Source organism: Blautia aquisgranensis, from assembly GCF_040096615.1.
Lineage (GTDB): Bacteria > Bacillota > Clostridia > Lachnospirales > Lachnospiraceae > Blautia_A > Blautia_A aquisgranensis.
The window spans coordinates 57,672-115,342 of sequence record NZ_JBBMEJ010000013.1; the positions used below are offsets into that span (position 1 = coordinate 57,672).

Genomic DNA, 57,671 nt, shown 5'->3' on the forward strand with positions numbered 1-57,671 from the left:
CTTCCTTTCGTAATTTACTGACTTTTTTTGATTATAACACAAAAAGAGAGCCGCGTCTATGACGCAGGCCCTCTCATTTTGTGAATTATTTCACCTGCTCAGCTGATAATTACATCATTCCCATTCCCGGGTTTGGTGCCGGAGCAGGAGTATCCTCTTTGATTGTGGAAACTACAGCCTCTGTTGTAAGGAGTGTAGATGCAACGCTTGTAGCGTTCTGCAGAGCACTTCTTGTAACCTTGGCCGGGTCAAGAATTCCGTTCTCAACCATGTTTACGTATTTCTCATTCAGTGCATCGAAGCCTGTACCTACCTCAGACTCTCTTACTTTGTTGATGATAACAGAGCCTTCCAGTCCTGCATTTGCAGCGATGTGGAACAGAGGAGCCTCAAGAGCTTTCATGATAACAGCTGCGCCTGTCTTCTCGTCTCCCTCAAGTGTTGCAACAAGTTTTGCAACCTCTTTGGATGCGTGGATGTAAGCAGATCCGCCACCTGCGATGATACCTTCCTCAACAGCTGCTCTTGTTGCTGCAAGAGCATCCTCAAGACGAAGTTTTGCTTCTTTCATCTCTGTCTCAGTAGCAGCACCTACACGGATAACAGCTACACCACCAGCCAGTTTTGCAAGTCTTTCCTGAAGTTTTTCTTTATCGAACTCGGATTTTGTCTCCTCGATCTGCGCACGGATCTGAGCAACACGTTTTGCGATGGCATCTTTATCGCCAAGGCCGTCAACGATAACTGTATTCTCTTTTGCAACCTTAACGGATTTTGCACGTCCGAGCTGCTCCATTTTAGCTTCCTTCAGATCAAGACCGAGCTCGTCAGAGATCACCTGTCCGCCTGTCAGGATCGCGATATCCTGAAGCATCTCTTTTCTTCTGTCACCATAGCCAGGTGCTTTAACAGCTACTACCTGGAAGGTTCCTCTCAGTTTGTTAACGATCAGGGTTGTGAGAGCCTCACCCTCAACATCTTCTGCAATGATGAGAAGCTTTGCACCAGCCTGAACAACCTGCTCAAGAAGCGGAAGGATCTCCTGGATGTTGCTGATCTTCTTATCTGTGATCAGAATATACGGATCATCAAGAGTTGCCTCCATCTTCTCCATATCTGTAGACATGTATGCGGAAATATATCCACGGTCAAACTGCATACCTTCAACAAGGTCAAGCTCTGTATGCATGGTCTTGGACTCCTCAACAGTGATAACACCATCCTTGGAAACCTTCTCCATAGCGTCTGCAACCAGCTGTCCAACCTGCTCATCACTTGCAGAGATTGCGGCTACATTAGCGATCTGAGCTTTTCCGTTGATTGCCTGGCTCATGTTCTTGATTGCTTCTACTGCAACATCTGTTGCTTTTTTCATTCCTTTTCTGAGGATGATCGGGTTCGCTCCTGCTGCCAGGTTCTTCATTCCCTCATGTACCATTGCCTGTGCAAGTACGGTTGCTGTTGTAGTACCATCACCAGCTACATCGTTTGTCTTGGATGCAACCTCTTTGATGATCTGAGCACCCATATTCTCGAATCCGTCCTCAAGCTCGATCTCTTTTGCAATGGAAACACCATCGTTTGTGATAAGCGGAGCACCGAAAGATTTGTCAAGTACTACATTTCTTCCTTTCGGTCCAAGTGTTACTCTTACTGTATCGGCAAGTTTGTTTACACCAGCCTCAAGTGCTGCTCTTGCTTCTGCGCCGTATTTAATTTCTTTTGCCATGATCAAATGACCTCCTGTTTATATTTATATACGATAAGCTGTTTATATTATTTAATAATTGCAAGGATATCTTCCTGTTTAACGATGATGTAATCTGTTCCATCCATCTTAACTTCTGTTCCTGCATATTTGGAGTAGATAACAGTGTTTCCAACTTCTACTTCCATCTTAACTTCTTTACCGTTTACAACTCCGCCAGGGCCAACTGCGATAACCTCTGCCTGCTGTGGTTTCTCCTGTGCCTGTCCCGGAAGTACGATTCCGGATGCTGTTGTCTCTTCTGCTTCAACCTGTTTTAATACTACTCTGTCGCCTAAAGGTACTAACTTCATGATCTATGTTCCTCCTTTATAAGTTCCATTTTTCGCTTGCTAGCACTCACTTTCTACGAGTGCTAATCACTATGGCTATATTAGTTAATTTCACGTTTTTTCGCAACTCTTTTAATATATAGTTTTTCTGATGTATACTCTTGTTTTCTCTTTTATTCTCTTGTTTTCTCTTATTTTCTTAATTTCATTATTTATTTTGTTTTTTTCTTAAGCACTGCTTATTGCTTTTCGCAGCCCGCCGGTACTTACCTTATTCCGTTAAAAAAAGAGACCTCCCGGTGATAACGGGCAGTCTCTTTCGTCACGTGCTTCATTCTATCTGGTCAAAACATTTAACCTTATGCCTTCTTATTTCTCTGTGCTTTGATCTCCTCAAGTTCGTCAAAGATCACTTCGTTGAGAACCTTGATGTAGGTTCCCTTCATTCCGGAAGAACGGGATTCGATCACGCCTGCACTCTCGAACTTACGCAGTGCATTTACGATCACAGATCTTGTGATGCCGACTCTGTCAGCGATCTTGCTGGCAACAAGGATTCCCTCATCTCCATCCAACTCATCAAAAATGTGAATGATTGCTTCAAGCTCTGAGAAGGACAGTGTACTGAATGCAGATTTCACGATCTGCTGTTTCCTGTCTTCTTCGGCATTCTCATCATGAACCGCACGCATCATCTCCAGGCCTACGACTGTTGTGCCGTATTCACTGACAATGATATCCTCAATATCATAAGGATGATCATTGCGGTACATGAACAATGTTCCCAGTCTCTCACCTGCAATATCGATTGGATTCACGATTCCCTGATAGTTTCCGGGTACATGTTCGAAACCAAGTGTCTGGAGATTAACATTCTCCTTTGTGGAAAGAACGCCAAGAAATCTTTCGTTCAATAACGGATCGATGTGTCCGCCAATCTTATCGTCGATCAATTCTGTGATCTCATCCACACCCGGACAAATACTAACTCCCAGAACCTTACCTTTCTTACTGAGTACCAGGATATTGGAACTTAAGGTTTCCATGAGCACCTGGCAAATGTCGTTAAACACTACCTTGCTTGAACTACTGTTATGCAGAAGCTTGTTGATCTTTCTAGTTTTATCTAGCAACTGAACGCTCATTTTTTCCTCCTTTCACTTTCGTACCTTGAAAGAAATCGTTTTTCTAGTCTAATATTACACGTTATTCTGGAAATTTACAAGACATTTTTATATTTTTTTCATTTTTAACGGGCTTTTCTGAAAATTGGTAGAAAAGCATTTATTCGATCAATCTTCATCTTTTGGCTTTTGTTCCACATATCCGCAGGTTTCCTGGCTGCAAACCAGCTTATTTCCCTTTTCGAGCATATAATTGCCACATTTCGGACATTTCTTAGCGGATGGTTTCTGCCATGACATGAAATCACATTCCGGATTATTCTCACATCCGTAGTATTTTCTGCCTTTTTTCGTTTTTTTCATGACAATTTCACCGCCACACTTCGGACATGAAACACCAATCTTTTCATAGTATGGTTTCGTATTGCGGCAGTCCGGAAAACCAGGGCATGCAAGGAATCTTCCGTGCGGTCCGTATTTGATGACCATGTTGCGTCCGCAGTTATCGCAGACCACATCTGTGACCTCATCCTGGATATCGACTTTCTCCAGTTCTTTCTCCGCCTCATCCACATCATGCTTCAGATCCGGGTAAAAGTTTCTGACAACAGTCTTCCACTGTACCGTACCTGCCTCAACACAGTCCAGAAGTCCTTCCATGGTTGCTGTAAAGTTTACATCCACGATACTTGGAAACGCCTGCTTCATGATGTTATTGACAACCTCTCCAAGCTCGGTGACATACAGATTCTTCTGTTCCTTGGATACGTAACGTCTGCTGATGATGGTTGTGATCGTCGGTGCGTAAGTACTTGGTCGTCCGATTCCCAGCTCCTCCATGGTTTTTACAAGAGAGGCCTCTGTATAATGTGCAGGCGGCTGTGTAAAATGCTGTTCCGGCTTGAGTTCCTTCAGTTTAAGCTCCATGCCTTTTTCCAGGCTCTGGCTCAATACATTGCCCTTCTTGTCATCACCGTCTTCTGTATATACAGACATAAAACCATCAAATGCAACCTTGGATGCTGCAACCGTAAAAGTATATTCTCCGGCGCTGATTTTGACGGATGTTGTCTCGTAACGTGCCGGTGCCATTCTGCTGGCTGCAAAACGTCTCCAGATCAGCTGATAAAGTCTGAACTGATCTCTTGTAAGAGATTCTTTTACAAGGACCGGTGTTCTTGAAATGTCAGTAGGACGGATTGCCTCATGTGCATCCTGTATCTTCTGATTATTCTTCGTGGTCTTCTCTGTTCTGGAAACATAATTCTCACCATACTGTTCTGTGATGTAGGTTCTTGCTGCTGCATCTGCCTCCTCGGAGATACGGGTGGAATCCGTACGCAGATAAGAGATCAGACCAACCGTGCCGCTTCCCTTGACATCAACACCCTCATACAGCTGCTGTGCCAGACGCATGGTTTTCTGTGTGGAAAAGTTCAGTGTCTTAGATGCTTCCTGCTGTAAGGTACTGGTGGTAAACGGCAGTGGTGCATTTTTGATTCGTTCGCCTTTTTTTACCTCGGTAATCTCATATTTACAGTTTTCCAGCTTCTTCAGGATCTCATCCATCTCCTGACGATTTTTGATTGGAAGCTTCTTATCTGTTCCGTAAAATTTGGCTGTCAGCGGCTTCTTTTCCCCTTTTACCTGGAATTCACCTTCCAGGCTCCAGTATTCCTCCGGAATAAAGGAATTGATTTCCTCTTCTCTGTCGCAGATGATACGAAGTGCCACAGACTGCACACGGCCTGCACTTAAGCCTCGCTTTACCTTTGCCCAGAGAAGCGGGCTGATGCTGTAACCAACCATACGGTCCAGCATACGTCTTGCCTGCTGTGCATCCACAAGATTCATGTTCAGCTCGCGGGCCTGCTTGATGGAAGCCTTGACTGCTGTCTTGGTTACCTCGTTAAACGTGATCCTGTGCATTTTTGCAGGATCTGTCTTCAATGCCTGCATCAGATGCCAGGAGATCGCCTCTCCTTCACGGTCGGGGTCAGTTGCAAGATAGATCTTGTCGGCTTTTTTGGCTTCCTTACGCAGTTTGGCAAGAAGCTCACCTTTTCCTCTTATTGTAATATATTTGGGTTCAAAATCATTCTCTACGTCAATACCAAACTGGCTCTTCGGGAAATCCCGCACGTGGCCGTTTGATGCTTCTACAGTATAATTTGCCCCCAGAAATTTTTTTACCGTTTTCATTTTAGCAGGTGACTCTACTATCACCAGATTTTTGGCCATTTTACCTCTCCTAATCTCACTCTGCCTCCCATCCCGTATACTGCAGCTACGCAAAAAGCTCAGAACAGCAGGCAGTTATTCAAGTCTGATATAATGCTGTCTCCCAGTTTCCCTCACAAGTCCCATCACTGTGAGCTGTGCCAGGATACTGGCTGTTTTTCCCGGCGGAAAGCCGGTTTTTCTGATAATATGATCCAGATTTTTTGGTCGTAAATCGAGACAACTATACACCAAATCCAAATCTGTTGCAAGTCCTAACTTGGTTTTTTGCGACAATTTCGTTTTTTTTTTCACAGACAGACCCCATTCATCCAGAAGCACTTCCGGCGAGTATGCGATCCCCGCTCCGTCGTAGATCAGCTTGTGGCAACCACGGCTTAAAGCGTCATTTACAGCACCCGGGATCGCATAAACCGTTTTTCCCTGTTCCAGTGCACATGCTGCAGTGATCAGGGAACCGCTTTTTTCTTTCGCCTCTACCACAAGCACCAGATCCGAAAGTCCGCTGATGATCCGGTTTCTTGCCGGAAAATGGTATGCTCTGCCACCGGTTCCCGGAGAATATTCACTGATGATTCCTCCATTATTCTCCGGAATCCTTCTGTAAATACTCCTGCTGGATGCCGGATAACAGATGTCAACCCCATTTCCAAGCACCGCAAAAGTAGGCGTTCCCCCTTCCAGTGCTCCCTTATGTCCTTCTGCATCAATTCCCGCTGCCATACCGCTGATCACCTGCACTCCGTTTTCACTTAAGTATTTTGCGTAATTAAACGCCTGGATTCTTCCGTATGCGCTGCACATCCTGGCTCCCACGATCGCCGCTGTGGGCTTATCATCTTCCGGAAATCTTCCAATATAATAGAGTTCTTCCGGCATACCAGCAAGGGAGCGTAGTCTTTCGGGATATTCATTACTGTTTTTTGTGACATGTTTTATAGCGGTTTTCTGTTTTTCTTCCATTATAAAGTACCTCCGTTTCCTGTAATTTATGACCAGTATTTTTTATCATAGGCCCTGTATGTCAGCGCTTCACAGATATGTTCTGCTTCGATCTTTTCCGCTTCTTCCATATCAGCGATCGTCCGCGCTACTTTCAGGATCTTATGATATGCCCTTGTACTGAATTCAAACTGCACATATGCCTGTTCCAGAAGCTCTTCTGCCTCTTTTGTCATGATGCAGTATTTTTCAATACTTCTTCCGTCCAGCTCCCCGTTAAAAGAAATTTCTTCTTTCTCATAGCGTCTGCGCTGAATCTTTTGTGTTCTTTCAACTCTCCTGCGGATCTTTTCCGAGCTTTCTCCCCTTTTTTTCTTTTTCATCTCCTGAAAACCGATCGCCGGAACTTCTGTGCAGATATCAATTCTCTCCAAAAGAGGCTGGCTTATTTTTCCCAGGTAATGGGTGATCTCTCCCTGACTGCATCTGCAACGGTTCATATCCGGATAAAACCCACATGGACAGGGATTCATCGCTGCCGCCAGCATAAAGCTCGCCGGAAATGTATATGTCCCTGCTGCCCTGGAAAGATGGATTTCCTTATCTTCCAGCGGCTGACGCAGAATCTCCAGACTTTTTCTGGAGAATTCCGGCATCTCATCCAGAAAAAGGACGCCTCTGTGTGCAAGCGTGATCTCTCCCGGTCCCGGAATCCGCCCACCTCCTGCCAGTGCCTGCGGGGAGCTTGTATGATGTGGACTGCGAAAAGGTCTTTTTCGGATAAGCGGATCTTTTTTTGTGAGAAGTCCTGCCACACTGTAAACTTTCGTGATTTCCAGGCTTTCCTCAAATGTAAGTCGCGGCATGATGGTGGGAAGCCTTCTGGCAAGCATGGTCTTTCCGGACCCCGGCGGACCGATCAGAAGAATATTGTGAAAACCGCTGACTGCAATCTCTGCCGCCCGTCTGGCTCCATCCTGACCGCACACATCCGCAAAATCCACGCCTTTTTCATTTTGGGTATCCTGTATTTCCTCTTCTTCTGTGTTTTCATATCTTTCCGGATCATTAAGACACCGGATCATATCTCCCAGTGTCCGCACGCCGAATACCTGCATATCCCGCACCAGTTTTCCTTCTTTTAGATTCTCCTGCGGAATAATGCAAAAACGAAGTCCCAGCTCTCTTGCACGTATCACTCTTGGAAGGATACCGGAAACGCCATGTATCTCGCCGTTAAGACTGATCTCTCCTACGACCATGATCTGGGCAAGAAGCTCTGGCTTTAAAATTCCGGCTGCCGCAAGAACTGCCGCCGCTACAGGAAGATCAAAGCCAGCCCCTTCCTTTTTCATATCTGCCGGTGCAAAATTTACAGTTACTCTCTTCGGAGGCAGACTGAGCCTGTTATTTTTAAATGCAGTACGCACTCTCTCCTGTGCTTCCCGCACCTGGGCAGACGGAAATCCTACCATGGTAAAGGATGGCAGTCCGTCGCTGACATCTGCCTCAACCTGGATCTCACGTACCTCCATGCCAAAAATTGCTGCTGATAAAACACTCGCAAACAAACGATTCCTTTCTGCGAAAAATTTCGTTCCCGATTGACAAATTTCTCGTCTTTTTTAAAATAAAAGTAAAATTTAGGGAAATTTTCAGATAGACATTTTCTGAATTAAAGAAGATAATAAATTTAGTATAGTCCATTTTGCTCCCTTTTGCAAGGGTGCATTTCGTTCTGATTTATACTTTCTATAGAAAGAAGAGGTGAGCACAATGAAATTTCAGCGTATTCAGGATTTACGTACAGACGCGGATCTGTCACAGAGACAGTTAAGTGAGATTCTTCATATCAGTCAGCGTTCTTATTCCCATTATGAAACGGGATCCCGTAATATTCCTATCGAAATGCTTATCCGGCTGGCAAATTATTACGACACCAGCATTGATTATCTCGTCGGCCGTACAGACCGCAAAAAAATGATCAAATAAAGAAATCCCCGGAACTTATGAATGCTTCGGGAATTCCTGTAACAGGATTCCCGAAAACACTTTAAGTCCGGGGATTCTTTATTTTATATTCTATTCTGTATAATATGTCTCTTCCTCACCATAAGGAATATCATATTCACCGGTCTGCTCATCCGAGCTCTCTGGCTCAGGTACCGGTGTATCTGCTGCCAGTTCTTCCCTTGTCATAATTGATTCTGTTTTCGGATAAGTCAGGGAACCATCCGCTCTTTCATAAGTTTTGACCTTTACATAAAGCTCACCGCTTTTATCAAAAACAAACTCTCCCTTTGCCTTGTTTCCTTCGGAATCCTTAAACCGGAACTGCGTGGCATTTCCTGCAACCTCCGCTGTCACATCCGCCTCTGCTGTCAGGGAATGGTCTCTTCCGTTGACTCTCTTGTAAGTAAAGGAAACCGATTTCAGACTGATCTCATAGATATTGATCGTAGTAAGGCCATCTGTACTGTACCAGGTTCCCTGGTAGTTTTCCGGCGTAAAAGCGGGAAGAATGGTCGGCACCGGAGTCAGGGACGGCGTAGGAGTTGCTGTTGGTACCGGGGTAGCCGTAGCCACCGGCGTTGCTGTCACCTCCGGAATGCTCTCAAGTGCGGCGATCGCCTCCTGCTTCCGCTGTTCCTTTTCAGCTTTGTTCCTGTGTGAAACCAGCAGCATTCCCCCGATTCCTGCCAGAATAAACAGAATGATCAACAGGATCAGTGCTGTTTTCAGCCGCTGCTTTCTTCTTTTTTTTCTTCTCATCTGTATCACCTCTGTTTATCGTAGATTTGCTTTTTTGCTTATTTTTTCTCTTTAATGATACCTTTTCTGTATGCCTCCAGAAGCTGGATCAGCTCACTGATCCTCTCCTTCAGCGCTGTACCTGTATCTGTATCTCCCACCAGTGTACGCTTGTTATTGTAATGAACGGCAACTCTGTTGGACACGATATCCTGCTCTTTTGCCACAGCTTCCTCTGCGGAAGTAAACGGTTCGTGTGCGGAAAGGATCAGTCCATAGGAGTTGTATACAAGTGTGTAGCCTGCAATTCCCGTAACCTTCTGATACGGTCTTGAAAAACCACCGTCAATGACGAGCACCTTTCCATTGCATTTTACAGGACTCTCTCCTTCACTCTGATGAACCGGAACATGTCCGTTGATAATGTGTCCTTTTTCCGGATCCAGACCAAATTCCCGAAGCAGATTATCCACCACTTCCTCATTTTCCAGAAGATGATAGTAAGCGTTTTTTGTCTCCTTATGTGTCTCCTTATCTTCAATAAAATAGCGCTCAAATGTGGTCATCTTATCCTTGCCGAACAGCGGGGAATTCGGCGCAGCCCAGATGTACCACATAATGTCTCTTCCCTTACGCTGCTCATCCTCATCCACGGCAAAAAAAGCGCGGCGCACATAGGTTTCCAGCACATCATACAGCTCTTTTCCCCTATAGGTCTTGCCGTAGATCTGTACCTCTTTCAGGCTTCCGTCTTCATTAAGCGGAATACTTCCATGGAACAGAAGATTTCCGTTATAGGTCTTGTAAAGACCACCCTTGTCCAGAAGAAGACGCACATGATTCTGAAGTTTCTCACAGTTTCGAAACGCAGAATCCAGCCGTTCCATCACCTCTTTTTCTTCTGCACTGAGCTCGTAAGGTTTTTTCCAGTCGATAGTAGGGAAATATGTATCTGTCAGCGGATATTCTTTTCCGTCAGGAAGCGTGATCGTGCCTTTCTTCGGATCGATACGATGAAGCAGGCACCGGTTCTCCATATGGAATTCTTTATGCTTGCGGATCAGCTGTCCCTCCAGCTTGAACTGAATGACTGCGATTGCTTTATGCATCTTCCGTCCCAGTTCTTCCTCCAGGGTACTGTAGGTGTTAGCATCCCCTTTCATCTCAAAGATCTTGCAGGGATCATCCTTATAAGCTTCCATGGCAAAGGTTGCAAGAGGCATGAGATTGATTCCATATCCATCCTCCAAGATATCCATGTTACGGTAACGGATACTGTTCCGGATTACTGTCGCAATACAGGCCTTCTGCCCTGTGGCAGCTCCCATCCATACCACATCATGATTTCCCCACTGGATATCCAGAGAGTGATATTTCATCAGACGGTCCATAATAAAATGTGGCCCCGGACCTCTGTCATAAATATCTCCCAGCACATGAAGATGATCCACAACAAGGCGCTGGATCAGCTCTGCCAGGGCAATGATAAAATTCTCCGCTCTTCCGATCTCAATAATGGTATTTACAATGGAATCATAATATGCCTCTTTATCAAGAACCTCTGCCTTCTCTGTGATCAGCTCCTCGATCACATAAGCATAATCTGCAGGGAGCGCTTTTCGCACCTTGGAGCGTGTATACTTGGAAGCTGTTGTCTTGCACACCTCGATCAGACGGTAAAGTGTGATCTTGTACCAGTTTTCCATGTCCTCTTCATGCTTTTTTACTACCTCCATTTTTTCCTTGGGGTAATAGATCAGGGTTGCAAGAGATCTCTTATCGCTGTTGCTTAAGGTATGTCCGAATACATCATCAATCTTTTTGCGGACTGCGCCGGAACCATTTCGAAGTACATGGGAAAACGCATCGTACTCTCCATGGATATCTGACATAAAATGCTCCGTGCCTTTTGGCAGGTTCAGTATGGACTGCAGGTTGATGATCTCTGTTGATGCCTTTGCAATAGTGGGATACAGTTCTGCAAGCCGCTGCAGATATCTTAATTCTTCTTTCTTCATATTGCCTCCTGGAAGTTAACTGCTGTCCATCTGATATGGAAATTAGCAGAATTTTTTATTTTTTCATGTAAAATCAAACAGTGACATCTGATTGGACTGTGGAATATCTCCGAACAGCTTCAGGTCATCCATCAGATCGATGACTGTCTTGCTGACCTTAGTTCTGTCGCGGAAATCATCCTTGGAAAGGAATCTGCCCTTTGCTGCAGCATCCACCACAGCATCGGCTGCCTTATCGCCCAATCCGTCTATGGTATCCAGTGCAGGCATCAGCTTATCGCCGATGATCTGGAACCGGTGTGCCTTGGCTTTGTAAAGATCAATGGGCACAAAATCAAATCCTCTGGCATACATCTCCTGCACGATTCGCATATCTTTCAGTGTATCCTGCTCTTTTTTGGATGCCTCGTCGCCTTTTTTGCGGATCTCCGCCATATAATATTCCAGACGTTCTTTTCCCATGCACATCAGCTCATAGGAAAACGAGGTTGCACGGATACTGAAAAATGCCGCATAGTATGCAAGGGGATGAAATACCTTGTACCAGGCGATACGGTAGGCCATCATAACGTAAGCTGCCGCATGGGCCTTCGGGAACATGTACTTGATCAGCTTACAGGACCAGATATACCAGTCCGGAACATCATGCTCTTTCATCGTCTGAATCCACTCATCACGAAGACCTTTTCCCTTACGGACACTCTCCATGATGGTAAAAGCCAGACCACTCTCCACGCCCTTGCCAATAAGATAGATCATGATATCATCTCGTGTACAGATCGCAGTGGAAATGGTTGCTTTTCCCTCCTGAATCAGCACCTGGGCATTGCCAAGCCATACATCCGTACCATGGGAAAGTCCTGCGATACGCACCAGGTCCGAAAAATATCTCGGCTTGGTATCAATAAGCATCTGCATGGCGAAATCCGTACCAAACTCCGGAATTCCAAGACAGCCCAGCTTACAGCCGCCGATATCCTCCGGACTGATTCCTAAAGCCTGGGTTCCGGCAAACAGCGACATGACATCCCTCTGATCCAGAGGAACTGTTCTTGCGCTGATTCCGGTAAGATCCTCCAGCATACGGATCATGGTCGGATCATCGTGTCCCAGTATATCAAGCTTCAGAAGGTTTCCGTCAATGGAATGGTAATCAAAATGTGTGGTAATGATATCACTGTTCACATCATTGGCCGGATGCTGCACAGGAGTAAATTTTTCGATTTCCTCGCCCATGGGAAGTACGATGATACCTCCCGGATGCTGGCCTGTGGTACGGCGGACACCGGTACAGCCCTGAACGATACGGTTGATCTCGCAGTAACGCTTATGCTGTCCCCGCTCCTCGTAGTAATTCTTCACATAACCGAAAGCCGTCTTTTCCGCAAGGGTACCGATTGTTCCGGCCTTGAAGGTCTGACCCTTTCCGAAAATAACCTCTGTATATCTGTGGGCATTCGCCTGATATTCACCGGAGAAGTTCAGGTCGATATCCGGCTCTTTATCTCCCTTAAAACCAAGGAAAGTCTCAAAAGGAATATCAAAACCTTCTTTGTTCATCTTTGTTCCGCATTTCGGACAGATCTTATCCGGCATATCACATCCAGCCATGCCTGCGTATTTTTTTACCTCAGGAGAATCGAAATCGCTGTATTTGCAATCCGGATTCGGGCAGAGATAATGTGGAGGCAGAGGGTTTACCTCTGTGATACCAGACATGGTAGCCGCCAGAGATGAACCAACAGAGCCTCGGGATCCTACCAGATATCCATCTTCATTGGACTTCCACACAAGCTTCTGAGCAATGATATACATCACCGCATAACCATTGGAAATAATGGAATTCAGCTCACGGTCCAGGCGGTCCTCCACGATCTTCGGCAGAGGATCTCCGTACATCTCATGTGCCTTCGTAAAGCAGATATTCTTCAGATCCTGCTCAGAATTCTCAATAACCGGCGGGAATTTATCCGGGTGAATCGGCGAGATCTTCTCGATCATATCCGCGATCTTGTTGGTGTTGGTGATCACCACTTCCTCCGCTTTCTCGCTTCCCAGATAGGAAAATTCCTCCAGCATCTCTTCCGTTGTGCGAAGATAAAGAGGCGCCTGGTTATCTGCATCGGAGAATCCGTTTCCCGCCATGATGATACGGCGGTACACCTCATCCTGGGGATCCATGAAATGCACATCACAGGTTGCTACCACCGGCTTCTGAAACTGCTCGCCAAGCTTGACGATCTTCCTGTTTATCTCTTTTAAATCTTCTTCGGAATTGATCATATCGTGCTTCTCATCCGCAAGCATGAACGCATTGTTCCCAAGCGGCTGGATTTCCAGATAATCATAAAAATTCACAAGCCTTGCGATCTCCTGATCCGGCGCATTCCGCAGGAGTGCTTGATACAATTCACCCGCTTCGCAGGCACTTCCCACCAGAAGGCCCTCGCGATATTTTTCCAGCACGCTTTTGGGGACTCTGGGGCGCCTGTGGTAATATTTCAGATGAGACTGACTTACAAGCTTGTACAGATTGATTCTTCCTGTCTCATTTCTTGCAAAAACAATGGCATGATAGGTAGGCAGCTTACGGATGGTATCCGGTGAAACCGCGCCCTGACTGTTCATCTCATCCACATCAAAAATATCACGCTCCGCAAGCATCTTCACAAAACGCACAAAAATCTCAGCCGTACATGCCGCGTCGTCCACAGCTCTGTGATGATGATCCAGGGAAACGCCGACAGCCTTGGCAACGGTATCCAGCTTAAACCTGTTCAGAGCAGGCAGAAGAAATCTGGCCATACCCACAGTATCTACATAGGTAAAATCGTCCGGAATCCCCTGTCTCTTACAGTTCTCAATAATAAAGCTCATATCAAAGTCTGCATTATGGGCCACCATAACACAGCCCTCACAGAATTTCAGAAATTCCGGAAGCACTTCTTCGATCGTTGGCGCATCAATAACCATGGAATCGTTGATGCTGGTCAGCTGCTCAATACGGAACGGAATCGGCACCTGCGGATTCACAAAGGTGGAAAAACGGTCTGTGATCTGGCCTTTTTCTACTTTTACGGCACCGATCTCTATGATCTTACAGGTCAGAGCCGAGAATCCTGTTGTCTCAATATCAAAAACAACGAAATCCCCGTCCAGTCGCTGCCCCTTGGAATTCGTAACCATACCCTTCAGGTCATCCACAAGATACGCTTCCATGCCATAAAGCACTTTGAAATCAGACTCTTTTGATACACATCCACCCCAGGCATCGAAGCAGTGGTTCGCCTCCGGGAATGACTGGACAACACCATGATCCGTGATTGCGATCGCTTTATGCCCCCATTCGTAAGCACGTTTTACCAGGGCTTTTGCGTCGGTGACCCCATCCATATCACTCATCTTGGTATGACAGTGGAGCTCCACTCTTTTCTGAGGGCTGGTGTCCATTCTTGCCGTGGTAAAATCAGCAATCTTTTTGATTCCTGTAATGTTTCCGATGGTCAGCTCACTGTCGAAACGGTCGATCGTGGTAACGCCCTTAAGCTTCAGAAAAGCACCTTTCTTTACGCTCTGTGTGATCTCCGGAACCTGTTCATTACGCAGGAACATCTTCACAACGATACTGTCTGTAAAATCCGTGACAGGGAATATGAGGATTGTTTTTTCATTCCGGATCTCACGGGCCTCTACATCCATAATCTGACAGCGGATGATGACCTCGCCCATCTCACCGGTAATGCTCTCCAGCGGAATCGGCTCTCCCTCAAAATCTCTTCCGTAAACAACATCCGGATTACTGTCCCTGCGGAATCCAAAGCCTCCACGGAAATCGCCTTTCTGACCCTTCTGTGCTTTTTTGTCGAAAGATTTCTTCTCGTTTGTTTTTTCGCTCTTCTTACCACCGGAAGCTTTTTTTGTTTCTTCTTTTGCCGCTTCTTCCTTCAGTGCACTCTCTTCTTCATTGGAAAGTTTGGCATGCTTCAGCACGTTCTCCACTTCCTGTTTGATCTGAAGTGCGGCATTTTTGCGGTATTTGCTCTCCTTTGCCTCCACAAAATCCAGCTCTACCTTGAGATTCATCCCGCAGCGCTCGCAGAAAACCTTATGGAAATATTCCACAAGGATCTCACTTTTCTGCCTGGAGATCACAGTGTCAGGCAGCACCATACGCATAGTATCTTTGTCTGAAAAAACGATCTCCGCTCTTCGGAACAAGTTGTACTCCAGCATATTGTAATTACGCAGCTCCAGCTCCATACTGGAACGGTAGCTCCCCAGAAAATTCTCCGGCGTGTACTGCTCGGAAAGATGAAATTTCTCCACAACCGTAACCGTCATGGGAATTCCCGGAAAGCACTGTCTTTCGATCTCATCCTCCAGCGCAAAGATATTCTTCTTATGGATCCAGCGGCTGCTTTCGATATAAACACGAAGATGCGTCCTGCCCGGATTCATGGAAACCTTTGTCACAAACACCATATCCAGAAGCTCTTCCAGCTCTTTTTTTACCTTAAGCTTCGGAAATACATCAAAAAAATCTTTCTCCATTACGACTCCCGTTCATTCCAGGAAAGAAGCTCTGCACGAAGCGTATCCAGAAGCTCCGTCTCCGGCACCTTCTTTACGACTTCTCCGTGTTTGATCAGAAGGCCCACTCCGTCGCCTCCGGCAATTCCGATATCTGCTTCTTTCGCTTCTCCCGGTCCGTTTACCACGCAGCCCATAACTGCAACCTTGATATCAAGCGGAATATCCTGCACCATAGTTTCCACCTGGTTTGCAAGACCGATCAGATCGATCTTTGTTCTTCCGCAGGTCGGACAGGAAACGACCTCCACACCGCCTTTACGAAGTCCCAGTGTCTTTAAGATTCTCTTCGCTGATTTCACTTCTTCAAGTGGTGCACCTGTGAGAGAAACACGGATGGTATCTCCGATTCCCTGATACAGGATGATTCCAAGGCCGATCGCAGACTTGATGTTTCCGGAATACAGAGTTCCTGCTTCCGTGATTCCCACATGAAGCGGATACTGTGTCTTTTCTGCGATCAGCTCATGGGCTCTGGCACACATGAGAACATCCGAAGATTTAATACTGATCACCAGATTATCATAGCCCATCTCTTCAATGATGTGAACCTTATCGAGAGCGCTCTCCACAAGTCCCTCTGCGGTAACTCCATGATATTTCTCTACCAGTTCTTTTTCAAGGGAACCACTGTTCACACCTACACGGATCGGAATGTTGCGTTCCTTTGCAGTATCTACAACTGCCTTGATGCGCTCTTTTGAACCGATATTTCCCGGATTGATGCGGATCTTATCCGCGCCATTCTCCATCGCTGCGATCGCCAGCCGGTAATCAAAATGAATATCTGCGACCAGCGGAATGTGGATCTGTTTTTTGATCTGGGACAAAGCCTGTGCTGCTTCCATGGTAGGAACTGCACAGCGTATGATATCACAGCCTGCTTTTTCCAGGGAAAGGATCTGCGCTACAGTTGCCTCCACATCCTCTGTTTTCGTATTGGTCATGGACTGGATCAGTATGGGATTTCCTCCTCCAATGACACGGTTTCCGATCTTTATTGTCTTTGTATGGTCTCTGTACATAAAAAATCTCCTTAATCTTGAAAGGCAGGTGTCCTTAAACTCCCTGCCTTTCCATTCTCAATTACCTTAACGCCGGATCTCCAGCAGTTTTGTTTTCAGTTCGGTCTCCATCCGCTTCATATCTGCCTCTGCTGCCTGACGCTTCTCCCGGCCCTCCTGCTGGATCTTCATCACATCATCCAGGGTCTGGATCAGCTCCTGATTGGTCTTCTTCAAAGTCTCGATATCCACGATTCCACGCTCAGATTCTTTCGCAGTTTCCACAGATGCAAGATGCAGGGTTTCCGCGTTTTTCTTCAGAAGCTCATTGGTAAGATCCGTAACCTGACGCTGTGCCTGGGCCGCCTCGGTGGAATGGGCGATTCCCAGCGCTAGGACCATCTGGCTCTTCCACAGAGGAATAGTATTTACAATGGTGGTCTGGATCTTCTCAATCATCGTTGTATCATTATTCTGGATCATACGGATCTGCGGCGCTGTCTGCATGGAGATCGTTCTGGTAAGCTCCAGATCATGCAGCTTCTTCTCAAAACGCCCGCATTTATTCTCCAGGTCATTGGCTGCCTGAGCATCCTCCGGAAGTCCGCTTGCCGCTGCCTTCTGCTGGAGTTCAAGAAGCTCTCCTTCCCGGACAGTCTGGAGCTTCTTTTTGCCTGCAAGAATGTACATGGAAAGCTCTTTAAAATATGCCAGGTTCTGGTCATACATCTTGTCCAGCACAGCGGAATCCTTCATAAGACGCATCTGCTGCTGTTCCAGTGCCTCTGTGATCTTTGCCACATTTCCCTCGGCCTTGGAGTAGCGGTTTTTGAGCGTCTCCACCTTCGCAGTCTGCTTCTTGAAAAATCCAAACAACCCTTTCTCCTCTGTGGCATCAAAATCCTTCAGCTCTCCTACAACATCAGCCAGGAGTTCCCCAACTTCTCCCAGATCCTGTGTCCGTACATTTTCAAGTGCCGCATCGGAAAAATCAGCCATTTTCTTCTGCGTTCCGGCGCCGTACTGCAGGATCTGATTCGTATTTTCGATATCGATCTTTGCAGCAAAATCATCCACCAGCTTCTGTTCCTCGGGTGAGAGCACCGGTTCTTCGATCTTCGGCTCCTCGGGCTTTTCCGGTTCTTTTACTGCAACCTCTTCCTTCTCTTCTGTGAGATCCGGTTCCAGTGTCAGTACCGGCGCATCCATCGTAAAATCCTTAAATTCTTCTCCCATAGTCTTCTCCTTATATAACAGGCATCTGCCACTTACAGCATGCCGGAAAAATTATTTCTTCCCTGCTTCCTGCTTCATCTTCTCGAAATCATCTTCCGTGAGCCCTTCCTGTGCAAGAACTGTATGCAGTACGGAAATATCACTGGACACATCCCAGGCCGTATCGCGGAAAATGGAATCCAGAAGCTTCTCAAATGCAAGATTCAATGTATCAATGGTATCCTCGATCTCTTTCTTGGAGGATGTGATATTCTCACCCTGAACCGGCTGTCCATCCATATCCTCGTAGGCATCCAGAAGCTTCACTGTCATTGGAAGATAATAATCCATTAGTTTCCTAAGATCCGGTATCACCTCCGGATGCTCACCGGCACGTTCAAAGATCTTCTGTACGATCAGCTCCATTCTGGATATCTTCGCAGAGATCTCCTCACCAGGAATGGCATCGTTGCTCTGACGGATTTTTACCAGAAATTCATTTCCCTTTTTAAGAACGTCCTGAGCTTCAGGGCTCATATTCTCCTCAAGCTGAACCTTCGGATCTGCCTCCTGCTTTCTGAGCTCCAGCTGTTTCTGGGTCTCCTGGTACTGTGCATATGTCTCATTGCTTGTGATCAGACAGGTCTCCTGGGCATCCACGTGACCTTCCAGAAACCAGCCTTTATCAATCATCCGTATAACATCTTTTTTTACAAATTTCTCTGTTTTTTCTACTGTCTGGGCAAGCTTCTGGAAATTACAGTATGTGTGGTCTCCCAGTACTTTAATGTATTTCTGAAAACGTCCCAGCCTTCCAAGACATTTCGTTCCTGCTCCAAGAAGTGCTCCGCCACCAACTGCGCCCGCACACATCACACCAAGCACGCCTGCTGCCAGTGCTCCACTGTGCCCAAGTCCCATCCAGATCAGAAGTACCATGGCACCAAGTCCCATACCGCTTAAAAGAATTCCTCCGGAAACCGCCATCATCATTCCCTTCAGATTTTCACCGGTCGTCTTGCCGTAAAGAAGCTCGGTCTGCTTCTTTGCAGCCTGCTCCCTGGCTTTTCTGCTTCTGCCATAATATGGATTCTGATAGGTATAACTTTTTTTGCGGAATTCCGGATCGCTGCCAGGCTCAAACACAGAATTCATTGCACTTTTAAGAGCCTCACTTCCGGAATCAATCGCTTTATTTACCGTCCGGTTGATGGTATGGCTCAGTTCCTGATAGCTGTTGGAATTGATTGCATTGTCTATAATATCCTGGATTTTTTTCCCAAGATCATCAAATTCGTTATTATCCATTTCTTCCTCCAACCTGTGTCAAAAATATGTTTCGACTTAATATTATAGATAGTTTTTATTATAGCGAAATCCCATATAAATTACAAGCAAATGCAAAAAAGCAGTGAAAATTCGAAAATTGACTATTGAAGTCAGCACATAAAAGTTTTACAATGGTAAAAAGTAAAAATTCGCAAACGGAGGAATCGTCATGGAAAAAAAGAACATTGACTGGTCCAGTATCGGATTCGGCTACATGCCAACCGACTACAGATATGTCTCTAATTTTAAAGATGGTAAATGGGATGAGGGTACATTAAGCACTGATCCTAATATCGTATTGAATGAGTGTGCCGGTGTACTTCAGTATTCTCAGAGTGTATTCGAGGGACTGAAAGCCTACACAACAGAAGACGGACATATCGTTACATTCCGTCCTGACCTGAACGCAGAGCGTATCGCTGCTTCTGCTGCAAGACTTGAGATGCCGGTATTCCCGAAAGACAGATTTATCGATGCTGTTAATCAGGTTGTGAAAGCCAACGCTGCATGGGTTCCGCCATATGGTTCAGGCGCAACACTTTATCTTCGACCATACATGTTTGGTTCCAACGCCGTAATCGGTGTTAAACCAGCTGATGAATATCAGTTCCGTATCCTTACAACACCGGTTGGACCGTACTTCAAGGGCGGTGCTAAACCGATCACCATCCGTGTCAGCGACTTCGACCGTGCCGCACCTTGTGGAACAGGTAACATCAAGGCCGGCCTGAACTACGCAATGAGCCTTCATGCTATCGTAGACGCTCACAAACAGGGCTTCGACGAGAACATGTATCTTGATCCTAAGACACGTACCAAAGTCGAGGAGACAGGCGGAGCAAACTTCATCTTCGTAACAAAAGACGGCAAGGTTGTAACACCGAAGTCTGACAGTATCCTTCCTTCTATCACACGTCGTTCTCTGATCTACGTTGCAAAAGAGTACCTCGGACTGGAAGCTGAAGAACGCGAGATTTACTTCGATGAGGTTAAAGATTTCGCAGAGTGCGGTCTTTGCGGTACTGCTGCTGTTATCTCTCCGGTTGGAAAGATCAACGACCACGGCAAAGAAATCTGCTTCCCAAGCGGAATGGAGAAGATGGGACCGGTTATCCAGAAACTGTACGACACACTGACAGGTATCCAGATGGGACGTATCGAAGCTCCAGAGGGATGGATCCACGTAATCGAGTAATCCTTAAAACAAACGATATAACTTTCAAGACAGGCTGTTTATCCCAAAATAAGCAGCCTGTTTTTTATGCAGCAAAAAAAGATGCAGCACAGTTTCTCACCATGCTGCATCTTTTTTCATGATCAAATCTGACCGATCTTTTATTTTTTTCTCTCATATTTCACAAACGCATATTCCAGGTCAAAATATGTCTGCTCATCGCTCTCTGCTGTGATCTCCCACTCCGGATCCTCGTCAAGATTCGGGAAATAAGCATCTGCCTCATATGCAAAATCAATCTTCGTCACATGAGCCACATCACAGTATGGGAGCATCTGCTTATAGATGCTGTCACCACCAATACAGTATACATCTTCTGAAGGATATTTCTCCACTTCCTTCAATGCTTCCTCAATGCTGTGTACGATCACTGCCCCCTTCACCTGATAATCTTTATTTCCGGTAATAACAATATTGGTTCTGTTCTTAAGCGGAAGTCCGTTTGGAAAAGATTCCAGGGTCTTTCTTCCCATAACGACCACCTTGCCGGTAGTCTCCTGGCGAAACATCTTCATATCTGCCGGAATGCTCACCAGAAGCTCATTGTTCCTTCCGATGCCCCAGTTCTTGTCTGCTGCTACGATAATATTCATCTCCAAGTCCTTTCTGTTCTTACAAAATCATACCACTATTCTTATACCGCAATCGGAATATTTTTAATCTGCGGCCAGGTTTCATAATTCTCAACGATCAGGTCGTCCGTTGTAAATTTATAGAAATCTTTTACTTCCGGATTCAGTTTTACTGTCGGTGCCGGATACGGTTTTCTGGAGATCAATTCCTTGATCACCGGAATATGTCTGTCATAAATATGGCAGTCCGCGATCACGTGAACCAGTTCTCCTGCTTCCATATCGCAGGCCTGTGCGATCATCATCAGAAGAAGGGAATACTGGCATACATTCCAGTTATTTGCCGCCAGGATATCCTGAGATCTCTGATTCAGCACTGCATTGAGAACCAGCTTGTCTTTGCCCGGCTCCTTGGTCACATTGAAAGTCATGGAATATGCACACGGATAAAGATTCATCTCATGAAGATCCTGATGCACATAAATATTGGTCATGATTCTTCTGCTGTACGGATTGTTCTTAAGGTCAAAAAGAACTCGATCCACCTGATCCATCATACCTTCTTTATACTGATGTTTCACACCAAGCTGATAACCATAGGCTTTTCCGATGGAGCCATTCTCATCTGCCCAACTGTCCCAGATATGGCTGTGAAGATCGTGAATATTATTGGATTTCTGCTGCCAGATCCACAAAATCTCATCCATGGCACTCTTAAGTGCTGTTCTGCGCAAGGTCAGCGCCGGAAATTCTTTGCGGAGATCATAACGGTTCACAACGCCGAATCTCTTGATCGTGTAAGCCGGTGTTCCGTCCTCCCACACAGGACGTACCTTCTCTCCTTCTGTACTGGTGCCATTCTCTATGACATCCTTGCACATGTCAATAAATATATTATCTGCAAGACTCATTTCGTATTTCCTCCCCTGTATTTTGTCCGTTTCATTACTGTTTATTTCTCAAGCAACATTTCATTTTGTCTGTTTCCTATTCTAACATACTTCTTCGCTCTCTGACAACCCGCGCGACATGCTCCATTATAACATTCGTCCCGTTATTTTACCCTTTTCTCTGGACTTTTTCCCGTATGAGTGCTATATTAAGACCCATGAAAATACTAATTACATTATTAAAACCTTTTTCTTTTGCACCTGCGATCCTGATGATGTGCGTGATCTTTTCTTTCTCCTCGCAGACCGGAGAAGTGTCCGGAGCCTTAAGCTATAAAATCAGCTATCAGATCGTGGAAACCAAAAACGAAATATTAGCCTCAGGAAAAAGCCCTGAGCAGCTTTCCCAGGAAGCTTCCAGCATTGAATTCTATGTCCGCAAGGCTGCCCATATGACAGAATACTGTCTGCTGGCCATCTCTATCTCCTTTCCGCTGTATGTTTACGGTGTCAGAGGTGTCTGGCTTATGCTTCTTGCAGGAATCATATGCGTCGCTTTCGCCGGTACGGATGAATACCATCAGTCCTTCGTGGATGCCCGTGGTCCTTCTGTGAGGGATGTCTGCATTGACAGCACCGGTTCCCTTATCGGAACCCTGCTGGTACAGACATTTTGCTGGTCCACTCTGCACACACCCGGCAGAAAACAATCGCGAAAAAAGAAGCGTAATTCACGAAAACGCAAATAAATGAAATTACATAGTAATTCAGCAAATTGATCAAAAACCAAAACCGGAATATCCGCACAGAAGCTTTTTTATAAGCCTTGTGCCGGATATTCCGGTTTTATGTATCTGCGGCTCCTATCCGCATCTCTATCATTCCGCGGAATTGTTCTCAACAGTTTCCTCTTCACTGTCTTCCTGCACATCATCCAGATTCTCCGCCAGATGTGCCCTCTCGGAGATTGACATCTTTTTCTTTGAATTCTCCTCGATCACTTTTTTAGCCATCTCTTCCTGCACGGCAGCTTTCTCTGCACCCTCTTTCGCAAGATTGCGAACTGCTTTTATAAGAAGCACCGCTCCGATCACAATAAAAATACCGCCGGCCACAAGAAATCCCTTGCTGGCATCATCTGTGCCCTTCAGGATTCCCTCGCACAAACGATATCCCGTATACACAAGATAACCACCTGCAAAGATCCACAGGATACTGCTTCTTGTGGAAGAATTCCCCTGTCTTTCTTCTGCTTCCGGATGTTTTTCCTGCTGCAGAGCTTCGTTGTTTTCGTTTTTCTGTTCTTCCATGTGTTTTCCTTTCTTTCTGACTGTTATTTATCAGTCTCTTTCGTATCCTCGGAGCCATTCTCTTCCTGCTTTACAATCCTTCCGTAAAGCTTTGTCATTTTATAGATTTTTTTGATCGTTTCCTCCGTAAGCTGGCCTTTCTTCATCCGCCATTTCCAGTTGTCGCCAAGTGTAGACGGCTCATTGATCCTGGCCTCGTTTCCAAGGCAGAGATAATCCTGCACCGGGATCACACAGCGATCCGCAACACTGGACATGGCCGCACGAATCAGACTCCACACAGCCGCTGTTTCATGCTTGCCCTCACAGCCGATATAAGCTTTTGCAAAATTCCGGTCGTGCTGGTTCAGATTCCGGAACCATCCTCTTGTCGTCTCATTGTCATGAGTTCCTGTATATACGATGCAGTTTCTCTCATATCTGTGTGTCAGATACGGGCTGTCCTCGTTCGCATCAAAAGCAAACTGCAACACCTTCATTCCCGGGAAGCCAGATTCCTCAACCAGCTGAATCACGCTGTCTGTGAGAAGGCCAAGATCCTCTGCAATCACATTTAATTTCCCCAGATTCTTCTCCAGTGTACGGAACAGCTCGATTCCCGGGCCTTTTTCCCAGTGACCGAATTCCGCTGTCTTATCTCCGTACGGAATAAAGTAATACTCATCAAATCCACGGAAATGATCGATACGGACCACATCATACAGTTTCATGCAGTTTGCCATACGACGCGTCCACCAGGCATACTCTGTTTTTTTGTGATAATCCCAGTCATAAAGAGGATTTCCCCAGAGCTGTCCTGTTGCGGAAAAAGCATCCGGCGGACATCCTGCCACACCGATCGGCAGATTCTCCTTATCAAACTGGAAAAGCTCCGGCTGTGACCACGCATCCGCGCTGTCAAAAGCAACATAGATCGGCACATCTCCGATGATCTCCACGCCATGCTCATTGGCATAAGTCTTCAGTTCTGTCCACTGTTTAAAAAACCAGTACTGCTGGAAACGGTAAAACTCCACTTCCCTGGAAAGCTTCTCACCGGCTTCTCCCAGAGCTGTTTTTTCTCTGTTTTTAAGCTCCGCCGGCCACTCTATCCAGCTGATTCCACCAAGGCTGTCCTTGATTGCCATATACAGGCAGTAATCCTCAAGCCATGCAGCATTTTCCTTCACAAATTTCTGGTATTCCGAATCCGCCTGACAATCATATTTCTCAAAAGCTTTTCTCAGAATACGGAATCTGGAATTGTAGATTTTCTCATAGTCCACATAGCTCTCATTTCCGCCCCAGTCACAATCCTCGCAGTCACCTTCCTCAAGATATCCTTCTTTTATAAAAGCTTCCAGATCAATAAAATACGGATTTCCCGCAAATGTGGAAAAAGACTGATACGGTGAATCTCCGTATCCGGTAGGTCCCAGAGGCAGGATCTGCCAGTATCTCTGTCCTGCTCTCACCAGCTGGTCTACAAATTCATAAGCTTCCGCCGAAAAGCAGCCGATTCCGAATCTGGACGGAAGGCTGGATACCGGAAGCAGAATTCCACTTGCTCTCATATTTATGAATCCCCCTGTTTTCTCAGTAGTCGTGCCCTCTTACAAATGTCCGCAGGAGCACTCCGGTTCTTATTATAACATTGTGCCTTACAGGCTTCAAAGTCCTTTTTTGCGGATATATATAAATATATCATGATATACGCGCTCATGGTCCTTCTCATTCAGTATCTCATGGCGCATTCCGGGATATAATTTTCCCCGCACATCCAGATATCCGGCCTGGCGCATGACACGAACCGTTTTCGCAAAATGACGGACATTTCCCATACAGGGATCTTCAGCCCCGCTGATAAAAAGAACCGGCATCTTCGGCTTTGTACAATTCCAATGTTTTACATCGTAAGCCCTCTTCATCAGGTCAAAAAGTGCCAGGTACGCATCGTCACTGAATGTAAATCCGCAGTATTCCGAATCGGAATAGTCCTGTACCACCTGCGGATCCGAGCAGATCCATGAAAAACGGTTCTTCTCCTTTTTAAACCGGAACGCATATCCTCCAAATGACATCGTCTCGATCAGACCTGCACTGTGCTTCGGTCCAAAAACAGCTTTCTCAGCCTTCGCAAGTGCCACTCCCACCGGACGCAGCGCATTATAGCTTGGTGAGCCACAGATGATCAGCATATCCATGCAGCTGTCATGATGCGCCGCATAGGCACGGACTGCCAGCGATCCCATACTGTGCCCGAACAGAATCAGCGGCAGCTCCGGAAAATGATCCCGGATCAGGCAATTCACCGTATGAATATCCTGAAGCATGGCATCTGCTCCCCCGCCATACATATATCCCAGGTCTTCCTTGCTCCGGACACTTTTTCCATGGCCACGGTGATCGTGGATCACACTTACATATTTCCGTTCTGCCATGTACTCCATGAACGGAATGTATCGCTCTTTATACTCGCTCATTCCATGTACAATCTGAATGATCCCACGGTATTTCTCGTCTCGTCCCAGCTCCGGCACCACTGCCAGGCAGGAAATCTCCAGTCCGTCTGCCTTCGACGGAAATGAATACTGAATCGTCCTTGACATATACTCCACCTCATCTTTCCCGTGTTATAAACACGACAAACATAACCTCTTTTTCGTATCTCAAAGTATATCATATCACAGGGGGTTTCTCAAACAGTAAACCTATGTTATAATCTATAAGAACCCTGTCAGATATTCATGATCTGTCTTTGTTCAGAAACAGCTATTTTGCATTATAAGGAGGACTAATGAATACAGATAATAATGATTTCTACGACGATGATCTTTCCAGGTCATTGATCTCCAATGATTTTGATGATGATACTCCTCGCAGAAGAAAAAAGAGCAAAAAACCTCTTGTGATCTGCCTGATCATTCTCATCATCGCAGCGGCAGCCGGCGCAACCGCCTGGTACTTAAATGCCCGTCACAAGCCTGTAGAAGCTACCGAGAAATTTCTCACAGGCATGCAGAACATGGATTTCACCACCATGGAGAATCTTCTCCAGAGCCACGACTTAAGTGCTCTTGATAATGCAGACATCCGCGATTCTGCCTACACAGATTTCTTCACCACCATCAACAAGAAGATGACCTACAAAATCACCAAAAACAAATTTGATATCCAGAACGGAACAGCGAAGGTTACGGTCCATCTGAAATACATCGACGGAACCAACATCTACGCAGCCACCATTCAGGAATACACCCGAAAGGTTGCAGTTGCCGCTTACGCCGGAAGAGAAATGACACAGGATGATATCCAGGAAATGCTCGCTTCTCTCCTTGCGGAAAATGCTTCCACAGCAGATGAGAAATACAGCGACATCGACATCACCTATCCGCTGATCAAGATCGGCAACAACTGGAAGATCGTTTCCCTGGACGATACAACTGTCAAAGTCATGTGTGCAAACTTCAAGAACGTAAAGGACGAGATTTCTTCCCAGCTGAATGACGAAAGCACAGACAGCAGCTCTGATGCATCAGCGGATTCCCAGACTGCTTCCGATGCAGATTCCACACAGACCGGCGGATCTTCCATTGATATCACCACAGATAAATTCTCCGTCCGTTTCAAACAGTTTGCAGTATCCAATGACTACGGCGGAAACCCATGTCTGATGATCTATTACGATTACACAAACTCCGGCGATTCACAGTCCAGCGCTTTTGTTGATTTCACCTTGCAGGCTTCCCAGAACGGAGAATCTCTTGAGGGAACTTATCCGGAAGCCAACGATACGGCTGTCGATAATTACATGACGACGATTGATCCCGGAAAGACAGTTACCGTATGTCAGGTATTCCTTCTTAAAGATACCACAAGCGACGTAACACTCCAGGGAAAAGAAACTCTGAATGTCAGCGGCGGACAGACAACCTCACAAGTACTGAAGCTTCAGTAATACCGATATATCAGAGTTACTTCTGACATGCAAATAAATATTTGATTCACTCATACAAAAAACGGAAATTTCTCTGTCATGAACACAAGCATGGCTGGAAGAAATTTCCGTTTTTCTTTTTGGAGCCGGAATACATATTTTTCTCCTTTTCGCGAAAAACTATCTCCTGTATAACGAAAGGATGGTGACTTATGGCTAATAAATGTCTGCAGTATGCTGCACTGACGATTGCTGTGATCGGAGCCGTAAACTGGGGTCTGATCGGATTTTTCAACCTGAACCTGGTGGCTTTTCTGTTTGGAAGCATGAGCTGGCTTTCCCGGATCGTTTACGGCCTGGTAGGATTATGCGGGCTTTATCTTCTGAGCTTCTACCCATTGATCGATCAGGACAGCGCTGAAGTCTGATCACTTAAGAACATTCCCTCAGATGCTGATCTTAATTCAGTATCTGGGGGATTTTTCTTTCCATCTGATTCATATACGGCAAAAGAGCTCTGAGATTACTCAGAGCTCCTAAGAGCGATAGACGGGGCTCGAACCCGCGGTCTCGACCTTGGCAAGGTCGCGCGTTACCAACTACGCCACTATCGCACAAGCGGGTGATGGGAATCGAACCCACGTATCCAGCTTGGAAGGCTGGTGTTCTACCATTGAACTACACCCGCAGTTATGAAATTGTTCATCTGAAAGATGAGAGCGATAGACGGGGCTCGAACCCGCGGTCTCGACCTTGGCAAGGTCGCGCGTTACCAACTACGCCACTATCGCATAAGCGGGTGATGGGAATCGAACCCACGTATCCAGCTTGGAAGGCTGGTGTTCTACCATTGAACTACACCCGCGCATCGTCGCTTCGGTGATTACCGATGCTTGACCGCTGCAACGATGATTAGTATATAGTATCCTGTTTTATTTGTCAACAGGTTTTTTCGATTTTTTTGATTTATTCGATTTATTATCAATAGTCCCATACATTTGTGGCAGAAACCTGACTCTTCGGTTTCTTGATCACAAGCTCAGGACTCTTGGCACTGACTTTGGTATTGGCAGGGATGGATTCTGTGATAAAGGTATTACCACCGATAATCGTATTCTCTCCTACAACGGTCTCTCCACCAAGAACCGTTGAGTTAGAATAGATCGTTACATTGTCACGGATCGTCGGATGACGTTTCACATTGGCAAGCTGCTGTCCCATTCTTGTGGAAAGAGCTCCAAGTGTCACTCCCTGGTAAAGCTTCACATTATTTCCGATCTCTGTTGTCTCACCGATAACAACTCCTGTTCCATGATCAATAAAGAAATATTCACCGATCGTTGCTCCCGGGTTGATATCGATTCCTGTCCGTCCATGTGCATACTCGGACATCACACGTGGAATAAACGGGATCTTTTCTTTATAAAGAATATGTGCCAGACGATATACATAGATTGCAAACAGTCCAGGATAGGAAAAAATGATCTCTTCCTTACTCTTGGCCGCCGGGTCTCCGTCAAAACCTGCCTGCACATCTGTAAGAAGCAGTCTCTGAACCTCCGGAAGCTGCTCGATAAATCCGCAAGCAGTTCTGTCTGCATGTGCTGCTGCCTCTGCCGGATCCTCTCCATGATAAAGAAGTGCGATCTCAATCTGGGATTTCAGTCTGTCATAAATATCGTTAAGTCTGTGTCCTGCATAATATTCCGGAAACATGGATGCGCTGGTATCCGTACTGAAATATCCTGGAAATACAATAGATTTCAGGTCTCTTACTATATCAATGATCACCGAACGGTTCGGCAGTCTTCTGCCGCTTTTCGGCATAAAAAGTTCTTCGGAAGCATAATTCTCATTCAGACTCTTCGCAGCCTTAAGAATCGCTGTTTTTTTGTCGCTCATAAATTCCCTCCATTTCTGCACAACACAATTCATGTCTATGCACTTTAATCACTATCTTATTATAGTCTGAGGTTTTCGTCAATAATACGGAAAGAAAAGTTTCAAAAAAGATTGACCTTTTCCCTGATACCTTATATAATAATAAAGGTTTGCACGAAAGATTCTGAAAAGATTTTTCGAGCCATCCGGAGATGTACCCAAGTGGCTGAAGGGTCCGCACTCGAAATGCGGTAGGTCGGGCAACCGGCGCGAGGGTTCAAATCCCTCCATCTCCGTTTTTTATCTTATTACATAAATATACATAAAAAGCCTTATCTTCACTTGACAATTGTATATTTTATATGTATAATTGCAACAGTGATGAAAACACATAGGGGATTGGTCAAATGGTATGATAGGGGTCTCCAAAACCTTTGGTGGGAGTTCGATTCTCTCATCCCCTGCTACTAGAACCGCCGGAAAGTCTTATAAATCAAGGGTTTCCGGCGGTTTCGTTTTTCTGCTGATTTCAAAAGGTATCAAACAGAGTATCTTTTTCTATTTCTTCACCTCACGAATCACCTTTGCGGGCACTCCGGCTGCAACCATATTTTCCGGTACATCCTTGGTTACAACAGCACCGGCCGCAATGATCGCACCATCTCCGATGTTCACTCCCGGAAGAACCGTTACATTAGATCCGAGCCATACATTTTTTCCAATATGAATCGGATGAAATGTCATTCCTCCTCTTTTCTGTGGATCTTCCATATGGTTGATCGTTGCAAGTACAGCATTATGTCCGATCAATGCCCCATCATCGATGTAAATGCCACCCTGATCCTGAAATTTACATCCTGCATTGATAAAAACATTTTTTCCAAGATGAATATTTCTTCCGCAATCAGTATAAAACGGTGGAAACATTCCAAAACTGTCGTCGATCTCCTCTCCTGTAAGCTCCGACATCAGCTTAACGATCTCCTCATGCGTATGATACGTTCCATATAATTCTTCTGCCGCCTCAAGCTGAATATCAAAGTCAGAGCTGAATGGTTTTGATTCGATTTTTTTTAAACATTCCTCATAAGATAAACTCAGTGGATAATCCATATTTGTATCTGCAAACAGACAAAGTCCCTGATCAAACAAAGGGCTAATGGAATATGCGTTATGTTTTCAACTTTTTCTACCAGATACTGTATTTTTTTCGAAGTTTCCTCAAAATCAGTTAACCTGGATGCCAGACTTTCCCCCGTATACTGGCGATGCAATTTTTCAATCGGAATCAATATTTCATCCTCTTTCAAAAAATCCCCGCTGACACAACCAGATAAAAACAGCCCTTTATACTCTATCTGTACTGGTTTATATCCTACAAAAGGAATTCCCAGAGTACTTTTTATAAGCATCTTCCTCTTTCTTTTTCACAGTCAGGATCCATTGATGATCTCCTGCCATATATCCATCCGTTTTTTCAATAATCAGCAACGGATCATAAAAAGGTACTCCCAGTTCCCTCAGACACTCTTTGTTATGGTCACGGGTTCTCGGAAAACATCTATCTTCCAAAAACTGCTCAAAATCAGCCCAACTGGGATTCTCCACAACACCAAATGCTCTTAATGGTATCTGCTGCGTATAATTTTTAATAAATATTTTTTCCTGTAAAAAATTTATATCAATAATTGTACATAGATCATTTCTATTCATAAAATACATACGCATTTTTACATCCGGATCATCGCTGAAATTATATGCTCTTTTTATCTGACTGTAGATTGTCTGTCTGGAAACGTGATATTTTTTTGCAATTTCTGTAATCTGAATTCCCTGTTTCTTTAACGCAAGAATTTCTGCAAGCTGAGGATCTGTAAAAGAATTTTTTCTACCGGATACATTTTTTTTGCAGAATCTTTTATTTTCCTGTAACATTCTGCAGCTTCTGCAATCCTTCTAAGTTCTTCGGGATCTGTCGTGCCAAAAATGTCTATTATCTTTGCTGTCAGTTCCTCTTCTTTTCTTTTCATATCATATCACCTCATCGTCAAGATAAGATGGAAAGCAAAAAGTGTCAAGTTATTATTTCTTGACACTTTTTTTGTAATGTAAACATCTATATTTATCTCATTTTTTCGATCAGTTTCCCATACACCCGCTCCACAAACCACGGTTCTGTAGACTTCTTCAATGCCTCTTCCGGGGAAAACCAGGCTACTGCACTGTTCTCATCTTCTTTTATGGATACAGCCTCTTCAGAGTCCGCTTCCAGAAGATAGGTTACATTTAAATGCAGATGGCTGGATACATACTCGCCTCTTTTCACATGACCGTCCACAGTCAACGACTCCATGGAAAAAATCTCTTCGGAAACAGGATAAACCTCAGAGATCCCCGCTTCCTCTTTTACCTCACGGATCGCAACAGACAGAAGATCCGTCTCCCCGTCTGCATGTCCTCCCAGCCAGGACCAGGAATTATATATATTATGGTATACCATGAGAACTTTGGTTCTGTCCTTGTTCACCACCCAGGCAGATGCCGTAACATGTGCAACTGTATTCTCCCGAAGAAATGCATTATCATTATTCCGGATCCAGTTCAGGATCAGTGTTTTATCCTTTTCTTCCTGTTCATTAAAAGGCCTGTATTTTTCTATTTCTTTTATCAGTTCCTGTCGCGTCATTCTCTCCGATCACTCCCCTTTAAAAATCCCTCTTCTTTCTGCCGGCTATGCATTTTTTAAGCTCTGTAAGAAGCTTCGTCTCATCCAGAGGCTTCGTCAGATGCTCATTCATACCGGAAATGCGGCTGCTAATGATATCCTCTGCAAACGCATTTGCACTCATGGCAATGATCGGTATTGACCCGGCATCCGGTCTTTTCATGGAACGGATCTTACGTGTTGCATCCCAGCCATTCATCTCCGGCATCATGATATCCATAAAAATCACATCATAATATCCGGGTTCAGAACTCTGAAATTTCTTCACCGCTTCCAGACCATTCTCAACACCTTCTACACGGATTCCATTATTCTCCAACAGAAATTTTGCGATTTCCATATTCAGTTCATTATCCTCAGCAAGCAGCGCACGCAATCCCTCCAGAGACACCTCTTCACTGCATTCTGATTGTTCGCATATTTCCGGCATTCCAATCTTAAACGGAACGGTCATGAGTACTGTCGTGCCCTTATCCTTTTTGCTCTCGATTTCGATCGTTCCGCCCATTCTGTCCGCAAGCTTTTTGGCGATAGCAAGTCCAAGGCCGGCACCCTCATATTTTGATCTGCTGGTTTCATTCTCCTGCGAAAACAGATCAAAAGCATGTGCGATAAACTCTTCGCTCATACCGATTCCATTATCTGAACATCCAAATTCATATACTACCTGCGAATCGTCTGCGGATTTTTCTGCACACCAGACATGCACACTGCCACCAGGTTTCGTAAATTTCACCGCATTATCTGCAACTGTGGTAAGAAGCCGTTCCAGATAAACCGGATTTCCGGTCAGATACATATGTTTCAGATCTGCGCGTTCCCAGTCCACCACATACTCAACATTCTTCTCCTGTGCAAGGATCTGCTTCTCCGTATTGGCTCTGTTCAGAAGCTCTGTCAGATCAAATGTCAGTTCCTCAGCAGCACATTCTTCTGATTCCAGCTTATTGATATCCAGAATATTGCTCACAAGAGTAACCAGGTATTTCGATGATTTCTGGATCTTGTCCCTGCATTTCTGCTGCATTTCGGCATCTTCCGGATAACGGTTTGCCAGATCGATCATACCGATGATACCATTCATCGGCGTCCGGATATCATGACTCATGTTTGACAGAAACCTTGATTTCAGAGCAGCATCCCGCTTCGCCTCTGCCACCTCATACAAAAGCTTCTCTTCCTTTTTCTTCGCATCACTGATACTTCGGATCGCACAGAGTACATGTGTCAGCTTTCCATTTTCGTCCCGTTTCTTTTCGATGAAGCGAAGCTTATGCCAGTTTCCATCCTTCATCCGATATTCCATGACGATAGTCTCTTCGTTTTTCATTCGCTCCGGCAATGTGGATATATCCGTAAATTTAAAAAACGCTTCCTGGTATTCCTCTGCAACGATTTCTCTGCAAACCTTTTTATTATTAACCGACAAAACACCCGAATTGATGAAGTTCAGATTTTCTTTATCCCTGTTTGATATTTCCTCGAACCAGTCTGCCTGAATATCAATTCTTGAAACATACTGATAGGTTCTGGCGATCGCAGATATGATCTCATTACTCAGCCTTGCCTGATCCAGCGCCTTTTTCAGTAATTCCTGGGTTTCTCTTTCCTTGTACAGAATACTGTCTATGTTTCGGTAGCCCAGAAAAATGTGGAAATCTTTGTCGTCCACATTTCCTTTTACAGCATAAGCTTCATAATAGCTGTCTTTTCCTTCTTTTGAAACACTGTGATAATAATATGTGATCTTATCCGTATCACAAAGTCTCTTTCTCATCTTGTGACAGTTATGCCAGTCCAGAAACTCTTCCCTGTCTTCCTCCAGAATAAAAGAATCTGCATATTTTTCTGCATATTCATCATAGCTTGCAAACGGCTGCGGCATTTTCTCCGTAATATGTCTGGCATTTGTATTTTCAGCAATCCTCAGAATTTCATATTTTCCGGAATTAAGCTCTATGCTGTAAAGCGAAACATATTCCGGAAACAGCTTTTTCTGAATATAGCCGGCATCTGTTACTGAGTCACCGGTATTTGCTTTTTCACCGTTGCTCTCCGGATCTGCATAAACCATGCCGGAGCAAAATCCCTTTCTGCCAGTAGGCATGATCGCCACATGATATTTCTTTTCTCCCACTACATCTACTTCACAGGGCTTATCTTCATATGCCGCCTGATAATATATCATCAGCATTTTTTTATCTACACCCGGAACCAGACTGGAGATAGAACGATCCAGCATGGATTCCAGCCAGTATCCCTTCATATCCGCAAAAGCCTGATTACAGTAACGATAGATCCAGTCCTTCGGCTGTCCCTTCTCATCCAGTACAAGTTCTACCACACAGTATGCAATGGAGCTATAGTCAAATATATTTAAATTGAACTGATCTTTTCGTGAAGGCATGGCGTTTCCTCCTCATATCCGTTTTCAGCACTCATCAAACCAAACGCCTCATATTTCCCTAATATCCAATATCTAACTGAACAATATTTCTCAATTTCTGTCCGTTTAGATACCTCTCCAGATTTTCCATGCAAATGTCCCAGATCTGTTTTTCCACTTTTGTATTTCCACCGAAACTCGGCCCTGCAATATGTGGAGTAAGAAGGACATTCTCCATATTCCACAAAGGAGATTTTTCCGATAAAGGCTCCGCCTCAAATACATCCAGAACCGCCCCTTGCAGATGCCCTTCCATTAATACTCTGGCCAGATCATCCATTGGAATGAGACTTCCCCTTCCCACATTGACCAGAACTGCTTTTTTCTTCATGGAATGCAGCCGTTCATAGTTCAGAAGTCCTTTCGTTTCCGGTGTTCCCGGCAGGCAACCGATCACAATATCGGCTTCTGTAAGCTGCTGATCAAGCTCTGACAGATCATATATCTGATCAAAATCCTGCATCGGTTCTGCGTAATCAAAAGTTTTTGTTCTTTTTATTCCTGTCACATGCGTTTCAAATGCTTTTATCCTGTGTGCAAGATTTTTTCCGATATCGCCGGTTCCCAATATGAGCACATTTTTTCCATATAAGGTATCTGCAGAATCACTTTTTTTCCAGATATGTTTCTGTTTATGATTCCAATATACAGGAAACGAGCGGTACAGCGCAATAATACCACCAATCGCATACTCGGCAATGATCTTTCCAAAGGCTCCGGATGCATTGGTCAGTGCAACTTTCTGCGGAAAGTTTTTTATTTTTGTATATTTGTCTGCTCCTGCCCAGGTCAGCTGAAGCCACCGGAGCTTTTCTGCCATCCGAAGCTCTGCTTCTTCCGGTTCCCCGATTATGATTTCTGCCATTTCAATTGCATTCTCATGTTCACTGTCCTGAAAAATAAACTCGCACTGCTCTCCGAATCTTGTCATAAACTGACTTCTTATCTCTACAGAGCATTGTGGTTTTACCAGAACTATTTTCTTATTTTCCATGTCCTTTCTCCAAAGTACTGCGCTGTCTGCATGGAATTTACTGTATTTTCTGCGGCAACATTTTTATTGTCCATATTTTACCACAGTTAGCTAATATTTACTATCATTTTTTGCAGCAAAAAGCAGTGCACCGGAAAGTACACTGCTTTATAAAATGGATCTATTACTCCATATAAAACATTTTTATTTCTGTCTCTGATACCTGCTCACTGCCAGGATCATGCAGACAAACGCAACGGCAAACATCATCTCCAGGCCCATTCCCTTCCACACGGTTGCAGCTGCTTCCTCTGTGAGGTGGCTGTAGCTGCCAAGTGTTTCATTTACGGTTTCATACCAATATACAGGAAGGAACTGGGATACTTTCAAAACATTTTTATTCATCACATCCATAGGAACAAAAACACCGCACAGAAAGCACATTCCCAGTGAAAGGATATTCGCAATACCACTCAGCATATTGCTGTTTTTCACAAAAAGTCCGATCAGATAGGAAAGCGAAAGTGCCACTGCCATCATCCCCAGACTGTTCAGCATATAATACCACCTGTTTTGAGCCGTTAAAATTTCTTTTCCATACATGACGACTGCTCCGGCCATGCCGATCACCCACAGGCCACCTCCCATAACAAGCATGGCAAGAAGCCCTTCCATGCTCTGACGTCTCGCGGAAACTGCTGAAGCCTGCATTCTTTTTGGGATATCTCCTTTTTTGAAGGCCATCAGCACATATCCCATCACGTAGCAGAGCACTGCCAGAAAAAGATATGGCATATAACGGAAATAGTAAATGTAAGCCGGCACTCCGCCATTATTTCCATCCAGATCCAGCAGTGTCACCTCTGCGCTTTTTTCATCCAGGATTACCTGAGCTGCTTCTTCCTGGGTAAATCCTGCTTCCAGATATGTCCGCATAGTGTTGAGACAGCTTTCCAGCTGCTGGTCCACATAATATGCTGTGTAAGAACCCGGCACCTTTGTTACGGAAATACTTTCTCCGTTCACCATACAGGTTTCATAAAAATTCTCGGGGATCACCACAATATACTCTACATTTCTGTAAAAAAGCTCTTCCTGCAGATTCTCCCTGCTGTCTTCCATTCTGGTCACATGATGCGTATTTTCAAGCCATTTCGTCAATCCCTCTGCAAGCGGACCGTTATCCTTATCCACCAGTCCGATCTTTATCTTTTCACTTTCATAGCTGGAATAACTTTCTTTTCCTGCTGCTGTCTGAAGCGCCAGCGCCACTCCGAAAAAAATCGCCAGATACAGAAAAATCAGTCCTGCATTTTTTTTCATGATTCTCATATAACCTTTAAATACTGTCATAACGTTCCCTCCTGACCATGAAAAAGGATGCCAGCACCAGTGCCACACACATCACTGCCAGTGTTATCAGATTGCGGTAATATCTGGCTGTGTCAGCATACACATTGATACAGTAAAATGCGTCTGCGATCAGTGCTGCTGGATTGATCCGGTTTATAAAAGGCGCGCTTTTTTCCACGATATCTTTCATGCCTCCGTTCATAAGCCCTGCAAGAAAGCTGCTGGTCATGGAAATTCCAAGTATGATACCGACCTTGGCACCTTCCCCCATTTTCCCGAAGCTTCCCACAAATGTTCCAATGGATACTCCGATCAGACTGCCAAAGAAAGATATCACCAGCATCGGCTCCATCTGCCCCTGAAAGTCCAGTTTCAGAATATATCGAAGATACAGAATCAGTACGATTACATCCACATATCCCATGATAAAGGCAACAGACTGGTCAGCCAGGATCAGCTTCAGCTTATGGGTCGGCGTTACACATCGTCTGGCTGCAAGCGGCGTAATATTGGCCTGGATTCCGAGAGCTGTTCCAAAGCCGATAAAACTTCCATACAGGCAAGCCATGGCAATCAGCGCGTAGAAAAACTGTACATTTCCATCAATGGTCTTTCCACCCAGTGAAACCTCTTTTACCATATCCTGTGTACTCAGGAGCTTTTCCACCGTGCCCATATCCATCTGCGGATTTTTCTTTAAGATGTTCTGAATCGTATTTTCTGTGTTTATACTGCTGTCAAGAACTGCCTTAAGAATACTTTCTTCCATCCCGTTTCCTGCAACAGTAAGAGAAGGCGTTTTTCCCACATAATAGATTCCGGATATCTTTTTTTCTTCCAGAGCCTTCAAAGCTTCTGTCTCTGTCATCTCTTTTGTTTTCAGAAGATCCGGCTCACTTTTTTCCACCTGTCCTAAATATTCTGTAAAAAATAAATCCGCCTGGTCTTCCTTCACGATTCCAACTGAAATCGTCTGAAAATCTGCCTCATCCAGATTTCCAAATGCAAAGTAAAAAAATGTTCCCAGCACCAGAGGAAATATAAGCGGCCAGAAAACAATATTAAAGTTTCTTATCTTGGATAAAAAACTGTATTTCAGCAAATGCAGCATCCTCACTCCCCCTAATCTCTCAGCTGTTTTCCCGTGATCTCCAGGAAAACATCATTCAATGTAGGCAGTTCGGAAAAAACTCTTCCGAAAGAAATATCCTGGCTTTGAAGATAATTCAGAAGCCGAATCAGGTTATGACGGGCATCTGTGCAACGTACTGTCAGGCTCTGCTTCTCATACTGCACATCAAAAACATGCTCCAGTGTGCGGATATCCCGGAGCTGTTTTTCTTCCAGAGCAATGGCTTCCACAGTGATAGTCTCACCTGTTTTGATCATCTTTTTCAGTTCTTCCTTTGTTCCCTGGGCGATCACTCTTCCGTGATCCATGATTGCGATCCTGGTACAGATCTGTTCTACCTCTTCCATATAATGTGAGGTATAGATAATTGTGGAGCCCTGACGGTTCAATGTCTGAATTCCTTCCAGTATCCTGTTTCTGCTCTGTGGATCTACGGCTACTGTCGGTTCATCCATGATGATCAGCCTTGGCTTGTGTGCGATCCCACAGGCTATATTCAGCCTTCGGAGCAGTCCTCCGGAAAGCTTTTTCGGATGCATTTTTCGAAACTCTTCAAGACCTGCAAACTCAATAGCTTCCTCTACCAGCTCTTTTCGTCTCTTCTTATCACGGATATAAAGTCCGCAGAAATAATCAATATTTTCCTGCACAGTCAGCTCATCAAAAACAGCTACATTCTGCAGCACAATACCGATCTGCTTCTTGATCTTATAATTATCCGGTCGCATTTCCTCTCCGAATATCTCCACCTGTCCTCTGTCATATTTCAGCAGAGACAGAAGGCAGCTAATCGCGGTTGTTTTTCCGGAACCGTTTGGTCCAAGCAGTCCGAAGATCTCTCCTTCTTTGATGTCCAGATCCAGATGATTCAGAGCTGTGAGCTCTCCGTAACGCTTTACCAGATTTTCTATATGAACCATACTTTGTGGCATACTTTTTTCTCCCTTTCTGGCATTCCCCTGTCAGATAATGTGGATGCCGTTTTTTTCTTTTCTGGTATCATTATAGCTTTTTCCTCTGACTGCTCCAAGTGTGTGATGTCACCACTTTTATATGACAAATGTCATAAAATAGCATTAACGCCAGATTTATCTTTGCAGGAGTTCATACTGTATACTATAATGAAAACAGCCTTGTGCAGCCTGAACCACAGGCAACACTGAAACCTGGCATTTTCATAACAGCAAAAGGGGGAATACTTTTATGCGCTATTTTACAGACTCTGCTCTGCTTCTTTTATATAGTATCCTTGCATTTTTTTATGTAGCTTTAGATCAGACACTTGTTTTTTCTCTCCTTTTTGCTGTGATCCTTGTCTGTATCACTTATACAAGCCAGAACCGGTACTTTCTGACAGGCTGTTATCTGACTTTTGCTGTCTGTGCATTTGCAGTTTCTGATCTTGTCCTGTTTTTTCCGTTACTTTTATACCTGATACTACATACAGGATTTTTACTTCCCGCAGTTGCTTTGATCCCGGTCAGTATTTTTCTGTTCCTGCACAGTAACCAATTTCCTGCTGTGTTTTTTGCTGCCGGGATGTTCGGTTTTCTTCTTGCATTTTTTCTCTGGTCTTATACTAGAAAATACAACGAGCTGGATCAGAACTTCCGAAAGATCCAGGATGACAGTGAGGAACACGCTCTTCTCTTATCCGAGAAAAACAAAGCTCTTCTGGAAAAACAGAATTATGAGATCTACGCAGCTACACTCCGTGAACGAAACCGGATTGCCCGTGAGATCCATGATAATGTCGGACATGTTCTTTCCCGATCGATCCTTATGACCGGTGCTTTAAAAACCATAAACAAAGAAGACTCTGTTGCTCCTCTTCTTGGAAATCTTGAGGATTCCCTGAACAGTGCCATGAACAGCATCCGTTCCAGCGTCCATGATCTGCATGATGATGCCGTAAATCTGGAGGATGCCATCCGCGGGCTGGTAAAAGATTTTTCCTTCTGCCCGGTCACTCTCACTTACGACATGTCCCGACAGATCCCCGGAGAAGTGAAATACAGCCTGATCAGTATCACAAAAGAAGGGCTGTCCAATGTGATGCGTCACAGTAATGCCAGCTCTGTGACACTTCTTCTCCGTGAACATCCTGGGCTTTATCAGTTTTGCATGGAGGATAACGGAACCGGAAATTCCGAAAATTTCAGTACCATTAACAGGACAGAAACTGCTTCGAATGGTATGGGTCTGTCCAATATCAGGGACCGTGTAAAGACATTAGGGGGAACTGTGCAGATTACCAGCGGACAGGGGTTCCGGATTTTTATAACAATCCCGAAACAATCATTTTAAGGAGATTTTTTGATATGAAGATCATAATCGTAGACGATGACTGCCTGGTTGCAGGTGCATTAAAAACTATTCTTGAAGCAGATCCGGAAATAGAGGTCACCTCTACAGGCTCCGACGGCAAACAGGCCTGCCAGCTGTACCGGCAATACAGACCTGACATTCTTCTTATGGATATCCGCATGAAAGGAATGGATGGTCTCAGTGCATCCGCACAGATTCTTGGTGAATTTCCGGATGCTCGGATTCTTCTGCTCACAACCTTCTCCGATGATGAATACATTGTAAAAGCTCTCCGCCTGGGTGCCAAAGGCTATCTTCTCAAACAGGACTATGCCAGCATCCCCCCTGCACTCCGGGCAGTTTATTCCGGACAGACTGTATTCGGTACGGAGATCGTATCAAAAATTCCGGAGCTGCTTCAATCCTCTGAGGCCTTCGACTATTCCTCACAGAATATCAGTGAAAGGGAGCTTGATATCATCCGTCTGATAGCTAACGGATACAGTAATAAAGAAATCGCAGCAGAGCTTTTTCTCAGCGAGGGAACCGTACGAAATTATCTCAGTTCTATCCTGGATAAGCTTAAGCTTCGTGACCGGACACAGGTCGCTGTCTTTTATTATCAGCATAAATAGGAGATAAAAACAATATGGAACGATATCTTGACATTTACATACCAGAGGAAGCCTCCCCAGCACCGGTATCTCACTTCCTGCGTACCCAGGCAGGTCTTACAAAAAAGCAGATCAGCCAGGCAAAATTCCGTCCAGGTGGTGTCCGTAAAAACGGACAGCAATGCCGTGTGACAGAAACTGCATGTCCCGGAGATCAGATCACTGTCTGTCTGGAAACAGATTCTGTAGATTCTTCGCAACTTCTGTCTCCGGCCTTTTACCCGGGGCCTGTATCTTCAAAATCTGATTCCAGCAATTCAGGATCTGAGCCGTCCTTTTCTTACAAATTAGATATCCTGTACGAAGACCAGGACCTTCTTATCGTAAACAAACCTGCCGGAATGGTCACCCATCCCTCCGGCGGTCATTACTGCGACAGTCTCTCCAACCAGGTTGCCGCATATTTTCGTTCCAAGGGAGAACCTACCAAAGTCCGATCTATGGGACGTCTGGACAGAGAAACCTCCGGTATCCTTACCTTTGCCAAAAACCAGACAGCTGCTGCCAGACTCCAAAAGCAACGGGAAACAGGCCTCCTACAGAAAACCTATCTGGCAGTTGTCTCCGGCTCCCTGCTACCAGATACTGACGGCAGCTTTCATACGATTTCCATCCCCCTCGCCCCGGATCCGGACGACCGCCTAAAAATGGTCATCTCCCTGGACAGCACTCTTCCCGGAAGTAAATATGCCGAAACCTGCTACTCCGTTCTGAACACTGTGAACTATGCTTCTCAGGCTTCTGCATCTCTCGTAATGCTCCGCCTGAAAACCGGCCGCACTCACCAGATCCGTGTTCACATGGCTTCTCTTGGCCATCCGCTTCTCGGAGATTCACTGTACCATTTATCGGACACTACAGATTATTTTTCCCGTTCCGCTCTTCACGCCTGGAAGCTGACACTCCAACAGCCCTTTACGCAAAAAGAAATCTCCCTGGAGGCACCCCTCCCGGAAGATTTCCATAAGTTTCATGAGACAATATTCTGAAGCCATACACCTTTTTTTACAAGAATAAATCCGATCACACACTTTAACATATCTGCGGCCTGTACTATAGTATAGATTCCAAGAACCGGAAGACTTGTAAAACGGCTCAGGGTAAACGCGATCGTCACACTCATGCACCAGATAAACACACTGTCAAACAGGAAGGTGATGATCGTTTTTCCACCGGAACGCAATGTGAAATATGCTGCATGGAGAAACGCATTCTGCGGCATAAAAAATGCCGTGATCATAATAAAATACTTCGCCAGTGTACGAGCCTCCGCATTGGTGTTGTAAAGTCTTGGAAACAGTGGTGCCAGAATAAACATCATTACTGCCACACAGGTACAGCAGAATACGGAAAATGCGATCATCTTATTGTCTGTATCCCTGGCTTCCTTCATCTTGCCTGCACCAAGAAGCTGTCCCACCACAATGGCCACCGAATCTCCAAGCGCGATAAATACAATATTGAACACATTATTGATCGTATTGGAAATGTTCAGTCCTGCCACAACGTTTAATCCCCGGACTGAATAGCACTGTGCCAGCATCGCCATACCTGCGGCCCATAAAGTCTCGTTCAGAAGAAGCGGTGTTCCTTTGATCAGAATCTTCTTCGTCAGGTTTGCCGGAACCTTCAGTGTGGAGTACAGCCCCTTTGCAAAAATATTCTTCTCTGTATGCTTATGAGTCCAGAACAGAACAATACATGCTTCCACATATCTGGAAAGTACAGTCGCCACAGCCGCGCCTCTCACTCCCATCTCCGGGAAACCAAATTTACCATAGATCAGAAGATAATTGAACGCCAGATTGATAAGTACTGCCACAATTCCCGCTTTCATGGGAAGAACCGTCTCTCCGCACTCCCTTAAGGTGCTTGCATAAACCTGAACCATCATAAACGGCGGAAGTCCCAGCAGCATGATCAGAAGATACTGTCTGCCGTAAGCAAGCGTATCCTGAATTTCCTTTGCACCTCCGTCGCCCTTTAAATACATGCTGATCAGAGAATCTCCTGCTGCGAGAAACAGTACAATGGTAAGTGCAGTCAGAATCACTGCCATCCATAATTTATACCGCAGTGTCTGACGCACACCTTCGTGATCCTTCTGTCCGAAATACTGTGCCGTAAAGATTCCCGCACCGGACACTCCGCCGAATATGCAGAGATTATACACAAAAATAAGCTGATTCACGATCGCCGCGCCGGACATCTGCTCTGTGCCTATACGCCCGATCATAATGTTATCCAGAAGACTTACAAAATTCGTAATTCCATTCTGGATCATGATCGGAACTGCAATAGACAGGACCATTAGATAAAACTTCTTATCTCCGATAAATTTCCGGAAAAAAGACCTGTTCTCTTTCACTTTCTCCATTATTCCTCCTTCTTTTCCTTCATCAAAAAAGCTCCTCAAAAAAGGAAGACTGCTCACCCGGAACAGTCTTCCCTTTCGTAAGCGTTGTAGCTATTACCTTACTACAACTGTATATTTTTTTCAATAGCCTTTATAGCTTTTTACTCCACCATACGGCTCTCATCTGCCACATACTCAAAGAAATCAAAATCCGCACATTTTTTATGAAGTACGCGGTCTGCACAGGTGATTCCTACCATGGTTCCTGTAAATTCTCCGTACTTGCAGTATTCATCAGAAAATCTTGTAGTATCAAAGATACGCCCGATCTTCTCATATTTTTCTCCGTCGTAACTCCACTCAAACCATGCTTTTCTGCCTTCAATATAAAGTCTGAGATAGATTGGTTTATCCTCTACCGGAATTCTGGTATTCAAAAATTCCGTTTTCTCGCCATTTTCCAGATGAATGATAGACAGGGCACTCTGTCCCAGTGTTTCACTGTAATACTTGCGGAGATTAATATAATTCATATTATCATAATACAGGATCAGGCCTGCACTGTGCTGATGCACTTCCGGAGTAAACTCCATTTTTGTTGTAATACGTGCATAAACACTGGTAAGCTTTCTTGCCAGAATGCTTACTTTGTTAAGAGAGGTTCTGGATTCCTGTCCGCGAAGACGTACATAGCCTTTTCTCGCCTTTACATCCGCAAAACGCTGCGGCATGATCCTTGGAGAATAATAAAATTTTCCAAGCTCATCTCCGTCAAAGTCATCAAAATCCGGAGTTTTTTCCATTAGATATTCAGGAAGAGAAGTCTCCGGCACCTCAATTTTTGCCAGGTTGCTTCCATCTGCCATTCTAAGCCAGTTATCCTCAGTCCACATCATTTTCTGAATTGCAGTTTCTCTTCCAAGTGTACAGCGGAGCTCCGGTACAAACGGTCTTGCACAGAGATGTACCAGATACACTTCTCCGGTAGGAAGCTCCACATAGCTTCCGTGTCCGGATTTCTGAAGAACAGAGTCCGGGTTATAGTACTTTGGTTTCAGATGATCCGGATCCTGGCGCTCATAGGATTCTCCCGGAACGCTGGTAACGATCGGGTTCTTTGGATCTTTTTCATATGGTCCCCATACATTTTTGGACCGTCCCATTGTCACGCAGTGATTATAACCTGTGCCGCCTTCTGCACACATAATGTAATAATATTCCCCACGTTTTGTAAGATGCGGTGCCTCAATGCATCCCCGGTCTGTACCACCTCTCCAGATTCTCTTCGGATAACCGATGATCTCTTTTTTCTCAGGAGAATATTCTACCATGCAGATAGCGCCTGGTTTTTCGTATCCCTCTCTTGTCTCCCATTCCAGAGATACCACATATTTTTTTCCGTTGGTATCGTGAAACAGAGAAGCATCAAAGCCGGAAGAATGAAGATAAACCGGCTCACTCCACGGTCCGCGGATATCTTTTGCACAGATCAGGAAATTGTCCACATCAAAATATCTGGCGTTCATGGAATTCATTACTCCGTAAACAACATAGAACATATCCTGTTCCTCACAGTAGGTCAGGCACGGAGCCCAGATTCCCTTTGCGCTTGGAAGTTTCTTGAGATCTACTTTTTCGTCATCTGTAATAACATGTGTATACAGTTCCCAGTTTTTCAGATCTTTTGAATGATAAACCGGAATTCCCGGAAACCATTCAAAAGTAGAAACTGCCATATAGTAATCATCGCCTTTCCGGCAGATGCACGGATCCGGATTGAAACCCGGAAGTATTGGATTTATGATCATATTATTTTTCTCCTTTTCCGGCTGGAAACCAGCCAAAATCAACGCACCGTCCCAAATCCCAGCTGTCCCAGCCGATCCAGCCCGGAGTATTCACGGTATCTGTAAGCAGCTTATAGCTCCAGTAAAAATATCCGCTGCATTTATCCCAGAGCTTCAGCTGTGCCTTCGCCAAAGTCGCATAGATTTCTTTTTTCTCTTCTGTGGAAAGACTTTCCCGTTCGCTTCCTTCCACTCCGTTGAGCACACTCTGTCCGCCTTTTGTATCACAGCCGCATGCAAGGGAATTGAAGAGACACCATTCACCGCAGATCACCGGGAAATATTTTTCCATCTCTGTAATCTGTGGTTCCAGCTCCTCACGCACATATTTCAGGTATCCCTCAATCGTCTGACTGCAGCCTCTTGCCTCTGCCACCATCAGATACTGATGAGTATCCAGAATCACATTGGAATATTTTTCTTCCTGCATAAAGTCCTTCCACGCCATCAGCTCAAAGCCGTCGTGGAGCACAACGTATTTTTCCTTTGGCATGTAAGTACTGATCCGATCGTATGCTTCCAGATAAAATTTTCTTAAGAATTCCATGGTGATCGGGGCTGAGCCTTTTGCCAGCTCCGGATCTGCCGGTGCATAACGGTTCTGCACATCCATAGTCTCCCACATATTCTCAGTTACAGGTTCATTCAACGGCTGTATGCCAAACAGACCTTTTCTATGACCGTATCGTTTTGCCAGACGTTCCAGAACTCCAAGAACAAATTCTACCTCATCCGGATTCTGTGCCCATTTACACACGCCGCTGATTCCACCGTTATCAAAACCATTCTGGCTTAACGGTACAGTGTGAAGATCGATCAGAATGGTAAGTCCGTACTTTTCCGCCCAGTTAAATGCTTTATCCAGTTCTTCAATGCAGCCGATAAATGGCTTTCTGTCCCCAAATATAAAATATGGTACCGGAATACGGACAGAATCCATTACCATTCTTTTTATGGTTACAAAATCTCTTTCTGTGATGTACTCCGAACGATGGATCTTTATCCTTGCTTCATATGCCTCCGGTGAAAGCTGCGTTGGAAGATAATACTCATCTTCCGCTGTTGTTCCCTCAAACAAAGCCGGACTCATCCATTTTTCCAGTACCAGCCAGTTTCCAAGATTTACACCCTTTATCGTCATCACCAGTTCTCTCCTTCTATTTCTGTGCACGCTTTTTCAGGTCTTCGATGATTCCGTCAAATTCTTTGTCAAGATGATAAAATTTCATGATTACAAGTCCGCATACATAAACTGCGATCGGAATCCATACAAAGCAGATTTTAATAGAAGTCAGTGCAGATTCTGTCTGTACTGCTGCTGTTCCCACATAGCCACCAATTTCCAGAATCAGTCCGAGAAGTGCAGATCCTATTCCATTTCCGATCTTATATCCAAAGCTGCAGGCACTGTTTACAAGGCCCTCTGTACGGCAGCCTGTTTTCCACTCACCATAATCAATCGTGTCGGAAACCATTGCCCACATAGTTGCACCGCCACAGGCATTACCAACACCACGGATCACACTGGAAATCACAATGATCGCCATGGAACCACCGGAAAAATTCAGTACCAGCATTCCGATGATATCCAGGATAAGACCAATAGAAAATACATTTCTCTTTCCAAGTTTCTTAACCATCATGGCAATAAAGAACATTCCGCAGATCTGTACAATATTAAAAATACCGTTGATCGTACCTACCAGATTTTTGTCGCCGAGAATATCTTTTGCATAATATACAGTCGCACCACCGTTAACAGAATACATAAGGAAGAAAAGGGCAAGCATACCTGTCATCATGATCCAGTATTTGTTTTTGAAAAGTGCTTTGATACCTGTTACAAAAGGCACATCCTCTGCCTTTGTCTCTCCGCTGTTCTCAGATGCACGTACACGTTCCTTTGTTCCAAAGAAAGTAAATAAAAATGCTACGATTGCCACAAAGCCAAATACTACAAATGTTTTAGTCCATGCTGCTGCATTGTTTCCGAAGTGCTCCACCAGCGGAAGTGTAAATGTATTAATCGTAAGTGTTCCGGCCGTTGCCAGAAGATTTCGGAAAATACTTAAAACAGAACGCTCATACGGATCCTGTGTCATCAGTGCGTTCAGTGCAGAATATGGTACATTGATCGCTGTATAAATCACTGTAGATACCAGATTATATGTGATAAACACATACACCAGCTTCGGTGTTGATGCCCAGGAAGCCGGAACGGAAAACAGAAGGATTCCGGATATTGCAAACGGAATACACATCCGAAGGATCCATGGCCTTGCTTTTCCATACTTGGATTTTGTACGGTCAACGATCACACCCATGATAATATCACTGATTCCATCAAAAATACGCGAAACCATCATAATCGTTCCTACTGCTATCGCACTGACATCGGCATAGTCCGTATAATAGAACAGCAGAAATGCTGACATTGCTGTATAAATAATGTTACATCCGAAATCACCACATCCATAGGAAAAACGTTCCAAAATTTTTCCAAAGGTCAATTTACTCTTTTGATTCATATTTTTTTACCTCTCCCTGTTTTTTATTTTTCATTTCCATGGCCATGGCGCTTTATTTTATGGTATTATACTATCACAATGATTCTGTATCTATTAGGTCAAAAAAGCTCCAATATATAGGTCGATATTCTCTTTTCGCAGGAGGAATTTATGAATAAAAAAGAAATTTCCTATGAGATCATAGATTATTCAGGTAACACCAACGTCCGGTTCTATACCTCAACAGACAACGGAAGCTACATTCCGTTTCACTGGCACAGAGCAGTCGAGATTCTTTATATGCAGGAAGGATCTCTCGAGGTCACCATAGAAAATACCAGCTTTACCATCCACCCCGGGGACTGCATCCTGATCAATGCGAACGTGATCCACTCCACAAAATGCACCTCTCCAAACAAAGCAATCGTGCTTCAGATTCCTCTTGATTTTATGGAAAAATACATCCCTGATGTCCAGCAGTTTGTGTTTATCTGGGATCATCAGACAAAAAATCCCGTAAAAAAGACAAAGCTGGAAATGCTGAAAACGACTCTGGAGCAGCTTCAGATCATTGACGATATCCGGCCGGATGGTTTTATCCTGCGTTTTAACAGTCTGATCTTTGAGCTTCTTTTTCAGCTGTATCACAATTTCCGCGTCCGGATCTTTCACAGTGATCTAAGCCAGCAGAAAAAAGATCTTGACCGGCTGAACTTTGTTCTGAATTACATTGCCGAAAATTATCAGCGTCCCATATCTCTGGACGAGATTGCCGGTGTCGCTTACCTGCAGACCGGCTATTTCTGCAGATTTTTCAAGAAAAAAATGGGAGTTACCTTTCTGGAATATCAGAACGAATACCGGCTTTCTTTTATTTACAAGGATCTTATAAACACCAAAGACCCTGTTCACATAATACTGGAACGGCATGGTTTCACCAACTACAAGCTGTTTCGCCGGATGTTTCAGGAACATTTTGGATGTACGCCTACCAAAATCCGGAAAAACACTCAGAACGCCAAGGACTGACAGGCCAGCGTTCTTATTTTCGTTTAACAAAAAATCTTCCGGGAGCGTATCTCACAGACTCCCGGAAGATTTTTTATCTTAAATATTCTAAATTTCTCAGTATCTTATAATTCCCGTCCATTGGTCTCAATAACCTTTTTATACCAATGAAAGCTCTTTTTCTTATAACGCTTCAATGTTCCGCTGCCGTCATCATTGCGGTCTACATAGATGAATCCGTAACGCTTGCGAAGCTCTGCTGTTGATGCACTGACAAGATCGATACATCCCCATGTGGTGTATCCCATCAGATCTACACCATCCTTAACGGCCTCTTCCATCTGGCGGATATGATCGCGGAGATATTCGATACGGTAATCATCCTCTACAGTCATCTCGCCATCAGCACCCTGCACCAGCTTGTCCATAGCACCAAGACCATTTTCCACGATGAAAAGCGGCTTCTGATAACGATCCCACAGAGTGTTCAGTACATAGCGCAGTCCCTTCGGGTCGATCTGCCATCCCCAGTCACTGGCTTTCAGATACGGGTTCGGCACACCACCAAGAAGATTGCCCTCACCGCGGACATTTTTCTTTGGATCTGCTGTGGCACATACACTGACATAATAACTGAAGGAAACGAAATCTACCGTGTTTTTCAGGATTTCCATATCCTCATCTGTAACAGAAATACTGATGCCGTTTTCTCTCATATAGCGTTTTGCATATCCCGGATAATAACCGCGGACATGAACATCTGCGAACATCATGTTCTTATGGTCCTGCTCCATTGCAGCAAGAACATCGGACGGCTCTGCAGTCAGTGGATATACCGGCATGCTTAAGATCATACATCCGATCTTGAAATCCGGATTGATCTCATGGCCGATCTTTGTTGCCCATGCACTGGCCACCAGTTCATGATGAACTGCCTGATACAGATCACTCTGGGAAAGCTCTTCCTTCGGAGTATTGATACCGCCACTCATGAACGGAGATTCCAGAATGGAATTGATCTCATTGAAGGTCAGCCAGTATTTTACTTTATCTTTATAGCGGTTAAACACTGTCATAACGTAGCGTTTGTAAAAACCGATCAGATCACGGTTTACCCAGCCATCGTAATGCTCAGCCAGATACAGCGGAGTTTCATAATGAGACAGAGTTACCAGTGGCTCAATGCCATATTTTCTGCATTCGTCAAACAGATCATCGTAGAATTTAAGTCCTGCTTCGTTAGGAGTCTCCTCATCTCCCTTCGGGAAAATCCTGCTCCATGCGATGGAAGTACGGAAAACCTTAAAGCCCATCTCAGCAAACAGCTTGATGTCTTCTTTATAATGATGGTAAAAATCAATTCCTACCAGCTTCATATTATCTTCTGTCGGCTTTTCTGTTCTCGGACCTTTGACTCCATGAGGAAGAACATCCTGGATGGAAAGTCCTTTTCCATCCTCGTTATATGCACCTTCGCACTGATTGGCAGCTACTGCGCCGCCCCATAAAAAATTCTCAGGAAACATTTTTTCACCCTTTCTTATTAATGCTTAGATGTCAAGTGCTGCGTGGTATCCCCAGTATACCGCATTGGTGATCGTGGAAACCTTGCTTGCATCACCGATCACAGCCACATACGGAGCACAATCGCGAAGCTCATCCACAATGTCTGTTCTGGAACGCTGGCCCAATGCACAGATCACAGTGCTTCCCGGAACAAGAACTTTTTCGCCCTCTTTGTTTTCGCACCATACACCCTCTGCAGTTACCTCAAGGCCTTTATAGCCTGTATATATTTCTGCGTATTTGTCGATCTCTTTCAGAAGAAGTGGTCTGTGTCTTACGTTTGCATCCGGAGCAAGAACCTCTCTCATCTCCACAAGACGGACTTTCTTTCCTTCCATTCCAAGATGGATCGCACACTCACAGCCTGCAAGACCGCCACCAAAGACAACAACCTCATCTCCGACTTTTTCTTTCTCTTTATAATAATTGTTTACGATGACAACATTTTCCCCGTTCAATCCCGGGATCGGCGGAACAAGCGGTCTGGAACCTGCTGCAATGATCAGCGCATCTGCGTTTTCTTTTTCTGCATACTCTTTTGTTACTGCTGTGGAAGTATGGATCTCCACACCAGCCTGCCTTGCCAGAAGCTCATAGGTTCCTGCAAGCTCATACATCTCATGCTTAAATGGCAGAGCCTGCTCACTTTTCAGGATTCCTCCTAACTCCTCTTCTTTTTCACAGAGGATAACCTGATGTCCTCTTCTTGCAGCTGTATAGGCAGCATACAGTCCGCCAGGGCCGCCACCTGCTACAAGAACTTTTTTCTTAACCGGTGCCGGCTGGATCTCGTCGCCTTCGATCTCACGTCCGATCAGCGGATTTACCGTACATCTTCTTGTTGAAGTTGCTGCTCTCTCTGCCATACAGGTAAAGCATCTTAAGCATTTCACGATCTCCTGATCTCTGTTCTCCATAACTTTTCTCGGAAGGAACGGATCTGCAAGAAGTGCTCTTGCCATGTAAACGATATCTGCTTTTCCCTCTGCAATGATCTGCTCCATCTGTGCCGGATCGTTCAGACCTCCGATGGTTGCAACCGGAATGGACACGTGCTTCTTGATCTCAGCAGCAAGATAAACATTGCATCCATGCTCCTTGAACATAGACGGATGGGTATCTCCAAAGCCTCTCTGATATGTTCCTGCGGAAACATGAAGCAGGTCAATATACGGCTCCAGGAATTTTGCGATCTCCACGCCATCTTCCAGTGTGTAGCCACCTTCAAAGAGCTCAGATCCGCTCATACGGAATTCGATTGGGAATCCAGGCCCTACACCCTCACGTACAGCCTTCAGAACTTCCATTGCAAAACGGCAGCGGTTTTCAAGGCTTCCGCCATACTCATCTGTACGCTTGTTAAAGTACGGGGAAAGGAACTGATTGATCAGCCATCCATGCCCGCCATGAACCATGATCATCTCAAAACCAGCTCTTTTTGCCAGGGATGCTGTCTCTTTATAGGAGGCAACGATCTCGTCAATGAGCTCTTTTGTGAGAGCTTTTACCTCAATACCATCCGGACGGACTGTATCAGACGGTCCCCACTGATGCATGGATTTCTGTCTGGATTTATCCGTCATATAAGTTCCTGCATACATACCGGAATGAGAAAGCTCAATGCTTGCGATTGCTCCGTGACGGCGGATCGCATCGGCTGTATAGGTTGCGGATGCAAGGGAATTCAGGATGGAAGTGTCCAGATGATATGCATGAGAACCATCTGTTTTCGGATGTACCATACACTCGCTGACTGTTACCGCACCTGCACCGCCTTTTCCTCTCAGCTCATAAAAAGCGGTAGATTTCGGGCCGATACATCCGTCATTTGTAATGTCTGTTCCACCCATAGGAGCAGAAAACATACGGTTTCTGAATGTTCACGCCCAATCTGTATCGGTTTGCATAAATTAGGATATTTTCTCTTCATATTTACCTCCTGTTACTCTGTGAGAAGAGCTCTTAAGTACTCTCCTTCTCTTCTGTTTTTCAGTAATTCCATCAGCTCGTTGACTTTATCCAGGCTAATCTTTTTCTCTCTTGCTTTCATATGTACATAGACTGCCCCGATCAGGTTCGCATCATTATAAAAACGGCAGCTTGTTACCTCCGGAACCGGAAGTGTCCACGGGAACATATCATTGATCTTCGCAATTTCCTCACGGATCAGCTGAAGAAGCAGCGGCTGTTCACTGATCCCGCCGCCCACTGCGATCCTTTCCGGGTCAAACATATACTGACAGTTGTGAATGTGAATGGCCAGCTTCTTCGCATGCTCACGGATTCCGGCAATTGCCTTTTCATTCCCCTGATTGGCAAGTGAAAACGCTTTTTCTCCGTTTAATTCCTCTACCGGAATGCCTGTTTTATCTGACACACTCTGAATAAGTGCTTTTGCACCGGCTGTTTCTGCAAGGCAGTTTGCCATTTTGTACTCGTCCTTGCTGTCCGTGATCACATAACTGAATTCCCCGGCCATGAAATTTTTTCCGCTGACGATCTCACGGTTACAGATCACAGCTCCGCCTACTGCTGTACCGCAGACTACCACGACTGCATTCTGGCATTCCTTCAGAGAACCCTGCCAGATTTCTGCCAGGGCCGCACATTTGGCGTCATTTTCCACAGTGACCGGGATTCCCACTCTCTGCTCCAGAATCTCTACGATATTTACGTTACTGATGCAGAAAAGACTTCCTCCAGTATACATAAAGCCCTTTTTGGAATCAATGATTCCCGGCATACTGAGCGCGATTCCTTCGATCGTATAGTGCTCTCTGATCTTCCGGCAGATTTCTTCCAGAGACTGGATAAATACTTCCAAAGATTCCTGCCTTGTAGGAGTCTTGTCTTTTTCAAGGATGGAACAGTTCTCTGTGATCACTGCATATTTGATAAAAGTTCCTCCTACATCGATTGCCAGATAATTCATCGTGTCACCTCTTTTTTGTGGATTTTTTCTTTATTGTAGATGATGTTTCCCTCTCCACCGTCCAGACGCACAAAGCATTCACTTGCCTTCTTCGCCACAAAAGCCTGCTGGCCCATGAAATCAAACGGTACATCATCGGTGTTTCCCTTCATGATGTCATCGCAGACATTTATCGCGCTGTTGATCATGTCTTTTGATGCCTTTATCACATGATGGCAGAGACAGGTGCTGTCAAAACGTCCTTCCAGCCTGTTCTGTACCTCGATAAGATTCTCTCTGTATTCCTCAACGGTAAGGGAATCTCCGTCAAAGAGAAAGGTTGCATTATTGCAGGCATCTCCAAGGATCAGGATTCTTTCTTCCGGCACCAGCATGACCATGCTTCCTGGTGTATGGCCAGGAAGTGCATACACTTCCACAGTTGTACCGCCCAGGTCAAAGCTGTCTCCATCTTTCAGATCTTTAAAATCCAATTCTGTCGGAGGAAGAAATGTATCCTCAAGTCCTTCCGGCATTTTTCCTCCAAGGCCTGCCATAACATAACCCTTACGGCCTTCTACGTCATTCATTCTCAAATACAGTTCTGCATCTGCATGATTCATATAAATCTCACAGCCATCTGCAAATTCCGGTGCACCCATGGCATGATCGATATGACCATGTGTAAGCAGTACGGTAAGTGGCTTATCGGTAAGCGTTTCCACGAACGCACGAAGATTTCCGGCACCTACGCAGGTATCAATGAGAACGGATTTTTTTTCTCCACTTATAAGATACATGATCTCACCGGTAAGACTGATGACTGCTGTCATTCTGTCATTCAATTTTTCTGCTCTGTAAAAATCTGCCATCTTATTTCTCCTCCATATCCATCAGCTTGGATAATTCCGCACTTAAGTTATCTACGATCTCTCTGGTGAAGCCCATATAGGACAGCTTTTCCAGACTCTGAAGGCTTTCATAAAAATAATCCTGATTTCCGGTGGAAAGGAAGTACATCAGCATCGGGGATACTCTCTCGATCACCTTCATTGCTTCCGGATCGTGCATCATATCCTTGAACATGGTTTTGTGATTATAACGCTGACGCAGATCCTCTGTAGGACGATACTCATAATGATAGCTTCCTGCTGCCACTTCTGTAACCTCTCCCTCATAGAACGGAAGGCCGATCACTGCGCTGCATCCAAACGGTACCTGAACGTCTACACTTACGTTTCCATTTTTGAGAACCTTCCAGGATACCTTGTATTCTCCGTATGCAGAATCGTATGTCATGTTCATATATTTCAGTTTTCCGTTCATTAACGGTGTGATCAGTGCTTTCTTAAATCCAGGCTTCAGCGCCTTCAGGCCTGCCACGTCTCTGTAAAGATATTCTACGATCGCACCGTAGGAGTAATGATTCAGGGAATTCATCATGATACCGCTTAAGTGTCCGTCATCCAGAACAGAGTTCCATCTTTCCCAGATGGTTGTTGCACCAAGATTAATGCAGTGCATCCATCCCGGATACTCCTCCTGCATCAGGAAGTAGAACGCATCCTCCTCGAAGCCGTTTTCTGCCAGAACTCTGCAAAGGATCGGCGCACCGGTAAATCCGCCTTTTAATTTATAACAGTCTTTATAAAATCTTGCTTTCAGGCCTGCCACAACAGCCTCTTTATCTCTGTAGATTCCGGAATACAGAGCTACAATATATCCGGTCTGGGAATCAATGGCCAGACGTCCTGTTTCTGTAAAATACTCACGGATGATCGCATCTTTGATCTTCTCATAGAGATCTTTATAGTAAGCTTCATCCTCTTTATATCCCAGGATCTCTGCTGCCGTTGCAGTCTTCTGTACAGACATTGCATAATAGTTGGAGCCGATATAGTAGGCATCTGTTCCGCCTTCCATACTCTGCTCTGTTCTTCCGTCAAGAGCCAGCCAGTCACCAAGCTGGTTTCCGAAATCATAAAGATATTTCTGTCCTCTTGCCTTGTCTTCTTTCGTGATCTTGTCTACCCAGTCTTTCATCATCGGGTAATTTTCTCTCAGAATTTCCACATTTCCGGAATGCTCATAAACCACCATCGGCAGGATTGTCGCAATGTCTCCCCACACGCTGGAAAAGATCGGCCCGTTTGGATCCAGCACCGGAATTACGCCAGGAAGAATTCCATCATATTTTACCTGCTCGTTTCTTAAATCATGCAGGAATTTATGATAAAAAGCAGTGGTATCCATATTGAAGCTGGCAGTTCCTGAGAACACCTGTGCATCTCCGGTCCATCCCAGTCTTTCATCTCTCTGCGGGCAGTCTGTCGGAAAATCTATAAAGTTTGATTTCTGACCCCACAGTGCATTCAGAAACAGTCTGTTCACGCCCTGATGTCCGGTCTCAATGTATCCGGTTCTGTCCATCTTTGAGTAAAGGGCTTTTCCTGTAAAATCTTCTTCCTTTGCCTCTCCCGGCCATCCTGTTACACGTACATAACGGAATCCGAAGTATGTGAAAGAAGGACGAACCAGCTCGTCTCTGCCATCGGATACATATACAAACTGTGATTTTGCAGAACGGTAATTTTCATTATAAAAATTGCCATCCTGAAGAATCTCGCCATGATCAAATACAATTCTTGTTCCTTCCAGCAGATGGTTTCGAAATGTTACATATCCAGCAAAATTCTGTCCGAAATCCAGTACTGTTTCACCAAGCGGTGTATAGATCACTTCTTTTACCGGCATATCCTCCATCTCCATTACAGGAAGGCTGTATCTTGCAACCAACTTTCCTTCTGCCTCTGTGAGAACTGCCTTTTTCGGTAAGTTTTCTTTCTCCTTCCATAAAAGATGGTTGATGATCTCTCCATCGTAGATTCCGTCATCTTCCACATCAGAGCCAATGTACTCCCATGTCTCATCCGTTCCGATCACCTGAACCTCTCCATCCTCATATACAAGACGAAGTTCTGCGATCAGTTTAAATTCATCTCCGAAATTGTTGCTCTGGTTATTCAGTCCGAATTTTCCCTTGAACCAGCCATTTCCAAGAGATACTCTAAGCTCGTTCTGCTCTTTTACATCCTCTGTGATATCAAAAGTAATGTACTGCTCTTCATCATGATAATTGCTGTAATATGGTGTAAGAACTTCATCTCCGACTTTTTTTCCGTTTAATTCTGCTGTAAAAAGTCCAAGTCCACAGATATAAAGTCTTGCAGAAGCCAGACCCTTCTTCGCTTCAAAGCTCTTCACAAACAGCGGATGGAAAGTATCTTCTTTCTCTGTTGTGATCCATTTTCCAACCCACGGCTCTTCCATTTTTCCGGTCTCAAAATATGCCGGTTCTGAAACAGCAGTTTCGCCCTTATCATCTGTAACGGTAACTCTCACATAATATCTTGTGTGTACGTTCTGCTGAAACTCCAGTTTTTCTGCTGCACTGTTCAGTTCTTTTCCTTCTTTTACACAAAGAACTTCTTCGAAGCTTTCTGTCAATGACACTTCGATTTTTACATTCTGCTGCTCTTTTCCGGAAGCTTCACGAACCTTCCATGATATACATACAGTTCCAAAATCAAAGCCTGTTGGATTTTCCATGCCGTTTATTCTTACATTTTTAATTCTCATGTATCCCTCTCCTTGCCTTTTTATATGATTACGCTCTGTTTTTTCTGGTATCTTTCTTTTTTACTCTGACGTTATCATAGCATGAGGCTTCTGTATTTTATATTTTTATTTTGATGTATTTATAAATATTTTTACCTTTTTTTATATTTTCCTGTTCTCCACGACATAAAAAGCGCCCACACAGATCAGCTGTCATAGCTTCACAGCTGATCTACATGGGCGGAAAACTTTATTTATCTGTTTTTATTTCGAAAGCTTCTTATTCGGCAGCTTCCATTTTCTTTAAATCTCTTTCACAGTGATACATGATAAACATGATAACAAACATAGCAATTACCATGATAAATGGCAGCCAGTTGTACATGAAATTGATTGCTGTAGAAACGCTCTCCGGCTGTGCAATACCTTTGGCATCCAGGGATCCGTCATATCCGGCTCCGTTCAGAACCCATCCGAATACTGCTGTACCAAGACCAAGACCGATCTTCTGCGCTGCAGAAACGCCGGCATTTCCAAGACCTACGGTATCAATACCTGTTTTCTTTGTTCCGTATGTAATGGTATCAGCAACCATACCAAGTGCCATACCACCGGCCATACCAACACCACAGCCTTTCAGTACGTTACATACGATCATTACGATCGTGCTGGAACCGCCAAGTACTGCAAATCCAAGGAAACCAAGTCCCATAACTACCATACCAGCTTCATAAACTGCTGTTTTTCCAAACTTCTTCATAAAGGCCGGTGTTACAAACATGATTGCGAACTGTGCGATGGAAATAGAGTTGGATACCCATCCGTACTGTCCCATATCATAAAGAACATACTGACAGTAATAAACATTTCCCATTGCATACATGATAACTACGAAGAATACTACAAAGCTTGCAATTGTTACGATCACCCAGTATTTGTTCTGAAGAAGCGCCTTTACAGTTTCCCATGTACCGGCTTCTCTTCCTACATTCTCTGCTTTCTGATCATTTGCATTCTCATCATCTGTTGAATGTACTCTCTCTTTTGTTGAGAAAACACAGAAAAATGTGATAACAACCATTGCGATACAGTAGATCAGCATTGTGATCGTGAATGCTCTCTGTGTGTAGATCGTCTCAGTGCTGTCTGTAAAGATTCCAAGTAAGGTAACGAATGTTGAATTGATAACTA

Annotated in this window: 46 protein-coding genes, 6 tRNA genes and 1 pseudogene (1 of these 53 only partly in view); 11 read left to right on the top strand and 42 right to left on the bottom strand. The window is 44.8% G+C overall.

What is annotated here, in order from left to right:
- Positions 1–109: 109 nt before the first annotated feature.
- From groL to WMO28_RS11390, 6 genes are all read right to left on the bottom strand, one after another.
- On the bottom strand, positions 110–1,729 hold the full coding sequence (gene groL / locus WMO28_RS11365; protein WP_349057050.1) for a chaperonin GroEL: 1,620 nt from the start codon (positions 1,727–1,729) through the stop codon (positions 110–112).
- Between the two features lie 47 nt (positions 1,730–1,776).
- On the bottom strand, positions 1,777–2,061 hold the full coding sequence (gene groES / locus WMO28_RS11370; protein ID WP_015524351.1) for a co-chaperone GroES: 285 nt from the start codon (positions 2,059–2,061) through the stop codon (positions 1,777–1,779).
- 338 nt (positions 2,062–2,399) lie between these two features.
- Positions 2,400–3,185 (bottom strand): GTP-sensing pleiotropic transcriptional regulator CodY, encoded by a 786-nt coding sequence (gene codY / locus WMO28_RS11375; RefSeq protein ID WP_021975897.1) that lies wholly within the window; start codon positions 3,183–3,185, stop codon positions 2,400–2,402.
- A 147-nt stretch (positions 3,186–3,332) separates the two neighbouring features.
- Positions 3,333–5,405, bottom strand: coding sequence for a type I DNA topoisomerase (gene topA, locus WMO28_RS11380; protein WP_178643044.1), 2,073 nt, complete (start codon positions 5,403–5,405; stop codon positions 3,333–3,335).
- 75 nt (positions 5,406–5,480) lie between these two features.
- Complete coding sequence (gene dprA, locus WMO28_RS11385) at positions 5,481–6,368, bottom strand: DNA-processing protein DprA (protein ID WP_178643042.1); 888 nt, start codon at positions 6,366–6,368, stop codon at positions 5,481–5,483.
- A gap of 26 nt (positions 6,369–6,394) precedes the next feature.
- Complete coding sequence (locus WMO28_RS11390) at positions 6,395–7,882, bottom strand: YifB family Mg chelatase-like AAA ATPase (RefSeq protein ID WP_435376377.1); 1,488 nt, start codon at positions 7,880–7,882, stop codon at positions 6,395–6,397.
- Positions 7,883–8,123: 241 nt separating this feature from the next.
- On the opposite strand from WMO28_RS11390, the gene WMO28_RS11395 reads away from it, so the two are divergent.
- Entirely contained in the window at positions 8,124–8,339 is a 216-nt protein-coding gene (locus WMO28_RS11395; protein ID WP_178643038.1) for a helix-turn-helix domain-containing protein, read from the top strand.
- A gap of 90 nt (positions 8,340–8,429) precedes the next feature.
- Here the strand turns inward: WMO28_RS11395 and WMO28_RS11400 are convergent, their stop codons facing one another.
- From WMO28_RS11400 to WMO28_RS11425, 6 genes are all read right to left on the bottom strand, one after another.
- Complete coding sequence (locus WMO28_RS11400; RefSeq protein WP_178641732.1) at positions 8,430–9,119, bottom strand: hypothetical protein; 690 nt, start codon at positions 9,117–9,119, stop codon at positions 8,430–8,432.
- A gap of 38 nt (positions 9,120–9,157) precedes the next feature.
- Positions 9,158–11,116 carry a fructose-1,6-bisphosphatase gene (locus WMO28_RS11405; protein WP_349057052.1) on the bottom strand — a complete coding sequence of 653 codons (1,959 nt, stop codon included), beginning with the start codon at positions 11,114–11,116 and terminating at the stop codon, positions 9,158–9,160.
- Positions 11,117–11,179: 63 nt separating this feature from the next.
- The gene (locus tag WMO28_RS11410) at positions 11,180–15,667 is read right to left on the bottom strand and encodes a PolC-type DNA polymerase III (protein WP_349057053.1); all 4,488 of its coding nucleotides are present in this window, start codon (positions 15,665–15,667) and stop codon (positions 11,180–11,182) included.
- Positions 15,667–16,731: a flavodoxin-dependent (E)-4-hydroxy-3-methylbut-2-enyl-diphosphate synthase gene (ispG, locus tag WMO28_RS11415; protein WP_178641741.1), complete on the bottom strand. Its 1,065-nt coding sequence runs from the start codon at positions 16,729–16,731 to the stop codon at positions 15,667–15,669. Before ispG ends, WMO28_RS11410 begins: the two co-directional genes overlap by 1 nt.
- Before the next feature lie 66 nt (positions 16,732–16,797).
- Positions 16,798–17,946 (bottom strand): toxic anion resistance protein, encoded by a 1,149-nt coding sequence (locus WMO28_RS11420; protein ID WP_349057054.1) that lies wholly within the window; start codon positions 17,944–17,946, stop codon positions 16,798–16,800.
- Between the two features lie 51 nt (positions 17,947–17,997).
- Positions 17,998–19,233: a 5-bromo-4-chloroindolyl phosphate hydrolysis family protein gene (locus WMO28_RS11425; protein WP_349057055.1), complete on the bottom strand. Its 1,236-nt coding sequence runs from the start codon at positions 19,231–19,233 to the stop codon at positions 17,998–18,000.
- A 190-nt stretch (positions 19,234–19,423) separates the two neighbouring features.
- On the opposite strand from WMO28_RS11425, the gene WMO28_RS11430 reads away from it, so the two are divergent.
- Positions 19,424–20,449, top strand: coding sequence for a branched-chain amino acid aminotransferase (locus tag WMO28_RS11430; protein WP_178645605.1), 1,026 nt, complete (start codon positions 19,424–19,426; stop codon positions 20,447–20,449).
- 140 nt (positions 20,450–20,589) lie between these two features.
- Here WMO28_RS11430 and WMO28_RS11435 read toward each other — a convergent pair whose 3' ends face one another.
- Together WMO28_RS11435 and thyA are read right to left on the bottom strand one after the other, a co-directional pair.
- Complete coding sequence (locus WMO28_RS11435) at positions 20,590–21,081, bottom strand: dihydrofolate reductase (RefSeq protein ID WP_349057056.1); 492 nt, start codon at positions 21,079–21,081, stop codon at positions 20,590–20,592.
- A gap of 41 nt (positions 21,082–21,122) precedes the next feature.
- Complete coding sequence (gene thyA, locus WMO28_RS11440; protein ID WP_178645609.1) at positions 21,123–21,971, bottom strand: thymidylate synthase; 849 nt, start codon at positions 21,969–21,971, stop codon at positions 21,123–21,125.
- A gap of 176 nt (positions 21,972–22,147) precedes the next feature.
- On the opposite strand from thyA, the gene WMO28_RS11445 reads away from it, so the two are divergent.
- Positions 22,148–22,699, top strand: coding sequence for a VanZ family protein (locus WMO28_RS11445; protein WP_349057057.1), 552 nt, complete (start codon positions 22,148–22,150; stop codon positions 22,697–22,699).
- Positions 22,700–22,828: 129 nt separating this feature from the next.
- Here WMO28_RS11445 and WMO28_RS11450 read toward each other — a convergent pair whose 3' ends face one another.
- From WMO28_RS11450 to WMO28_RS11460, 3 genes are all read right to left on the bottom strand, one after another.
- A complete protein-coding gene (locus tag WMO28_RS11450; RefSeq protein WP_178645613.1) occupies positions 22,829–23,260 on the bottom strand; it encodes a hypothetical protein in 432 nt (143 codons plus the stop codon).
- A gap of 23 nt (positions 23,261–23,283) precedes the next feature.
- Positions 23,284–24,813 carry a 4-alpha-glucanotransferase gene (malQ, locus tag WMO28_RS11455; RefSeq protein WP_349057058.1) on the bottom strand — a complete coding sequence of 510 codons (1,530 nt, stop codon included), beginning with the start codon at positions 24,811–24,813 and terminating at the stop codon, positions 23,284–23,286.
- Positions 24,814–24,909: 96 nt separating this feature from the next.
- A complete protein-coding gene (locus WMO28_RS11460; RefSeq protein WP_349057059.1) occupies positions 24,910–25,848 on the bottom strand; it encodes an alpha/beta fold hydrolase in 939 nt (312 codons plus the stop codon).
- A 188-nt stretch (positions 25,849–26,036) separates the two neighbouring features.
- Here WMO28_RS11460 and WMO28_RS11465 point away from each other — a divergent pair, with 188 nt between their 5' ends.
- On the top strand, positions 26,037–27,197 hold the full coding sequence (locus tag WMO28_RS11465; RefSeq protein WP_349057061.1) for a DUF5067 domain-containing protein: 1,161 nt from the start codon (positions 26,037–26,039) through the stop codon (positions 27,195–27,197).
- 191 nt (positions 27,198–27,388) lie between these two features.
- A complete protein-coding gene (locus WMO28_RS11470; protein ID WP_349057062.1) occupies positions 27,389–27,604 on the top strand; it encodes a DUF378 domain-containing protein in 216 nt (71 codons plus the stop codon).
- 113 nt (positions 27,605–27,717) lie between these two features.
- Here WMO28_RS11470 and WMO28_RS11475 read toward each other — a convergent pair.
- The 5 genes from WMO28_RS11475 to epsC all read right to left on the bottom strand — a co-directional run bounded on the left by WMO28_RS11475 (position 27,718) and on the right by epsC (position 29,078).
- Positions 27,718–27,790, bottom strand: a tRNA-Gly gene (locus tag WMO28_RS11475).
- A gap of 3 nt (positions 27,791–27,793) precedes the next feature.
- A tRNA-Gly gene (locus WMO28_RS11480) sits at positions 27,794–27,864 on the bottom strand.
- Positions 27,865–27,894: 30 nt separating this feature from the next.
- Positions 27,895–27,967 (bottom strand) — tRNA-Gly (locus WMO28_RS11485).
- A gap of 3 nt (positions 27,968–27,970) precedes the next feature.
- Positions 27,971–28,041, bottom strand: a tRNA-Gly gene (locus tag WMO28_RS11490).
- Between the two features lie 116 nt (positions 28,042–28,157).
- Positions 28,158–29,078 carry a serine O-acetyltransferase EpsC gene (gene epsC / locus WMO28_RS11495; protein ID WP_349057063.1) on the bottom strand — a complete coding sequence of 307 codons (921 nt, stop codon included), beginning with the start codon at positions 29,076–29,078 and terminating at the stop codon, positions 28,158–28,160.
- A gap of 187 nt (positions 29,079–29,265) precedes the next feature.
- Here epsC and WMO28_RS11500 point away from each other — a divergent pair.
- Together WMO28_RS11500 and WMO28_RS11505 are read left to right on the top strand one after the other, a co-directional pair.
- A tRNA-Ser gene (locus tag WMO28_RS11500) sits at positions 29,266–29,353 on the top strand.
- A gap of 97 nt (positions 29,354–29,450) precedes the next feature.
- Positions 29,451–29,521: transfer RNA gene (locus WMO28_RS11505), tRNA-Trp, on the top strand.
- Between the two features lie 94 nt (positions 29,522–29,615).
- Here the strand turns inward: WMO28_RS11505 and WMO28_RS11510 are convergent.
- The 10 genes and pseudogenes from WMO28_RS11510 to WMO28_RS11555 form a co-directional block, all read right to left on the bottom strand.
- A complete protein-coding gene (locus WMO28_RS11510; RefSeq protein WP_349057064.1) occupies positions 29,616–30,170 on the bottom strand; it encodes a DapH/DapD/GlmU-related protein in 555 nt (184 codons plus the stop codon).
- 255 nt (positions 30,171–30,425) lie between these two features.
- Positions 30,426–30,785 carry a hypothetical protein gene (locus WMO28_RS11515; protein ID WP_349057082.1) on the bottom strand — a complete coding sequence of 120 codons (360 nt, stop codon included), beginning with the start codon at positions 30,783–30,785 and terminating at the stop codon, positions 30,426–30,428.
- A 72-nt stretch (positions 30,786–30,857) separates the two neighbouring features.
- A pseudogene (locus WMO28_RS11520) lies at positions 30,858–30,911 on the bottom strand (hypothetical protein); the annotation flags it as partial.
- Positions 30,899–31,087, bottom strand: coding sequence for a hypothetical protein (locus WMO28_RS11525; protein ID WP_349057083.1), 189 nt, complete (start codon positions 31,085–31,087; stop codon positions 30,899–30,901). The gene WMO28_RS11525 and the pseudogene WMO28_RS11520, both read right to left, overlap by 13 nt.
- A 92-nt stretch (positions 31,088–31,179) precedes the next feature.
- Positions 31,180–31,743 (bottom strand): NUDIX domain-containing protein, encoded by a 564-nt coding sequence (locus WMO28_RS11530; RefSeq protein WP_178642795.1) that lies wholly within the window; start codon positions 31,741–31,743, stop codon positions 31,180–31,182.
- A gap of 19 nt (positions 31,744–31,762) precedes the next feature.
- Positions 31,763–34,189: an ATP-binding protein gene (locus WMO28_RS11535; RefSeq protein ID WP_178642797.1), complete on the bottom strand. Its 2,427-nt coding sequence runs from the start codon at positions 34,187–34,189 to the stop codon at positions 31,763–31,765.
- Between the two features lie 58 nt (positions 34,190–34,247).
- Complete coding sequence (locus WMO28_RS11540; protein ID WP_178642799.1) at positions 34,248–35,222, bottom strand: D-2-hydroxyacid dehydrogenase; 975 nt, start codon at positions 35,220–35,222, stop codon at positions 34,248–34,250.
- Positions 35,223–35,405: 183 nt separating this feature from the next.
- Positions 35,406–36,554, bottom strand: coding sequence for an ABC transporter permease (locus WMO28_RS11545; protein ID WP_349057065.1), 1,149 nt, complete (start codon positions 36,552–36,554; stop codon positions 35,406–35,408).
- Positions 36,541–37,665 (bottom strand): ABC transporter permease, encoded by a 1,125-nt coding sequence (locus tag WMO28_RS11550; protein WP_349057066.1) that lies wholly within the window; start codon positions 37,663–37,665, stop codon positions 36,541–36,543. The genes WMO28_RS11545 and WMO28_RS11550 overlap by 14 nt, the downstream gene beginning before the upstream one ends.
- 11 nt (positions 37,666–37,676) lie before the next feature.
- Positions 37,677–38,606 carry an ABC transporter ATP-binding protein gene (locus WMO28_RS11555; protein WP_349057080.1) on the bottom strand — a complete coding sequence of 310 codons (930 nt, stop codon included), beginning with the start codon at positions 38,604–38,606 and terminating at the stop codon, positions 37,677–37,679.
- A gap of 283 nt (positions 38,607–38,889) precedes the next feature.
- On the opposite strand from WMO28_RS11555, the gene WMO28_RS11560 reads away from it, so the two are divergent.
- Genes WMO28_RS11560 through WMO28_RS11570 form a run of 3 tightly spaced genes read left to right on the top strand, consistent with a single transcriptional unit; the run spans position 38,890 to position 41,656 of the window.
- Positions 38,890–39,993, top strand: a complete 1,104-nt coding sequence (locus tag WMO28_RS11560) for a sensor histidine kinase (RefSeq protein ID WP_349057068.1) — start codon at positions 38,890–38,892, stop codon at positions 39,991–39,993.
- A 14-nt stretch (positions 39,994–40,007) separates the two neighbouring features.
- Positions 40,008–40,628, top strand: a complete 621-nt coding sequence (locus WMO28_RS11565) for a response regulator (RefSeq protein ID WP_178643396.1) — start codon at positions 40,008–40,010, stop codon at positions 40,626–40,628.
- A gap of 14 nt (positions 40,629–40,642) precedes the next feature.
- The gene (locus WMO28_RS11570; protein WP_178643394.1) at positions 40,643–41,656 is read left to right on the top strand and encodes an RluA family pseudouridine synthase; all 1,014 of its coding nucleotides are present in this window, start codon (positions 40,643–40,645) and stop codon (positions 41,654–41,656) included.
- Here WMO28_RS11570 and WMO28_RS11575 read toward each other — a convergent pair.
- From WMO28_RS11575 to WMO28_RS11590, 4 genes are all read right to left on the bottom strand, one after another.
- Complete coding sequence (locus tag WMO28_RS11575) at positions 41,638–43,044, bottom strand: MATE family efflux transporter (protein WP_349057069.1); 1,407 nt, start codon at positions 43,042–43,044, stop codon at positions 41,638–41,640. The two genes, WMO28_RS11570 and WMO28_RS11575, sit on opposite strands and share 19 nt — an antisense overlap.
- 140 nt (positions 43,045–43,184) lie before the next feature.
- Positions 43,185–44,831 carry a glycoside hydrolase family 43 protein gene (locus tag WMO28_RS11580; protein ID WP_349057070.1) on the bottom strand — a complete coding sequence of 549 codons (1,647 nt, stop codon included), beginning with the start codon at positions 44,829–44,831 and terminating at the stop codon, positions 43,185–43,187.
- Position 44,832: 1 nt separating this feature from the next.
- Positions 44,833–46,011 carry a glycoside hydrolase family 5 protein gene (locus WMO28_RS11585; RefSeq protein WP_349057071.1) on the bottom strand — a complete coding sequence of 393 codons (1,179 nt, stop codon included), beginning with the start codon at positions 46,009–46,011 and terminating at the stop codon, positions 44,833–44,835.
- A gap of 16 nt (positions 46,012–46,027) precedes the next feature.
- Positions 46,028–47,398: an MFS transporter gene (locus WMO28_RS11590; protein WP_349057072.1), complete on the bottom strand. Its 1,371-nt coding sequence runs from the start codon at positions 47,396–47,398 to the stop codon at positions 46,028–46,030.
- A gap of 150 nt (positions 47,399–47,548) precedes the next feature.
- Between WMO28_RS11590 and WMO28_RS11595 the strand changes: the two genes are divergently transcribed.
- Positions 47,549–48,406, top strand: coding sequence for an AraC family transcriptional regulator (locus WMO28_RS11595; RefSeq protein WP_349057073.1), 858 nt, complete (start codon positions 47,549–47,551; stop codon positions 48,404–48,406).
- A 104-nt stretch (positions 48,407–48,510) separates the two neighbouring features.
- Here the strand turns inward: WMO28_RS11595 and WMO28_RS11600 are convergent, their stop codons facing one another.
- From WMO28_RS11600 to WMO28_RS11625, 6 genes are all read right to left on the bottom strand, one after another.
- Positions 48,511–49,911 (bottom strand): 6-phospho-beta-glucosidase, encoded by a 1,401-nt coding sequence (locus WMO28_RS11600; RefSeq protein ID WP_178644644.1) that lies wholly within the window; start codon positions 49,909–49,911, stop codon positions 48,511–48,513.
- Between the two features lie 24 nt (positions 49,912–49,935).
- Positions 49,936–51,801, bottom strand: a complete 1,866-nt coding sequence (locus tag WMO28_RS11605) for an oxidoreductase (RefSeq protein ID WP_349057074.1) — start codon at positions 51,799–51,801, stop codon at positions 49,936–49,938.
- Positions 51,802–51,893: 92 nt separating this feature from the next.
- Complete coding sequence (locus tag WMO28_RS11610; RefSeq protein WP_178644648.1) at positions 51,894–52,883, bottom strand: ROK family protein; 990 nt, start codon at positions 52,881–52,883, stop codon at positions 51,894–51,896.
- Positions 52,880–53,734, bottom strand: coding sequence for an MBL fold metallo-hydrolase (locus tag WMO28_RS11615; protein WP_178644650.1), 855 nt, complete (start codon positions 53,732–53,734; stop codon positions 52,880–52,882). Before WMO28_RS11615 ends, WMO28_RS11610 begins: the two co-directional genes overlap by 4 nt.
- 1 nt (position 53,735) lies before the next feature.
- The gene (locus tag WMO28_RS11620) at positions 53,736–56,501 is read right to left on the bottom strand and encodes a family 78 glycoside hydrolase catalytic domain (protein WP_178644652.1); all 2,766 of its coding nucleotides are present in this window, start codon (positions 56,499–56,501) and stop codon (positions 53,736–53,738) included.
- Between the two features lie 259 nt (positions 56,502–56,760).
- Positions 56,761–57,671: the 3' portion of a glycoside-pentoside-hexuronide (GPH):cation symporter gene (locus WMO28_RS11625; RefSeq protein WP_178644654.1), read on the bottom strand. It continues 511 nt past the right edge of the window; the window shows 911 of its 1,422 coding nt (coding positions 512–1,422); the start codon falls outside the window, past its right edge — the gene reads right to left on this strand; the stop codon is at positions 56,761–56,763.

Coding starts and splice junctions, on each gene's coding strand:
- WMO28_RS11590 (WP_349057072.1), bottom strand. CDS start 47,398: ATGAATCAAAAGAGTAAATTGACCTTTGGAAAAATTTTGGAACGTTTT.
- WMO28_RS11605 (WP_349057074.1), bottom strand. CDS start 51,801: ATGGGTGGAACAGACATTACAAATGACGGATGTATCGGCCCGAAATCT.
- WMO28_RS11400 (WP_178641732.1), bottom strand. CDS start 9,119: ATGAGAAGAAAAAAAAGAAGAAAGCAGCGGCTGAAAACAGCACTGATC.
- WMO28_RS11435 (WP_349057056.1), bottom strand. CDS start 21,081: ATGAATATTATCGTAGCAGCAGACAAGAACTGGGGCATCGGAAGGAAC.
- WMO28_RS11535 (WP_178642797.1), bottom strand. CDS start 34,189: ATGCCTTCACGAAAAGATCAGTTCAATTTAAATATATTTGACTATAGC.
- WMO28_RS11615 (WP_178644650.1), bottom strand. CDS start 53,734: ATGGCAGATTTTTACAGAGCAGAAAAATTGAATGACAGAATGACAGCA.
- WMO28_RS11580 (WP_349057070.1), bottom strand. CDS start 44,831: ATGATCATAAATCCAATACTTCCGGGTTTCAATCCGGATCCGTGCATC.
- WMO28_RS11565 (WP_178643396.1), top strand. CDS start 40,008: ATGAAGATCATAATCGTAGACGATGACTGCCTGGTTGCAGGTGCATTA.
- WMO28_RS11570 (WP_178643394.1), top strand. CDS start 40,643: ATGGAACGATATCTTGACATTTACATACCAGAGGAAGCCTCCCCAGCA.
- WMO28_RS11470 (WP_349057062.1), top strand. CDS start 27,389: ATGGCTAATAAATGTCTGCAGTATGCTGCACTGACGATTGCTGTGATC.
- WMO28_RS11420 (WP_349057054.1), bottom strand. CDS start 17,946: ATGGGAGAAGAATTTAAGGATTTTACGATGGATGCGCCGGTACTGACA.
- WMO28_RS11445 (WP_349057057.1), top strand. CDS start 22,148: ATGAGTGCTATATTAAGACCCATGAAAATACTAATTACATTATTAAAA.
- epsC (WP_349057063.1), bottom strand. CDS start 29,078: ATGAGCGACAAAAAAACAGCGATTCTTAAGGCTGCGAAGAGTCTGAAT.
- WMO28_RS11465 (WP_349057061.1), top strand. CDS start 26,037: ATGAATACAGATAATAATGATTTCTACGACGATGATCTTTCCAGGTCA.
- WMO28_RS11620 (WP_178644652.1), bottom strand. CDS start 56,501: ATGAGAATTAAAAATGTAAGAATAAACGGCATGGAAAATCCAACAGGC.
- WMO28_RS11560 (WP_349057068.1), top strand. CDS start 38,890: ATGCGCTATTTTACAGACTCTGCTCTGCTTCTTTTATATAGTATCCTT.
- WMO28_RS11540 (WP_178642799.1), bottom strand. CDS start 35,222: ATGGAAAATAAGAAAATAGTTCTGGTAAAACCACAATGCTCTGTAGAG.
- WMO28_RS11390 (WP_435376377.1), bottom strand. CDS start 7,882: ATGGAGGTACGTGAGATCCAGGTTGAGGCAGATGTCAGCGACGGACTG.
- WMO28_RS11530 (WP_178642795.1), bottom strand. CDS start 31,743: ATGACGCGACAGGAACTGATAAAAGAAATAGAAAAATACAGGCCTTTT.
- codY (WP_021975897.1), bottom strand. CDS start 3,185: ATGAGCGTTCAGTTGCTAGATAAAACTAGAAAGATCAACAAGCTTCTG.
- groES (WP_015524351.1), bottom strand. CDS start 2,061: ATGAAGTTAGTACCTTTAGGCGACAGAGTAGTATTAAAACAGGTTGAA.
- WMO28_RS11395 (WP_178643038.1), top strand. CDS start 8,124: ATGAAATTTCAGCGTATTCAGGATTTACGTACAGACGCGGATCTGTCA.
- thyA (WP_178645609.1), bottom strand. CDS start 21,971: ATGAGTCTTGCAGATAATATATTTATTGACATGTGCAAGGATGTCATA.
- WMO28_RS11510 (WP_349057064.1), bottom strand. CDS start 30,170: ATGGATTATCCACTGAGTTTATCTTATGAGGAATGTTTAAAAAAAATC.
- WMO28_RS11585 (WP_349057071.1), bottom strand. CDS start 46,011: ATGACGATAAAGGGTGTAAATCTTGGAAACTGGCTGGTACTGGAAAAA.
- WMO28_RS11575 (WP_349057069.1), bottom strand. CDS start 43,044: ATGGAGAAAGTGAAAGAGAACAGGTCTTTTTTCCGGAAATTTATCGGA.
- dprA (WP_178643042.1), bottom strand. CDS start 6,368: ATGGAAGAAAAACAGAAAACCGCTATAAAACATGTCACAAAAAACAGT.
- WMO28_RS11405 (WP_349057052.1), bottom strand. CDS start 11,116: ATGAAGAAAGAAGAATTAAGATATCTGCAGCGGCTTGCAGAACTGTAT.
- groL (WP_349057050.1), bottom strand. CDS start 1,729: ATGGCAAAAGAAATTAAATACGGCGCAGAAGCAAGAGCAGCACTTGAG.
- WMO28_RS11600 (WP_178644644.1), bottom strand. CDS start 49,911: ATGTTTCCTGAGAATTTTTTATGGGGCGGCGCAGTAGCTGCCAATCAG.
- ispG (WP_178641741.1), bottom strand. CDS start 16,731: ATGTACAGAGACCATACAAAGACAATAAAGATCGGAAACCGTGTCATT.
- WMO28_RS11555 (WP_349057080.1), bottom strand. CDS start 38,606: ATGGTTCATATAGAAAATCTGGTAAAGCGTTACGGAGAGCTCACAGCT.
- WMO28_RS11460 (WP_349057059.1), bottom strand. CDS start 25,848: ATGTCAAGGACGATTCAGTATTCATTTCCGTCGAAGGCAGACGGACTG.
- WMO28_RS11450 (WP_178645613.1), bottom strand. CDS start 23,260: ATGGAAGAACAGAAAAACGAAAACAACGAAGCTCTGCAGCAGGAAAAA.
- WMO28_RS11515 (WP_349057082.1), bottom strand. CDS start 30,785: ATGCGTATGTATTTTATGAATAGAAATGATCTATGTACAATTATTGAT.
- WMO28_RS11425 (WP_349057055.1), bottom strand. CDS start 19,233: ATGGATAATAACGAATTTGATGATCTTGGGAAAAAAATCCAGGATATT.
- malQ (WP_349057058.1), bottom strand. CDS start 24,813: ATGAGAGCAAGTGGAATTCTGCTTCCGGTATCCAGCCTTCCGTCCAGA.
- WMO28_RS11595 (WP_349057073.1), top strand. CDS start 47,549: ATGAATAAAAAAGAAATTTCCTATGAGATCATAGATTATTCAGGTAAC.
- WMO28_RS11410 (WP_349057053.1), bottom strand. CDS start 15,667: ATGGAGAAAGATTTTTTTGATGTATTTCCGAAGCTTAAGGTAAAAAAA.
- WMO28_RS11545 (WP_349057065.1), bottom strand. CDS start 36,554: ATGACAGTATTTAAAGGTTATATGAGAATCATGAAAAAAAATGCAGGA.
- topA (WP_178643044.1), bottom strand. CDS start 5,405: ATGGCCAAAAATCTGGTGATAGTAGAGTCACCTGCTAAAATGAAAACG.
- WMO28_RS11525 (WP_349057083.1), bottom strand. CDS start 31,087: ATGAAAAGAAAAGAAGAGGAACTGACAGCAAAGATAATAGACATTTTT.
- WMO28_RS11430 (WP_178645605.1), top strand. CDS start 19,424: ATGGAAAAAAAGAACATTGACTGGTCCAGTATCGGATTCGGCTACATG.
- WMO28_RS11550 (WP_349057066.1), bottom strand. CDS start 37,665: ATGCTGCATTTGCTGAAATACAGTTTTTTATCCAAGATAAGAAACTTT.
- WMO28_RS11610 (WP_178644648.1), bottom strand. CDS start 52,883: ATGAATTATCTGGCAATCGATGTAGGAGGAACTTTTATCAAATATGCA.